This is a genomic window from Streptomyces sp. NPDC043867, from assembly GCF_056435845.1.
Genome location: NZ_JBWKDS010000012.1, coordinates 1 through 57,671, shown reverse-complemented (window position 1 = coordinate 57,671; position 57,671 = coordinate 1). Strand labels below are relative to the sequence as shown.

The 57,671-nt window shown below is 71.9% G+C and carries 42 protein-coding genes (1 of these 42 running past the window's edge); 11 read left to right on the top strand and 31 right to left on the bottom strand.

Annotated elements, in window-relative coordinates; translation table 11 throughout:
* From AC069T_RS14390 to AC069T_RS14365, 6 genes are all read right to left on the bottom strand, one after another.
* Positions 1-1,147: the 5' portion of an 8-oxoguanine deaminase gene (locus AC069T_RS14390; RefSeq protein WP_478783037.1), read on the bottom strand. 230 nt of this gene lie to the left of the window's left edge; only the first 1,147 of its 1,377 coding nucleotides appear in the window; the start codon lies at positions 1,145-1,147; the stop codon falls past the left edge of the window.
* Between the two features lie 176 nt (positions 1,148-1,323).
* Positions 1,324-2,271 (bottom strand): factor-independent urate hydroxylase, encoded by a 948-nt coding sequence (gene pucL, locus AC069T_RS14385; protein WP_478783036.1) that lies wholly within the window; start codon positions 2,269-2,271, stop codon positions 1,324-1,326.
* A 5-nt stretch (positions 2,272-2,276) separates the two neighbouring features.
* Positions 2,277-2,666, bottom strand: a complete 390-nt coding sequence (gene uraH / locus AC069T_RS14380; RefSeq protein WP_478783035.1) for a hydroxyisourate hydrolase — start codon at positions 2,664-2,666, stop codon at positions 2,277-2,279.
* Positions 2,663-3,178, bottom strand: a complete 516-nt coding sequence (gene uraD / locus AC069T_RS14375; protein ID WP_478783034.1) for a 2-oxo-4-hydroxy-4-carboxy-5-ureidoimidazoline decarboxylase — start codon at positions 3,176-3,178, stop codon at positions 2,663-2,665. Before uraD ends, uraH begins: the two co-directional genes overlap by 4 nt.
* 200 nt (positions 3,179-3,378) lie before the next feature.
* A complete protein-coding gene (locus AC069T_RS14370; protein WP_478783033.1) occupies positions 3,379-3,747 on the bottom strand; it encodes a helix-turn-helix domain-containing protein in 369 nt (122 codons plus the stop codon).
* Complete coding sequence (locus AC069T_RS14365) at positions 3,744-3,995, bottom strand: YkoF family thiamine-binding protein (protein ID WP_478783032.1); 252 nt, start codon at positions 3,993-3,995, stop codon at positions 3,744-3,746. Before AC069T_RS14365 ends, AC069T_RS14370 begins: the two co-directional genes overlap by 4 nt.
* A 137-nt stretch (positions 3,996-4,132) precedes the next feature.
* On the opposite strand from AC069T_RS14365, the gene AC069T_RS14360 reads away from it, so the two are divergent.
* From AC069T_RS14360 to AC069T_RS14350, 3 genes are all read left to right on the top strand, one after another.
* Positions 4,133-4,972: a TIM barrel protein gene (locus AC069T_RS14360; RefSeq protein WP_478783031.1), complete on the top strand. Its 840-nt coding sequence runs from the start codon at positions 4,133-4,135 to the stop codon at positions 4,970-4,972.
* A gap of 111 nt (positions 4,973-5,083) precedes the next feature.
* The gene (locus AC069T_RS14355) at positions 5,084-5,977 is read left to right on the top strand and encodes a 2-hydroxy-3-oxopropionate reductase (protein WP_478783030.1); all 894 of its coding nucleotides are present in this window, start codon (positions 5,084-5,086) and stop codon (positions 5,975-5,977) included.
* 189 nt (positions 5,978-6,166) lie between these two features.
* Positions 6,167-7,624, top strand: coding sequence for a catalase (locus AC069T_RS14350; RefSeq protein WP_478783029.1), 1,458 nt, complete (start codon positions 6,167-6,169; stop codon positions 7,622-7,624).
* Between the two features lie 703 nt (positions 7,625-8,327).
* Here AC069T_RS14350 and gcl read toward each other — a convergent pair.
* Complete coding sequence (gcl, locus tag AC069T_RS14345) at positions 8,328-10,112, bottom strand: glyoxylate carboligase (protein WP_478783028.1); 1,785 nt, start codon at positions 10,110-10,112, stop codon at positions 8,328-8,330.
* 293 nt (positions 10,113-10,405) lie between these two features.
* On the opposite strand from gcl, the gene AC069T_RS14340 reads away from it, so the two are divergent.
* Positions 10,406-11,650, top strand: a complete 1,245-nt coding sequence (locus tag AC069T_RS14340) for a hypothetical protein (RefSeq protein ID WP_478783027.1) — start codon at positions 10,406-10,408, stop codon at positions 11,648-11,650.
* 42 nt (positions 11,651-11,692) lie between these two features.
* Here the strand turns inward: AC069T_RS14340 and AC069T_RS14335 are convergent, their stop codons facing one another.
* Together AC069T_RS14335 and AC069T_RS14330 are read right to left on the bottom strand one after the other, a co-directional pair.
* Positions 11,693-13,315, bottom strand: a complete 1,623-nt coding sequence (locus AC069T_RS14335; RefSeq protein WP_478783026.1) for an AMP-binding protein — start codon at positions 13,313-13,315, stop codon at positions 11,693-11,695.
* Entirely contained in the window at positions 13,312-15,015 is a 1,704-nt protein-coding gene (locus AC069T_RS14330) for an AMP-binding protein (RefSeq protein WP_478783025.1), read from the bottom strand. The genes AC069T_RS14335 and AC069T_RS14330 overlap by 4 nt, the downstream gene beginning before the upstream one ends.
* A 131-nt stretch (positions 15,016-15,146) precedes the next feature.
* On the opposite strand from AC069T_RS14330, the gene AC069T_RS14325 reads away from it, so the two are divergent.
* Both AC069T_RS14325 and AC069T_RS14320 read left to right on the top strand, forming a co-directional pair.
* Positions 15,147-15,965: a helix-turn-helix transcriptional regulator gene (locus AC069T_RS14325; RefSeq protein ID WP_478783149.1), complete on the top strand. Its 819-nt coding sequence runs from the start codon at positions 15,147-15,149 to the stop codon at positions 15,963-15,965.
* A 526-nt stretch (positions 15,966-16,491) separates the two neighbouring features.
* Complete coding sequence (locus tag AC069T_RS14320; protein ID WP_478783024.1) at positions 16,492-19,308, top strand: helix-turn-helix transcriptional regulator; 2,817 nt, start codon at positions 16,492-16,494, stop codon at positions 19,306-19,308.
* 523 nt (positions 19,309-19,831) lie between these two features.
* On the opposite strand, the gene AC069T_RS14315 is transcribed toward AC069T_RS14320, so the two are convergent.
* Positions 19,832-21,151 (bottom strand): winged helix DNA-binding domain-containing protein, encoded by a 1,320-nt coding sequence (locus AC069T_RS14315; protein WP_478783023.1) that lies wholly within the window; start codon positions 21,149-21,151, stop codon positions 19,832-19,834.
* Between the two features lie 384 nt (positions 21,152-21,535).
* On the opposite strand from AC069T_RS14315, the gene AC069T_RS14310 reads away from it, so the two are divergent.
* A complete protein-coding gene (locus AC069T_RS14310; protein ID WP_478783022.1) occupies positions 21,536-22,696 on the top strand; it encodes a magnesium and cobalt transport protein CorA in 1,161 nt (386 codons plus the stop codon).
* Positions 22,697-22,796: 100 nt separating this feature from the next.
* Here the strand turns inward: AC069T_RS14310 and AC069T_RS14305 are convergent, their stop codons facing one another.
* The 16 genes from AC069T_RS14305 to AC069T_RS14230 form a co-directional block, all read right to left on the bottom strand.
* A complete protein-coding gene (locus AC069T_RS14305) occupies positions 22,797-23,588 on the bottom strand; it encodes an MBL fold metallo-hydrolase (protein WP_478783021.1) in 792 nt (263 codons plus the stop codon).
* 434 nt (positions 23,589-24,022) lie between these two features.
* Positions 24,023-25,576, bottom strand: a complete 1,554-nt coding sequence (locus tag AC069T_RS14300; protein ID WP_478783020.1) for a class I adenylate-forming enzyme family protein — start codon at positions 25,574-25,576, stop codon at positions 24,023-24,025.
* A 1-nt stretch (position 25,577) separates the two neighbouring features.
* Complete coding sequence (locus AC069T_RS14295) at positions 25,578-26,804, bottom strand: thiolase family protein (RefSeq protein WP_478783019.1); 1,227 nt, start codon at positions 26,802-26,804, stop codon at positions 25,578-25,580.
* A 123-nt stretch (positions 26,805-26,927) separates the two neighbouring features.
* Positions 26,928-28,127: a PucR family transcriptional regulator gene (locus AC069T_RS14290; protein WP_478783018.1), complete on the bottom strand. Its 1,200-nt coding sequence runs from the start codon at positions 28,125-28,127 to the stop codon at positions 26,928-26,930.
* Positions 28,127-30,073, bottom strand: a complete 1,947-nt coding sequence (locus tag AC069T_RS14285) for an anthranilate synthase family protein (RefSeq protein WP_478783017.1) — start codon at positions 30,071-30,073, stop codon at positions 28,127-28,129. Before AC069T_RS14285 ends, AC069T_RS14290 begins: the two co-directional genes overlap by 1 nt.
* The gene (locus tag AC069T_RS14280; protein ID WP_478783016.1) at positions 30,070-30,720 is read right to left on the bottom strand and encodes an isochorismatase family protein; all 651 of its coding nucleotides are present in this window, start codon (positions 30,718-30,720) and stop codon (positions 30,070-30,072) included. The genes AC069T_RS14285 and AC069T_RS14280 overlap by 4 nt, the downstream gene beginning before the upstream one ends.
* Before the next feature lie 25 nt (positions 30,721-30,745).
* Positions 30,746-31,516, bottom strand: coding sequence for a 2,3-dihydro-2,3-dihydroxybenzoate dehydrogenase (locus tag AC069T_RS14275; RefSeq protein WP_478783015.1), 771 nt, complete (start codon positions 31,514-31,516; stop codon positions 30,746-30,748).
* A 43-nt stretch (positions 31,517-31,559) separates the two neighbouring features.
* Entirely contained in the window at positions 31,560-32,729 is a 1,170-nt protein-coding gene (locus tag AC069T_RS14270; protein ID WP_478783148.1) for a 3-deoxy-7-phosphoheptulonate synthase, read from the bottom strand.
* Between the two features lie 128 nt (positions 32,730-32,857).
* Positions 32,858-34,426, bottom strand: coding sequence for an amidohydrolase family protein (locus AC069T_RS14265; RefSeq protein WP_478783014.1), 1,569 nt, complete (start codon positions 34,424-34,426; stop codon positions 32,858-32,860).
* Positions 34,423-34,707: a phosphopantetheine-binding protein gene (locus AC069T_RS14260; RefSeq protein WP_478783013.1), complete on the bottom strand. Its 285-nt coding sequence runs from the start codon at positions 34,705-34,707 to the stop codon at positions 34,423-34,425. Before AC069T_RS14260 ends, AC069T_RS14265 begins: the two co-directional genes overlap by 4 nt.
* A 77-nt stretch (positions 34,708-34,784) precedes the next feature.
* Entirely contained in the window at positions 34,785-36,455 is a 1,671-nt protein-coding gene (locus AC069T_RS14255; RefSeq protein WP_478783012.1) for a (2,3-dihydroxybenzoyl)adenylate synthase, read from the bottom strand.
* Positions 36,448-37,500, bottom strand: coding sequence for a ketoacyl-ACP synthase III family protein (locus tag AC069T_RS14250; protein ID WP_478783011.1), 1,053 nt, complete (start codon positions 37,498-37,500; stop codon positions 36,448-36,450). Before AC069T_RS14250 ends, AC069T_RS14255 begins: the two co-directional genes overlap by 8 nt.
* Positions 37,497-38,867, bottom strand: a complete 1,371-nt coding sequence (locus AC069T_RS14245; protein ID WP_478783010.1) for a salicylate synthase — start codon at positions 38,865-38,867, stop codon at positions 37,497-37,499. Before AC069T_RS14245 ends, AC069T_RS14250 begins: the two co-directional genes overlap by 4 nt.
* Positions 38,868-38,918: 51 nt before the next feature.
* On the bottom strand, positions 38,919-40,328 hold the full coding sequence (locus tag AC069T_RS14240; RefSeq protein WP_478783009.1) for a cation:proton antiporter domain-containing protein: 1,410 nt from the start codon (positions 40,326-40,328) through the stop codon (positions 38,919-38,921).
* Positions 40,313-40,840: a flavin reductase family protein gene (locus tag AC069T_RS14235; RefSeq protein ID WP_478783008.1), complete on the bottom strand. Its 528-nt coding sequence runs from the start codon at positions 40,838-40,840 to the stop codon at positions 40,313-40,315. The genes AC069T_RS14240 and AC069T_RS14235 overlap by 16 nt, the downstream gene beginning before the upstream one ends.
* A gap of 16 nt (positions 40,841-40,856) precedes the next feature.
* Positions 40,857-42,449 (bottom strand): tryptophan halogenase family protein, encoded by a 1,593-nt coding sequence (locus AC069T_RS14230; RefSeq protein ID WP_478783007.1) that lies wholly within the window; start codon positions 42,447-42,449, stop codon positions 40,857-40,859.
* A gap of 446 nt (positions 42,450-42,895) precedes the next feature.
* Between AC069T_RS14230 and AC069T_RS14225 the strand changes: the two genes are divergently transcribed.
* On the top strand, positions 42,896-44,938 hold the full coding sequence (locus AC069T_RS14225; RefSeq protein WP_478783006.1) for an AfsR/SARP family transcriptional regulator: 2,043 nt from the start codon (positions 42,896-42,898) through the stop codon (positions 44,936-44,938).
* A 286-nt stretch (positions 44,939-45,224) separates the two neighbouring features.
* Here the strand turns inward: AC069T_RS14225 and AC069T_RS14220 are convergent, their stop codons facing one another.
* Both AC069T_RS14220 and AC069T_RS14215 read right to left on the bottom strand, forming a co-directional pair.
* The gene (locus AC069T_RS14220; protein WP_478783005.1) at positions 45,225-46,778 is read right to left on the bottom strand and encodes an MFS transporter; all 1,554 of its coding nucleotides are present in this window, start codon (positions 46,776-46,778) and stop codon (positions 45,225-45,227) included.
* Between the two features lie 118 nt (positions 46,779-46,896).
* The gene (locus tag AC069T_RS14215) at positions 46,897-47,901 is read right to left on the bottom strand and encodes an Lrp/AsnC family transcriptional regulator (protein WP_478783004.1); all 1,005 of its coding nucleotides are present in this window, start codon (positions 47,899-47,901) and stop codon (positions 46,897-46,899) included.
* 231 nt (positions 47,902-48,132) lie between these two features.
* Here AC069T_RS14215 and AC069T_RS14210 point away from each other — a divergent pair, with 231 nt between their 5' ends.
* Entirely contained in the window at positions 48,133-48,975 is an 843-nt protein-coding gene (locus AC069T_RS14210; RefSeq protein ID WP_478783003.1) for an SAM-dependent methyltransferase, read from the top strand.
* Positions 48,976-49,294: 319 nt separating this feature from the next.
* Here AC069T_RS14210 and AC069T_RS14205 read toward each other — a convergent pair whose 3' ends face one another.
* The 3 genes from AC069T_RS14205 to AC069T_RS14195 form a co-directional block, all read right to left on the bottom strand.
* A complete protein-coding gene (locus AC069T_RS14205; protein WP_478783002.1) occupies positions 49,295-49,912 on the bottom strand; it encodes a response regulator transcription factor in 618 nt (205 codons plus the stop codon).
* Positions 49,913-50,239: 327 nt separating this feature from the next.
* A complete protein-coding gene (locus AC069T_RS14200; protein ID WP_478783001.1) occupies positions 50,240-50,983 on the bottom strand; it encodes an SDR family NAD(P)-dependent oxidoreductase in 744 nt (247 codons plus the stop codon).
* A 32-nt stretch (positions 50,984-51,015) separates the two neighbouring features.
* Positions 51,016-52,932, bottom strand: coding sequence for an AfsR/SARP family transcriptional regulator (locus tag AC069T_RS14195; protein ID WP_478783000.1), 1,917 nt, complete (start codon positions 52,930-52,932; stop codon positions 51,016-51,018).
* A 975-nt stretch (positions 52,933-53,907) separates the two neighbouring features.
* Here AC069T_RS14195 and AC069T_RS14190 point away from each other — a divergent pair.
* Both AC069T_RS14190 and AC069T_RS14185 read left to right on the top strand, forming a co-directional pair.
* Positions 53,908-55,746 carry an ABC transporter ATP-binding protein gene (locus AC069T_RS14190; protein ID WP_478782999.1) on the top strand — a complete coding sequence of 613 codons (1,839 nt, stop codon included), beginning with the start codon at positions 53,908-53,910 and terminating at the stop codon, positions 55,744-55,746.
* Complete coding sequence (locus tag AC069T_RS14185; RefSeq protein WP_478782998.1) at positions 55,743-57,458, top strand: ABC transporter ATP-binding protein; 1,716 nt, start codon at positions 55,743-55,745, stop codon at positions 57,456-57,458. Before AC069T_RS14190 ends, AC069T_RS14185 begins: the two co-directional genes overlap by 4 nt.
* The last annotated feature ends 213 nt before the right edge of the window (positions 57,459-57,671 follow it).

Below are 57,671 nucleotides of genomic sequence, written 5' to 3'. Positions count from 1 at the left end.
CCGCCTCCAGGGAGCCGATCTGGGTGGCCCGGCCGAGGACCTGGGCGCCGCCGTACGTGCCGAGGCGCAGCGCCTGGCGGGCGTTCAGGGCGGCCTCGCGGTGGGCGCCGAGGCGGTTGATCAGCAGGGCGTTGCGCAGCTCGGTGTGCAGTTCGCCCGACTCGTTGGACGCCGTGCCGTCGACGCCGAGGCCGACGGGGACGCCGGCCGCCAGCATGTCGGGGACGCGCGCGATGCCGGCCGCCAGGCGGGCGTTGGACGAGGGGCAGTGGGCCACGCCGGTCTTCGTGCGGGCGAAGGCGGCGATGTCGGAGTCGTTCATGTGGACGCAGTGCGCCATCCACACGTCCTCGCCGAGCCAGCCGGTGGACTCGAAGTACTCGGTCGGGCCCATGCCGAACAGTTCCTTGCAGAACTGCTCCTCCTCCACGGTCTCCGAGCCGTGCGTGTGCAGCCGTACGCCCTTGCGGCGGGCCAGTTCGGCGCCCTGCCGCATGAGTTCGGTGGAGACGGAGAAGGGGGAGCAGGGCGCGACCGCGATCTGGGTCATGGCGTCGAAGGACGCGTCGTGGTGCTCGTCGATGGTCGCCTCGGTGGCGGCCAGTGCCCCTTCGAGGGTCTCGACGGCGAAGTCGGGCGGCAGCCCGCCGTCCTTCTCGCTGCGGTCCATCGAGCCGCGGGCGAGGGTGAAGCGGACGCCCGTCTCGCGCGCCGCCCCGATGATGGCGCCGGACAGGTCGCCGGAACCCTCGGGGAACACGTAGTGGTGGTCCATGGCGGTGGTGACACCGCCGCGCGCCATCATGGCGAGGGAGCCCTGCGCGGCGGCGTAGGCCATCTTCTCGTCGATGCGCGCCCAGGTCGGGTAGAGCGCCACGAGCCAGTTGAAGAGGTTGTGGTCCGTGGCGAGGCCGCGGGTGATCCACTGGTAGAAGTGGTGGTGGGTGTTCACCAGGCCGGGGGTCGCCAGATGCCCGGTTCCGTCGATGCGACGGACCACGTTCTCCAGGTTCTCGGGGGCCTTTCCGGCTCCCACCGACTCGATCCGGTTGCCGGCAACGACGATGTGGCCCGAGGCGTACTCGGTGTCGCCGGCGTCCACGGTCGCGATGGCGCAGTTCTCGATGACGATGCGCTCGACTGCCACGGCGGTTCCTCGTTCTTCCCATCGGCGGACGGACCCGGGGGTCGAGCGGGGTGACGACCGGGTCCGTGGTGCTGTTGTTGCGCAGATGCCCCCGCTCTCCCCCTGGGATGTCGACGCCGGCGCACGCGTCGGGGGCGGTGGTACCGCGGCGGCCCTCGTCGGCCGCCGGCGCGGTACTACAGGTTGGTGAGGTCCACCGGGATGTGCGGCTCGCAGCCGTCGCGCAGGACGGTGGCCTCGATGAGGCCGTACGGGCGGTCGGCGGCGTAGTAGACCTCGTTGTCGTTCTTGAGGCCGAAGGGCTCCAGGTCGACGAGGAAGTGGTGCTTGTTCGGCAGCGAGAAGCGGACCTCGTCGATCTCGCTGCGGTGGTTGATGATGCGCGAACCCATCTGGTAGAGGGTCTGCTGGAGCGACAGCGAGTACGTCTCCGCGAAGGCCTGGAGCATGTGCTTCCGCACCTGCTCGTACGACTTCTCCCAGTGGGGCATCCGCTGCCCGTCGTCGGTCCAGTTGAACCGCCAGCGCGCGGACACCTGCGTCGCCAGGATGCGGTCGTAGGCCTCCTTGAGCGTCGTGTACCTGTCCTTGACGTAGCCCCAGAACTCGGAGTTCGTCGAGTTCATCACGACCAGGTCCTTGAGGCCCGAGACGACCTCCCACTTCTCACCGTCGAAGGTGATCTGGGTGACCCGGGTCTCCTGCCCGTTGCGCACGAAGGAGTGGTTGACCTCGTCGGCGCCGATGAACTGCGAGTTCGCGTCCGACGTCGCGATGCGGTCCCAGGCGTACTCCTCGATGCGGATGCGCGCCCGGTGGATCGGCTCCTGCGAGGTGACGAAGTGCCGCGCGAGGTGGATGCCGAACTGCTCGGCGGACTCGATGCCGTACTCCTTGGCGAAGGCGTACACCGTGTTCTTGGTGGTGTCCGTCGGCAGGACGTTCGCGTTGGAGCCCGAGTAGTGCACGTCGTCCATGTCGCCGCTCAGCGCGACGGAGACGTTCAGGTCCTTGATGTGGTGCGTGTCGCCGTCGCGCGTGATCTTCACGACGCGGTTCTCGGCCTTGCCGTACTGGTTCTGTCCCAGCATCGTCATGCGGGCAGGGCGGGATCGGTCGGTCATGTCTGCTAGCTCCCTCGGTAAACGGAGTAGCCGAACGGGTTGAGCAGCAGCGGTACGTGGTAGTGCTCGCCCGGTACGACGGCGAAGGTGATCGCCACCTCGGGGAAGAACGCACCGCTGTCCCGATTCGCGGGGGCGTCCTGCTGCGCATCGGCTTGCTTCTTCTCGAAGTACGACTCGACGGCGAAGTCGAGCCGTACGTGGGTCGTCCCCTCCGGCAGCGCCGGCAGGTCCTTGCACCGTCCGTCCGCGTCCGTCGCGGAACCGCCGAGCGGGCGCCAGTCCGCTTCGCGTCCGCCGCGGGCGGCGAGACGGACGGCGACGCCCCCGGCGGGGCGCCCTGCGCTGGTGTCCAGGATGTGGGTGGACACGGAGGCCGTGCTGTCGGTGCTCATGCCTGCTCTTCCTGTACGAGGCCGGTCAGCCGGATGCGGTTGATCTTTCCCAGTTCGGTGCGGACGATCTCCCGCTCCTGCTCGGGCGAGTTGCCGATCCGCTCCCGGACCGCGTCGCGCATCTGCTCGCCGGTCCGGCCGGTGGCGCAGATGAGGAAGACGTGGCCGAACCTCTCCTGGTACTCCAGGTTCAGTTCGAGCATCTCCGTCTTCAGCTCCTCGGAGGCACCGGCCATGCCGCGCTGCTCCCGCGAGGAGGCCGGGTCCCCCGGCTTGGGGCGTCCGATCGGCGGGTGCCCGGCCATCGCCTCCGCCAGGTCCGCGGGGGTCAGCTCGGCCATGGCGGCGTCGCTCGCGGCGAAGAGGTCGTCGGCGGTGGCGTAGGGGCGGCGGGCGAGCAGGGTGCGCGCCCACGCCGTGGAGGCGCAGACCTCGTGGAGGGCGGCGCGAGCCGCGTGGTCCTCCAGGGCGTTGAACCGGGCGAGGCCGCCGGGTGTCGTACTCGAAGTCACGGGAAGCCTCCGTGGCCTTGTGCTGGACGGGCTGCGGACAGCTAACGCCCTCGGAAACACCACGTCAACACTTTGTTGAAAAATGCGGGTAACAAAAACCGCCGCCCGGGCGACACGGACGGCGGCTCACCACGGGCGGGGCGACCGGGGCCGACTCGGCCGCGTTTCCCCTGGTCAGAACCTCGCACCCGGCGACGCGGTCAGGATTCCTTCTCGCGGTTCAGGTAGTTGTAGACGGTGAAGCGGCTGACGCCCAGCGCGCTCGCGACCGTCTCCACGCCGTGGCGCACCGAGAAGGCGCCACGGGCTTCCAGTATCGCCACGACCTCCTGCTTGGCCTTGCGGTCGAGCTCGGCGAGGGGCTTGCCCCGCTTGCGTTCGAGGGCGGCGAGGATGTGGTCCAGCGAGTCGGCGAGCTGCGGCAGCCGTACGGCGACGACGTCCGCACCCTCCCAGGACAGCACGACGTCGTCGGCGCCGGCCTCGCCGGGCGCCAGCATCTCGCCGCCCATGGCGTCGACCAGCGGCTTGACCGCCGTGACGAAGGGGTCGTCCCCGATACCGGTCACTTATCGCCCTCCCCGACCACGTTCACCTGGAGCGAGACCCGGGTGGCGCCCGCCTCCAGGGACCTGCGCAGCAGGGCGTCGACGGCGGTGAGCACCTCGTCGGCGGCACCCTCCGCGGTGTTGCCGAACGGGCCGACGTCCACGGCGTCCAGCTCGGCCGCCTCGACGACCTCACGGGCGACCAGCGCGTGCCGCGGCGCCTCGTCGAGGTCGAAGGGCTCGGTCGTGAACTCCACTCTCAATCGCACCCGCTCAACCTACTGCGCGGTGTCGATTTTCCGGCAGCCCCCTCTTGACAAGCCGCGACACCCGGCGGCAATCTTCCATTAAGCAGAAACGAACTTCCGCAATACGGAACATCGATACGGAAGGGAGCGCCGACCCCATGGGATTCGCAGAGCAGCGCTTCAACGTCAACCTGTCGATCCTCTTCACGGAACTCCCGCTCCTGGAGCGCCCCGCGGCCGCCGCCGCGGCGGGCTTCACCGCGGTCGAGCTGTGGTGGCCCTGGGTCGACTCCCCCACCCCCGAGCAGTCCCGGCTCGACGCCCTGAAGAAGGCGATCGAGGACGCGGGCATCCGGCTGACGGGCCTGAACTTCTACGCCGGGCAGCTGCCCGGCCCGGACCGGGGCGCACTGTCGCTCCCCGGCGCGGAGTCGGAGAGGTTCCGCGCCAACATCGACGTGGCCGCCGCGTTCGCCGAGTCGCTCGGCTGCAAGGCGCTGAACGCCCTGTACGGCAACCGCGTCGAGGGCGTGGACCCGGCCGAGCAGGACGCGCTCGCCCTGGAGAACCTGGTGCTCGCCGCGCGGGCCGCCGACCGCGTCGGCGCGATTCTCCTGATCGAGACCCTGAACCAGCCGGAGTCGCCCCGCTATCCGCTGGTCTCCGCCCCGGCGGGCGTGGGCGTGGTCGACAAGGTCAACGCCGCGACGGGACTCGGCAACGCCAAGTTCCTCATGGACCTGTACCACCTGTCGATGAACGGCGAGGACCTGCCGTCGGTGATCGAGCGGTACGCCGACCGGACCGGACACGTGCAGATCGCCGACGACCCGGGCCGCGGCGCGCCCGGCACCGGCTCCCTCCCGCTGGAGGACCTGCTCGACCGGCTCGCGAAGGCCGGGTACGCCGGCTGGGTCGGCCTGGAGTACAAGCCGGGCGACCGGCCGAGCGCGGAGGCCTTCGACTGGCTCCCGCGCGAGGCCCGCGCGGCCCGCTGACCACCGCCGCACGGCACGCCCGGACGCACGGCGACGCGACCGCGCCCCCGCGGCAACCGCGCCCCCGCGGCAACCCCCCAGACGCAGCACAGCAGTCAGAGAGGCACCCTCATGAGCAGCACCCTTCCCAAGATCGCCTGGATCGGCCTCGGCATCATGGGCTCCCCGATGTCGGAGAACCTGATCAAGGCCGGATACGACGTCACCGGCTTCACCCTGGAGCAGGACAAGCTGGACCGGCTGTCCGCGGCCGGCGGCAGGGCGGCGGGCTCGATCGCCGAGGCCGTGCGCGAGGCCGACGTGGTGATCACCATGGTCCCGGCCTCCCCGCAGGTCGAGGCCATCGCTTACGGCCCCGAAGGCATCCTGGAGAACGCGCGGTCCGGCGCCCTCCTGGTCGACATGTCCTCGATCACCCCGCAGACCTCGGTGGACCTGGCCGCGGCCGCGAAGGACAAGGGCATCCGCGTCCTGGACGCCCCGGTGTCCGGCGGCGAGGCAGGGGCGATCGAGGCCGTGCTCTCGATCATGGTCGGCGGTGAGCAGGCCGACTTCGACGAGGCGAAGCCGGTCCTCGACGCACTCGGCAAGACCATCGTGCTGTGCGGTCCGCACGGCTCCGGCCAGACCGTGAAGGCCGCCAACCAGCTGATCGTCGCCGTGAACATCCAGGCGTGCGCCGAGGCCGTGGTCTTCCTGGAGAAGTCGGGCGTGGACCTGAAGGCCGCCCTCGACGTCCTGGGCGGCGGGCTCGCCGGCTCCACCGTGCTGACGCGCAAGAAGGACAACTTCCTCGACCGCGACTTCAAGCCGGGCTTCCGCATCGACCTGCACCACAAGGACATGGGCATCGTCACGGACGCCGCCCGCAACGTCGGTGCCGCGCTGCCGGTCGGCGCCGTGGTCGCCCAGCTCGTCGCCTCCCTGCGCGCGCAGGGCGACGGCGGCCTTGACCACTCCGCGCTGCTGCGCGCGGTGGAGCGCCTCTCCGGCGCCCGGCTCTGATCCGGCGCCCCCACAGTCTCCGGGCGGCGCCGCCGCTGACACCTGTCCTGTCGCGCCCAGGCGTCGGCGCCGCCCGGTACCAGCTCCGACCACCGGACTTCAACAAACTGTTGACGTCCAGATCGCCCCGAACCTAGGCTCCACGAAGCGGAAGCAGCTTTCCGCTGCCCCTCGTACGGAAGGTCCACGATGTCGAAGCGCGTGCTTACGACCGAGTCCGGCGCTCCGGTCGCCGACAACCAGAACTCCGCCACCGCCGGCGTCGGCGGCCCGCTCCTCCTCCAGGACCAGCACCTCCTGGAGAAGCTCGCCCGGTTCAACCGCGAGCGCATCCCGGAGCGCGTGGTGCACGCCCGCGGTTCCGGCGCGTACGGCTACTTCGAAGTGACCGACGACGTCACGGACTTCACGTACGCCGACTTCCTGAACACCGTCGGCAAGCGCACCGAGCTCTTCCTGCGCTTCTCGACGGTGGCCGACAACCTCGGCGGCGCGGACGCGGTGCGCGACCCGCGCGGTTTCGCGGTGAAGTTCTACACCGAGGAGGGCAACTACGACCTCGTCGGCAACAACACGCCGGTCTTCTTCATCAAGGACCCCGTCAAGTTCCCCGACTTCATCCACTCCCAGAAGCGCGACCCGTTCACGGGCAGGCAGGAGCCGGACAACGTCTGGGACTTCTGGAGCCACTCCCCCGAGGCGACGCACCAGATCACCTGGCTGATGGGTGACCGCGGCATCCCGGCCTCGTACCGCCACATGGACGGCTTCGGCTCGCACACCTACCAGTGGACGAACGCCGACGGCGAGGCCTTCTTCGTCAAGTACCACTTCAAGACGAACCAGGGCATCCGCTGCCTGTCCACCGAGCAGGCCCAGGACATCGCGGGCAAGGACCCCAACTCCCACCAGACGGACCTGCTCCAGGCCATCGAGCGGGGCGTCAACCCGTCCTGGACCCTGCACGTCCAGATCATGCCGGCGGCGGACGCGGCCGAGTACCGCTTCAACCCCTTCGACCTCACCAAGGTGTGGCCGCACGCGGACTACCCGCTGCGGCGCGTGGGCCGGCTCGTGCTGGACCGCAACCCCGACAACGTCTTCGCCGAGGTCGAGCAGGCCGCCTTCTCCCCGAACAACTTCGTCCCGGGCATCGGCCCCTCCCCCGACAAGATGCTCCAGGGCCGGCTGTTCGCCTACGCGGACGCGCACCGCTACCGCCTGGGCGTCAACCACACCCAGCTCGCGGTCAACGCCCCGCGGGCGACGGTCGCGGAGAACTACGGCCGCGACGGCCTGATGGCCGCCAACCCGCAGGGGCGCGCGGCGAAGAACTACGAGCCGAACTCGTACGAGGGCCCGGTCGAGACCGGTCGCCCGCTCTCGGCGCCGCTCGCGGTCCACGGTCACACGGGCACGCACGAGGCCCCGTCGCACACCAAGGACGACCATTTCTTCCAGGCGGGCGAGCTGTACCGGCTGATGTCCGCGGACGAGAAGGACCGGCTCGTCGCGAACATCGCGGGCGGCCTCTCGCAGGTCTCCCGCGACGACGTCGTCGAGAGGAACCTCACCCACTTCCACGCCGCCGACCCGGACTACGGCAAGCGCGTGGAGGAGGCGGTCCGCGCCCTGCGCGAGGACTGACCCCAAGGACGCCCGCGACGGCCCAGGACCCGGATGAGGGGTGGTCCACGGCTGCTCCGGGCAGGACGGGGGCCGCGGCGGCGTGCGAGCCAGTGCGGTGGTGCAGGCCCGCGGACTCCCTTCTCGACCTGAGAGAAGGAAGTCCCGGTCCCGTCGCATCCGCCGCGGTCCCCCAGCCACCCCCTTTCCGGGGGTGCCGCAGACTCCGTCCGGCGGCGCGAACGTCCTGTCGCGCCCAGCCTCGCGCCGTCGGACGGCAACAACCACACAGCCCACCGGCCCAGAGCGCCGGGTACGGACGGTCCCGTACCCGGCGCTCCGCTGCGTCCGGGACCGGACCGGGGGATGCGTCCGGGCCCGGCTAGACCATTGCGTCCGGTACGTACGCAAGCGGGCGTACCTCACCTACGGAACCCTCAAATCAACCTCTGAACAACGGCGCAGGGGCTTCAACTCGCCCCGCCGAAGGCACATCCTCGGCACATGAGGCCCGCCGTCACGGGGGCGGCAGGCCTCATACGGGGGAAGCACCACAGCACGGGGGAAGCACGACGGCGCGGGGGAAGCACCACAGCACCGCCGCACGGGGGGTGCAGCACGGAGACGGGAGCCGCGCGGGACGCGGGTCCCGGGCAGGCGGAAGGGCGGCTCACCGGTCGGTGAGCCGCCCTTTCGGCCGTCGTGCGGGGAAGAGCCGCCGGCGTCAGACCTTCAGCGTCCTGATCGAGGTGGGCGCGTGGCCCGGCTCGGTCGCGAGCTCCTCGAACTCGACGACTTCACTGATGTCGTTCGTCCTGCTCATCGCGATGTTGGTGACGCGCTCCAGGATGGCCTCGACGACCACCGGCACCCGGTACTCGGCGGCGAGCTTCTTGGCCTGCTCGAAGGCGGCACCCAGCTCGGCGGGGTCGGTGACCCGGATCGCCTTGCAGCCGAGGCCCTCGACGACCTTGACGTGGTCCACGCCGTAGACGCCCAGCTCAGGGGAGTTGATGTTCTCGAACTCCAGGTTGACCTGGAAGTCGATGTCCAGGCCGAGCTGCGCCTGCCGGATCAGGCCCAAGTAGGCGTTGTTCACCAGGACATGGACGTACGGGATCCGGTGCTGGGCGCCGACGGCCAGTTCCTCGATCATGAACTGGAAGTCGTAGTCGCCGGAGAGCGCCACGACCTGGGCCTCAGGATCGGCCTTGGCGACGCCGAGCGCGGCCGGGACGGTCCAGCCGAGCGGGCCCGCCTGGCCGCAGTTGATCCAGTGCCGCGGCCGGTGGACGTGCAGCATCTGGGCGCCGGCGATCTGCGAGAGTCCGATGGTGGTGACGTACCGGGTCTCGGGACCGAAGGCCTTGTTCATCTCCTCGTAGACGCGCTGCGGCTTGATGGGGATGTCGTCGAAGTGCGTACGGCGCTGGAGCGTTGCCTTGCGCTCCTGCGCGGACGCCGCCCAGGCGGAGCGGTCGGGGAGCCCGCCCCGGGCCTTCAGCTCGCGGGCCACCTCGACGAACAGCTCAAGCGCGGCCTTCGCGTCGGAGGCGATGCCGTAGTCCGGTGCGAAGATCCTGCCGATCTGGGTGGGCTCGATGTCGACGTGGACGAACTTCCGGCCGGCCGTGTAGACGTCCAGCCTGCCGGTGTGGCGGTTGGCCCAGCGGTTGCCGACGCCGAGGACGAAGTCGGACTCCAGGAACGTCGCGTTGCCGTAGCGGTGCGAGGTCTGGAGGCCGACCATGCCGGCGTTCAGCTCGTGGTCGTCGGGCAGGATGCCCCAGCCCATGAGGGTCGGGACGACCGGTGTGCCCGTCAGCTCGGCGAATTCGACGAGCAGGTGCGAGGCGTCCGCGTTGATCACGCCGCCGCCGGCGACGATCAGCGGGCGCTCGGACGCGTTGAGCAGCGTGATCGCCTTCTCGACCTGGGCGCGGGTCGCGGCGGGCTTGTAGACCCCGAGCGGCTCGTACGTCTCCGGGTCGAACTCGATCTCGGTGAGCTGGACGTCGATGGGCAGGTCGATGAGGACCGGGCCCGGACGGCCGGAGCGCATCAGGTGGAAGGCCTGCTGGAAGACGCCGGGGACCTGCGCGGCCTCCAGCACCGTGACCGCCATCTTGGTGACCGGCTTGGCGATCGAGGCGATGTCGACGGCCTGGAAGTCCTCTTTGTGGATCACGGCGGTCGGGGCCTGGCCCGTGATGCACAGGATCGGGATGGAGTCGCCGGTCGCGGAGTAGAGACCGGTGATCATGTCCGTGCCGGCCGGTCCCGACGTACCGATGCAGACGCCGATGTTGCCCGGGTGGGTCCGGGTGTAGCCCTCCGCCATGTGCGAGGCGCCCTCGACGTGCCGGGCGAGGGTGTGACTGATCCCGCCGGAGGCCTTGAGCGCCGCGTAGAAGGGGTTGATCGCCGCGCCCGGGACACCGAACGCGTCGCTGACGCCCTCGCGCTTGAGGATCTCGACTGCCGCGCGGGCAGCGGTCATACGAGCCATGGAGTACTCCTGCTTCGCTGGCGGATTCGCGCTCCCGTCGCGCCCCTCGGAGAGCCATGTGATCCGTGTGGACCCCGCACCACGTATTCCGTAATGCGGAAACTAACTTCTACTATCTGGAAGCAATGTAAGTGGCGGGCGGACGAACCGTCAAGAGTGGGCGACGTGCCCGGACGCGGGTGCGACCCGGCCTCGTCCGGCCCCCGGGCGTCGGGCCGTTCCGCTGACCGGAGGGGGACGGCAGGAGGACGATGGGGCGCTGTCCCGATGCCACGTCGTCACTGGAGTGGGTTATGGCCGAGAGCGTGCCGGTGCGGTGCCCGGCCTGTCGCCGGGAGCACCTGTACGCCGCGCCGCCCTACCCGTGCGAGTGCGGTGCGCCGGTCACGCCGCCGCTGGACCTGCGCGCGGCGCCGGTCGTCGTCACCCACCGCGTCTGGGAGGAGGACTGGGTCACCGTCCGCTGCGGCGCCTGCTGCCGCGAGCACGAGTGGCCCCACCCGGAGCTGGACTGCCCGTGCGGCACGGCCCTGCGCATCCCGGTGCCGAGGACGCCTGCCACCCCGCCCGCGGGACCGAACCCGGGCAGCGGCGCTGCCACGGGCGAAGACGCGGGTGCCGACTCCGGACGCGACACCGCGTCCGGCAGCGGCACCGCGTCCGGCAGCGGCACCGGTGCCGGTCCCGACGCCGGTGCCGGTGCCGGTCCCGACGCCGGTGCCGGTGCCGGGACCGACGCCGGTGCCGGTCCCGAGGGCGCCGCGTCCGGGACCGAGGCCGGTGCCCGTCCCGGGGACGCCGCGTCCGGGACCGCGTCCCGCGGTGGTCCCGGGGGCGCCGCGTCCGGGACCGAGGCCGGTGCCCGTCCCGGGGACGCCGTGTCCGGGACCGCGTCCCGCGGTGGTCCGGGGAGCGAGCGCGGTACCGGCGCCGACGGCCTGCCGGGCGGCGGCCGGGATGCCGCTGCGGGTGCGGGGCCGGAGAGCGAGCGTGGCGCCGGCGCTCGGCCGGGCGGCGGCCGGGGTGCCGCTGCGGGTGCGGGGCCGTCCGGCGGGACCCGGACCGGGACGGGTCGGTCCTGGCCGTCGGCCTCCGGCCCCGCCACGCCGGGCCGCGCCCGCCGCGGCCCGCTGCCCCGCGTCGCCGTCCCGGCCCGCCGTGCCGCCTTCCGGCCCGTCGCCATCAGGACGGCTCGGGACGCCGTCACCGCCGCCGCCCTCTATCTGCGGTGGCTCGGGTACCGGGACGTCAGGCGGGCGGACCAGCGGCCGCCGTCGGGGATCGGGCTCGCGGCCCGCGGCGTGGTGGCGCAGGTGGACCCGACCGTGCGCCCGGCCGCGCCGCGGGACGTGGAGTGCCTGTGGCTGACGGCCATGACGGAATCCGCGCAGTGCGTGTACTTCTCACTCGCCGGCTACGAGGACGAGGCCCGCAGCCGCGCCGACGACCTGCGCGTCGCCCTGTTCGTCCTCGACCTCACGGGCACCCCGCAGCCGGTCAACGGCAGCGCCGACGAACTTCTCGCGCCGGGGGCCTGACCGCGACGCCGGCCCCCTTCACAGCAGCGCGAGCGGGACGCCCTACTCCCCGTACCCCTGCCGCAGTTCGATCTTCCGCACCTTGCCCGACACCGTCATCGGGAAGGACTCCAGGATCCGCAGCCGGCTGGGGATCTTGTAGTGCGCGAGCTGCCCCTCGCAGAAGGACCGCAGCTCCTCCAGCGTGAGCGGGTCCCCGGGGTCGCGGGGGATGACGCAGGCGAGCACCTCCTCGCCGTAGCGCTCGTGCGGCACGCCGACCACCTGGACGTCAGCGATCTTCGGGTGCGCGTGGAGGAACTCCTCGATCTCGCGCGGGTAGACGTTCTCGCCACCCCGGATGATCATGTCCTTGATGCGGCCGACGATCTCGACGTAGCCGTCGTCGCGCATCACGGCCAGGTCCCCGGTGTGCATCCAGCGCCCCGGGTCGACGGCCTCCGCGGTCTTCTCGGGCTCCTCCCAGTAACCGAGCATGACGCCGTAGCCACGGGTGCACAGCTCGCCCGCCGAGCCGCGCGGCAGCGTCACTCCGTCCACCGGGTCCACGATCTTCACCTCGATGTGCGGCAGGACCCGGCCGACCGTGCCCGTGCGATGCTCCAGATCGTCGTCGCGGCGGGTCTGGAGCGACACCGGCGAGGTCTCCGTCATGCCGTAGCAGATGGACACCTCCGCCATGTGCATCTCGGCGACCACCCGCTTCATCACCTCGACCGGACAGGGCGAGCCCGCCATGATCCCGGTGCGCAGCGACGACAGGTCGTACGCCGCGAAGTCGGGGAGGTTCAGCTCCGCGATGAACATGGTCGGTACGCCGTACAGCGAGGTGCAGCGCTCCTGCTGCACCGCCCGCAGTGTCGCCGCCGGGTCGAAGGAGGGGGCCGGGATCACGATGCAGGCGCCGTGCGAGGTGGCACCCAGGTTCCCCATGACCATGCCGAAGCAGTGGTAGAAGGGCACCGGCAGGCAGACCCGGTCCTGCTCGGTGTAGCCGACCGTACGGCCCACCCAGTAGCCGTTGTTGAGGATGTTGTGGTGGGACAGCGTGGCCCCCTTGGGGAAGCCCGTGGTGCCCGAGGTGTACTGGATGTTGACCGGGTCGTCGCAGCTCAACGCGGCTGCCTGCGCGATGAGTTGTTCCTCCGTCACCGAGGCCGCCGCCGCCGTCAGCGCGTCCCAGGTGGGGTCGCCGATGTAGACGGTCTCGCGCAGTTCGGGGCACTTCCCGCGGACCTGGTCGACCAGGGCGCGGTAGTCGCTGCCCTTGTGCCGCTGCGAGGCGATCAGGACCGAGATCCCCGCCTGCCTCAGCACGTACTCCACCTCGTGGGCACGGTAGGCCGGGTTGATGTTCACCATGATCGCGCCGATGCGCGCGGTCGCGTACTGGACGAGCACCCACTCGGGGCAGTTCACCGCCCAGATGCCGACCCGGTCGCCCTTGAGCACACCCTTGGCGAGCAGGCCGCGCGCCACCTCGCCGACCGCGGCGCCGAACTCGGCGTACGTCCAGCGCCGCCCCGACTCCACGTCCACCAGGGCGTCGCGTGCGGGGTGCGCGGCGACCGCCCGGTCCAGGTTGGCGCCGATGGTGTCGCCGAGCAGCGGTGTCGTACTGGTGCCGTGGGCGTAACTCGGCTCGCCGATCGCGGAGTTCGTCATCGGAAGTCCTCCTCGCGGTACTCCGCGGCGGAACCCGCGGCGGTGGCCTCGCGCAGCTCGATCCGGCGGATCTTGCCGGAGACGGTCTTGGGCAGCGCGCCGAACTCCAGCCGGCGGATGCGTTTGTACGGGGCGAGGACGCGGCGCGAGTGCTCGAAGAGCACCTTCGCGGTGTCCGGGCCGGGCTCCCAGCCCGCCGCCGGCACCACGTAGGCCTTCGGGACCGCGAGCCTGAGCTCGTCGGGGGCGGGGACGACGGCCGCCTCCGCCACCGCCTCGTGCTCCAGCAGGGCGCTCTCCAGCTCGAACGGAGAGATCTTGTAGTCGCTCGCCTTGAAAACGTCGTCCGCGCGGCCCACGTACGTGATGTAGCCGTCGGCGTCGCGGGAGCCGATGTCACCGGTGCGGTAGTAGCCGCCGGCCATGACCTCGGCGGTGCGGTCGGCGTCGCCGTGGTAGCCGGTCATCAGGCCCACGGGACGCGCCGAGAGGTCCAGCGCGATCTCGCCCTCCGGCGCCCCCGGCGCACCCGACACCGGGTCGAGCAGTTCGACGCGGAAACCCGGGCTCGGCCGGCCCATCGAGCCCGCCTTCAGGGGCTGGCCGGGACTGTTGGAGACCTGGACCGCCGTCTCGGTCTGCCCGAAGCCGTCCCGGACGCTCACGCCCCACGCCCGGCGCACCTGCTCGATGACCTCGGGGTTCAGCGGCTCCCCCGCGGCGAGGGCCTCGCGCGGCGGGGTGCGCAGCGCGGTCAGATCGGCCTGGATGAGCATGCGCCACACGGTGGGCGGAGCGCAGAAGGTGGTGACACCGGCGCGGTCCATCTCCGCCATCAGGCGGGCCGCGTCGAAGCGCGTGTAGTTGTGGATGAAGACGGTCGCCTCCGCGTTCCAGGGCGCGAAGAGGTTCGACCAGGCGTGCTTGGCCCAGCCCGGCGAGGAGATGTTCAGGTGCACGTCGCCGGGCTTGAGCCCGATCCAGTACATGGTCGCGAGGTGGCCGATCGGATACGACGTGTGCGTGTGCTCGACCAGCTTGGGCCGGGCGGTGGTCCCCGAGGTGAAGTACAGCATCAGCGGATCGTCCGACCGGGTCGGCCCGTCGGGCTCGAACGCGGCGGAGGCGTCGTACGCGTCCTCGTACGGGCACCAGCCTCCGCGCTCGTACGACTGCCGCTGCCCGGGCGGGCAGCCGACCGCGATCCTGGTGTAGTCGCCCGGCACCTCGGCGAACTTGCCGGTGTCCTCGGCCCGGACGACGACCTGCCGGACCCGGCCGCGCTCGACGCGGTCCCGCAGGTCCGCGGGGCCGAGCAGCGGGGTCGCCGGGATGACTACGGCGCGCAGCTTCATCGCGGCGAGCGCGGTCTCCCACAGCTCGACCTGGTTGCCGAGCATGACCAGGATGCGGTCCTCGGCACGGACGCCCTGGGCGCGCAGCCAGTTCGCGGCCCGGTCGGAGCGCTCGGCCATCTCGGCGAAGGAGACGAGGGTGCGCCGGCCGTCCTCCTCGACGAGGTGCAGGGCCGTCCGGTCGTTGCCCTCCGCGATGACGTCGAACCAGTCGAGGGCCCAGTTGAAGTACTCCGGGCGGGGCCAGTCGAACCCCTCGTAGGCGCCCGCGTAGTCCTCGCGGTGTGCCAGCAGGAAGTCCCGTGCGCTCCGGAAGTCGTCCGTCGCGCTCGTCTTCGCCGTCATGTGTCCTCCTCGTTGCCGGACAGCCACCTAACATCGTGTAATCCGTGATGCAGGTCTCACCACCCCCGAACGGGGGTGCGCCGCGATGAAGGGGCGAGCACGTGGCAGCTGATCCGGCCGAGGCGGCCGAGATGCGGGGTGCGCTGATCCGGCTGCGGCGGACGACGGGGCTGCCGGTCGCCTTCGGCGGCCTGGTCGAGCCGGGGCGCCGGCAGGTGCGCATCAGCGTCCTCAGCGGCACGGCGACGGCCGCGCTCAGCGCGCTCGCGGTGTCGTCGGGCAACGGCCTGGGCGGCAAGGCGGTCGCCCTCGCCCGGCCGTGCGCGGTGACGGACTACTCGTCGTCGCGGCAGATCAGCCACGAGTACGACGCCGCGGTCGCCACGGAGGGGCTGTGCTCCGTCCTCGCGGTGCCCGTCGTCGTACGGCGCCGGGTGCGCGGTGTCCTGTACGGCGCCCTGCGGACGGCCCGGCCGCTGGGCGACCGGACGCTGGCCGCGGCGGTGGAGGCGGCGCGGGACGTGGAGCAGGCGCTGGTGGTGCGGGAGGAGGCGCAGGGCCTGCTGGCCGCCGCGCGGGCGGCGGGTACGGCCTCCGGGGCGGTGTGGGAGGAGGTGCGGGAGGCGCACGGTGCCCTGCGGGCCCTGGCGCCGCGCGTCGAGGACCCGGCGCTGCGCGCCGAGTTGCTGCGGGCCTGCGGCCGCCTGGCCCACGCGGCCTCACGCGAGTACGCCGGGTCCGGCGACGCCCCGGATCCCGGGCTGGCCCCCCGGGAGGTCGACGTGCTGGCGTGTGTCGCGGCGGGGTCGACCAACGCGGCGGTCGCCGAGCGTCTGGGGCTCCGCCCGGAGACCGTGAAGGCCTATCTCCGCTCGGCGATGCGCAAGCTGGGCGCCCATTCACGCACGGAAGCGGTGGTCGCGGCACGGCGGGCGGGACTGCTGCCGTAGGGGACCGCGGGGGTGCGGGCGGGGGCCGGCGACGGCGGGGCAGCCGACGTAGCGCCGTCGTCATTCGGGACCTGGAGGCTGGCGGAACGCCCGTCCCGCCAGCGGAGCGGGCCCTTCCTGGGGCGGGCCGGGACCGGCAGAGGCTGCGGCTGTCGGCCGGGGACCGGTGTGCGCCCCGGGCCCGGGGTCCGGTCGGGTGCGTGCTGACGGTGCAGGTGCGGCGGTGCGGGACCGGGCTGTTGCTGGGCGTCCGCGTTCGGCGCGGGCCCCTCACCGAGGCGGACGGCAGCGGCTGCTGCGGCCGGGCCCGGAAACGGTGTGCCGCGGGCCCGGGGTCCGGTCGGGTGCGTGCTGATGGTGCGGGTGTCGTGGGGGTCGGCGCGGTTACCGGAATGCCCCTTGTTCATCCGGTCCGGCACCGAAAGGCGTTATGCCGAGCTCTTGTTATTTCCCTCACCTCCGCGACCGTCCGAAATCAAGCGGTCCGTTGCCTAATATTGGCCGGACGCGACGCACGAGGGGAGCGGTGACCGTGACAGGGGACTTCAAGGAGCCTGTGAGACCCCGCCCCGACCTGGTCATCGGCCGCAAGGACCTGTTCGCGGGCGCCCGCGAACAGCTCTCCCGCGGGGGCAGCGTGCTCGTCCACGGACCGGCGGGAATAGGAAAGTCGACCGTGCTGCGGGCCCTGGCGGCGGAATACGCCGACGCGGCCCGGACCGTCCTGCGCTGCTCGGCCACCGAGTCCGAATCCCATCTCCCCTTCCTCGCCCTCGCCGACCTCCTCGGTCTCGTCCTCGACGAGGTGTCGGACACCCTGCCCGCCCCGCAGCGCACCGCCCTGGAGTCCGCGCTCACCGGCCGCGGCGAGTCGACCCTTCAGCGCGACGGGCTCGCCCTGCGCCTCGCGGTGCTGTCCGCGCTCCGGACCCTGGCGGCCCGCGGCCCGCTGCTGATCGTCGCCGACGACCTCCAGTGGCTGGATCCCGCCAGCACCGAACTCCTCGGCTTCGCCGCCCGGCGCCTGGGCGAGATGCCGGTGCGGATGCTGTGCGCGGTCCGCACGGAGGCCGAGCCCGGGACCCACCGGCACGACCCGCATCTGCGCGTGCTGCCGCCGGACACCCTCGCCGTACGCGTCGACGCGCTCTCCCACCCGCAGGTCGCCGAACTGCTCGGTCACCGCGGTTACACCGGCCTGCCCCGGTCGGCCGTGCGGGACGTCCACCGCACCAGCGGGGGCAATCCCCTCTTCGCGCTGGAACTCGGCCGGGCCCTGGCCGAGAATCCGACCGCCCCGCGACCGGGCGAGCCGCTCCCCGTGCCGACCTCGCTGCGCGCACTGGTGCTGCACCGTATCGGGATGCTGTCGGCGGAGGCCCGCCGCACCCTGCTCGTCGCGAGCGCGGGCGCCCGTCCCACCCAGGCCCTGCTCACCGCCGCGGGACGCGAGAACGCCGAGACGGAGACCGCGTCGGCCGCCGCGCTCGGACTGCTGGCTCCGGAGCGGGAGGGTCCGGGGATCCGGTTCGCGCATCCCCTCATCTCGGCCGCCGTCTACGCGGAGGCCACCCCGCAGGAGCGGCGTGCCGCCCACGCCGCGCTGTCCACCGCGGCCTCCGACCCCATCGAGCGGGCCCGCCACCTCGCCCTGGCCACCACCGGCACCGACTCCGAGGTCGCCGCCCGGCTGGGCGAGGCCGCGGCCGCGGCCCGGGACCGCGGCGCGCCGTCGGTCGCCGCGGACCTCGGGCTGCTGGCCGCCCGGCACACCCCGGCCGACACCGTCCCGGGCCCGGACGAACGGCGGCTGCAGGCGGCCGAGGACGCGCTGACCGCCGGCGAGACGGATCTCGCCCGGGACATCGCCCGGGAGGTCCTCGGCCGTGCCACCGGGGCCGCCGATCGCGTACGGGCCTGGATGGTCGTCATCGACGCGGCCGGGCAGGCCATGGCCGAGGTGGACGCGGTCTTCCCGCAGGCCCTCGCCGACGCGGGCGAGGATCCCGGTCTGCTCGCGCTCGTGCGCTACCAACTGGCGTGGCGGGCGCTGCTCCTGGAGGGCGAGACGGCGAAGGGCCGCGAGGAGGCGGCCCGCGCCGCGGAGCTGGCCGAACGGGCCGGCGACCGGCGCACCGAGCTGCTCGCGCTGGCGTTCCAGGCCCAGATGGAGACCATGATGGGCCACCCCGACGCGCCCGCGACCATCAAGCGGGCCATGCGGGAGCCGCAGGACCCGCGGGTGGCCTGCGACCACAACGGCGCCGGCGCGGCCCGCTTCCGCTGGCTGATCATGGGCGACCGGCTCGCCGAGGCGCGGACGACGATCACCGCGCTGCTGCGCGAGGTGCGACGGCGCGGGATGGTCGAGAGCGAGGTGCACTTCCTGCGCGGGCTCGCCGAGACGGAACTGCGGGCCGGGCACTGCGGCCGGGCCCTCGACCTCGCCCGGGAGAGTCTGCGCCTGGCCCGGGACACCGGGATCGGGGAGGCGGCCACCGCCATGTTCACCTCGCTGGCGGAGGCCGCGGGCGGCGACCTGGACCGGGCGCTCGCGCTCGCCCGGGAGGCGGTGGAGCGCGCCGAGGAGGACGGCGACGTGATCTATCTGTCGCGCGCGCTGGGCGCCCTCGGGCACGCCCACCTGGTGGCGGGGGACGCGTCGGCGGCCGTACGGGCACTGCGGCGGGTCAGAGAGCTGGAGGAGAGCCTCGGGGTCACCGATCCGGCGCGCGGCCGCTGGCACGGGGACCTCGCGGAGGCGCTGGTCCTGATCGGCGAGCCGGCGGAGGCGCAGGACGTCATCGACACCACGCGGGTCCGTGCGCTGCGGCTGGGGCGGGCGAGCGTGCTGGCCCTGCTCGACCGGGCCGAGGCCCTGGCGCGCGCGGCCCGCGGTGAACACGGCGCCGCCGTAAGGCAGTTGGCGTCGGCGCAGGACCGGCTCGCCAAGCTGGGCTACGGACTCGAGGAGGCGCGGGCCGCGTACGCACTGGCCGGGCTGCGCCCGCAGCGGCCGGGTCCGGCGTCGTACGACGAGGCGGTGCGGCTGTTCCGGCGCTGCCGGGCCCTGCCGTGGCTGCGCCGGGCCGAGGCGGCCGCCACCGCGCCCGCGGCTCCGGCCGCGCCGGTGACCGCCCCCGTGGCGCTGGACACGCTGGCCGCGACGGAACGCCAGGTCGCCGCCCTCGTCATGGAGGGCGCCACCAACCGTGAGATAGCGGGGCGTCTGTTCATCAGCGTCAAGACGGTCGAGGCCACCCTCACCCGGGTCTACCGGAAGCTTGGGATCCGGTCGCGGGTGGACATCGTCCGGCTGGCGGCCGGCGGCCGCACCGGGTGAGAGGCGGGCGTACGGGACGTGCACCCGCACCGGCGAGGGGCGGGCGTACGGGACGTGCGAACCCGGCCGGTGGGCGAGCCCTCTTGCCCCGGGGCGCGGCCGTGCGGAGGTTTGCCCGGCGCGACCGAGGGTTTTCCCTTCAACACCCGGCTAGGGGCGCTTTCCCCTTGGAACGGCCGGGCCCGGGCTTCTAGCGTGAGGGCGTGCCGCTCGGGCACGGGGAGCCGACCACTTCCGTGAACTCATGGCGCCCACAGACATCCTGAGTACCGCTCAGGTATGAACCGGGGGGGGGGGGGGGGGGGGGGGGGGGGGGGGGGGGGGGGGGGGGGGGTTTGGTGGCTTGCCCCGCCCCCCCCCCCCTCCCACCCCCCCCCCCCCCCCCCCCCCCCCCCCCCACCCCCCCCCCCCCCCTCCCCCCCCCCCCCCCCCCCCCTCTCCCCCCCCTTCCCCCCCCCCCCCCCCCCCCCCCCCCCGCTCCCCTTCCACCTCCCCGGCCGTCCCGCGCGCGGACCGGACGGCCCTACGAGGTCACGGCGCCGAAGCGGATGTCGTAGGACCCCTCGCCGGACATCACCCCGAGCATCCGCTCGGCCTCCGTCACGACCTCGTCCCGCTGGGCGGCGCTGAGCGTGCCGAAGGGCTCGATGGTCAGCGCGTCGCCCTGCTGCCGCCACACGCCCGCGAGGAAGCCGTCGACGAGCAGGGTGCAGTAGGCCTGGTTGCCCTGCCAGGTGCGCCCCTTGAGGTCGCGGGGCACCACCCGGGACCGGTCGGCGTGCGAGAGGAGCAGGTTGTCGAACTCGGGCAGGAGACGCGGCGGGGCCGGGGTGTCCGCGTCCGGGCGGGGCGCGTCGGGGAGGTCGAAGAGCTCGACGCCGTTCTCGTCCCGGAAGGTGACCAGCTCGGGGCGCAGCCGGTCGAAGACCTCGCGCAGCCGCGTCAGACCGGCCCAGGTCTGCATGTCCTTGACCGAGGCGGGCCCGAAGGCGGCCAGGTAGCGCCGTACGGTCGCGTCCGGCGCGGGCACCGGTTCCGAGGCGCGGCCGAACCAGCGTTCGGCGGTGGTCAGCGCGACCTGACCGCTGCGGCCCCACAGTCCGCGCGGGGTGACCTGGACGAGTGGCAGCCGGCAGCGGGCGGCCACCGAGAGTGCGAACGGGTCGGCGTCCGGCCACTCGACGAGCAGCGCCTCGCGCAGTTGCTTCATGGTGCGGGGTTCTGCCTCGACCAGCTCGCGGGCGACGGCGGCGAGCCGGTCCAGGTCGACGCCGGGGAGCCCCTTGCGGAAGCCGTTCAGCTCCCGGTCGCGGGCGGCCTGCACGAGCGGCCGCAGGGTGAGGCAGTCGTCCGCGGTGTGGGTGTGAATGGTGGAGCGCATGGTGACGATCCGCGCGACCTCGCGGTCGGCCATGAGACGGGACAGATCCTGCGGCGTGAAGTCGGCCAGGCGGGCGGCGAGGGCGTAGTACGGCGGCTTCACGTTCTGCGCCTGTAGCCCCAGGAGGTGCCCGACGGCGTCCTTGGCGCCGAGTGCGGAGCGGCGCAGCAGAAGCTGCCGGCCGAGGGTGGCACGGTTCAGCGCGCGGACGCCGAGCACGGGCGCGGACCTGCCCGTCCCGCGGACGGTTACCCTGCCGGCCCCACCGGACACGGACCCTTCCGCCCCGCCGGGAGTCGCTCTGCCGCTCCCCCCTGCGGACCTGCCCGCCTCGCCGGTCGCCCTGCCGCTCCCCCCTGCGGACCTGCCCGCGCTGTCGGGCGCGGTCCCATCCGTCGCGCCGGCAGTTGCCGTGCACCCTTCGCCGGAAGCGGACCTGCCCGTCCCAGGGGCAGATGTCATCTCCGTCCCACCGGACGCCGACCTGGCCGCCCCGGCGCGCGCGATCACGTCCGTCCCGCCGGACGCGGACGCGGACCGGCCCGTCGCCCCTGACGCGGCCGTCGTGGCCCCCGCCTCCCCCGTCGCCCCTGTCGCCCCCGGCGTCTTCGGCGTCTTCGGCGTCCCCGGTCCGCTCGGCGTGCCCGTCGTGCTCGGCGTCTTCGTCATACTCCGCACGCTAACGGTCCTCGCGGACACCTTCTGTCCGCAACGGGCGGGTTTTCCGTCCCGAGGGCCGTCCGTACGCCTTCCGTACGGCCCCCGAGCCTCGCCCTGACGCCATATACCCCGTATATCCTGCTCCGTGATCAGACCGACGCCACGGCGAGGGCGGGAGGCAGCACGATGTCGGAGCGCCGCGTAGGTCCGGACGCGCGGAGTGCCGGGAAGTCCGGCTGGCGCCGCGCGCTGACGCCGACGTCCTCGCCTCCCGCGAAACGACGGCCCCCGGAGCCCGCCCCGCAGGCGGCGGAGACGACCGAGGCCGCCAGCGTCGTGCAGGCGGCGCTGTACCGGGACGGGGTGCGCGTCTCGACGCCGGCCTCGCTCGCGGACACGTTCCGCGAGCTGCGGGACGCGCCCGACGGCATGGCGTGGATCGGTCTCGCCCGCCCCACGGAGACCGAACTCGTCTCCCTGGCCGCCGAGTTCGACCTGCACCCGCTCGCCGTCGAGGACGCGATGGAGGCGCACCAGCGGCCGAAGCTGGAGCGTTACGGCGAGACGCTCTTCGTCGTGCTGCGGGCCGCCCGGTACCTGGACGCGGCGGAGGAGGTCGACTTCGGCGAGCTGCACGTGTTCGTGGGCCCCGACTTCCTGATCACGGTCAGGCACGGCGCCGCGCCGGACCTCTCCGCGGTGCGCCGCCGCATGGAGGACACCCCGGAGCTGCTGAGGCTCGGTCCGGAGGCCGTGCTGTACGCGATCCTCGACTCCGTCGTCGACGGCTACCTCCCGGTCGTCACCGGCGTCCAGAACGACATCGACGAGATCGAGACGGAGGTCTTCCGCGGCGACCCGGAGGTCTCCCGCCGCATCTACGAACTGTCCCGCGAGATGGTCGAGTTCCAGCGGGCCACACGTCCCCTGGTCGGCATGCTGCACAGCCTGATGGCCGGTTTCGCCAAGTACGGCACCGACGAGGAACTCCAGCGCTACCTGCGGGACGTCGCCGACCACGTCACCCACACCAGCGAGCGCGTGGACGGCTTCCGGCAGGCCCTCGCGGACATCCTCACGGTCAACGCGACCCTGGTCACCCAGCAGCAGAACGCGGAGATGCGCGCGCTGGCGGAGGCGGGCTTCGAGCAGAACGAGGAGATCAAGAAGATCTCCTCGTGGGCCGCCATCCTGTTCGCCCCGACCCTGGTCGGCACGATCTACGGCATGAACTTCGACCACATGCCGGAACTCCACTGGCTGTTCGGCTATCCGTTCGCGATCGTCCTGATGGCCGTGGTGTGCACGAGCCTGTACGTCATCTTCAAGCGCCGCGACTGGCTCTGAGCAGGCACCGAGGGAGTCACGCCACGACGGGGTGCGGCCCCGCACGCAGACGCCGGAGGCGTGTTGCGCAAGCCGCGGATCCGGTTCGGCGGGCCGGCGGTCAGGCGGTGATGTCGGTAGCGGTTCCCAAAGGCAGCCAGCGGAAGCTGTCGCGGATGTCGGCGGGGGCGGCGGCGAGGTGGCGCTCGACGGCGGCGCGGCCTTCGCGGAAGTGCTGCCAGCCCTCGTAATGGACGGGGATGGCCGTGCGGGGCCGCAGCAGACGGCAGAGGTCCAGGGCCTGCGCGGCGGTCATGGTGTACCGGACGGGGCCGGTGACCGGGAACCGCACGCCTCCCAGGTGCAGCAACGCGGTGCCCACCGTCAGCCGCCTGGCCACCTCCCGCAGACCGTCGTACAGCACGGAGTCCCCGGAGATCCACAGTGCGCCGTGCTGCTGGCCCTCCCAGGTGAGGGCGAAACCGGTGACATGCCCGGTGATGGGGCGGGACAGCGGCAGACCATGCCGTGCGGGAGTGGCCGTGACGTGGATCGTGGGGCGGTCCGGCGCGTGCAGACTGGTGCCCGACCAGGAGGCCAGGCCGCGGGCGTTACCGCCGAGGCGCCGCGCACCGGCCGGCGTGGTGAGGACGACGTCCGCCCTGCCGAGCAGCGCACGGCCGGCGATGTCGAGGTTGTCGCCGTGCTGGTCGTGGCTGAGCAGAACGGCGTCGATGGGCGGCAGTTCGGAGGCGGCGACGGCAGGACCGGTCCGTTTCCGGGAGAACGCGCCCCAGCCGAAGCTGTAGCGCCGGCCTGCTTCGTCGAAGGTCGGGTCGGTCAGCAGCCGCCAGCCGCCGACCTCGATCAGGGTGGTCGGGCCGCCGATGTGGGTGATGCGCAGTTCGCTCATGAAGATGCTTCCTTCCGGGGCCGGGGCGCGGGCACACGTCCCGGGGGGGGTGGCTGTGCGGCTCGGACGGGGTGAGCCTCCGGCCGTGGACCCGGGTCCACGGCCGGCTGCCGGACGTCCCGGGCGGGCAGCCGGGGCGGCATCCCGGAGCACGAACCCCTCGCCCGGCCGGAGCGCGAACTCCCCGCCCGGCCGGGGCCGTTGCTTCCGTCCCGAGGGGGCAGCGACCTCGGGCCGCCCGGATGAAGACTGAGGCAGGGGCATCGTAGCGGCGGCGGACGGCACGGGCCGGGCCTTCGGTGAAGGTGCCACCGGGACCTCGGCGGCCGGTCGCACGGGACTCCCCGCCGCGCCCGGCGGCCCGGAGCCTGCGGGGCCGGCTCCCCGTGTTCCGCGGAGCCGGCCCGCTTCCCCGCGTCGGCGGCGGCCCGGGCTCAGATCTGCCGGGAGCGGCCGGTCCAGTACCGCTCGCGGACGGCCCGCTTGAGGACCTTTCCGTTGGCGCTCCGGGGCAGCGAGTCGACGAACTCCACGAGCTTGGGGGCGCGGACGCTGCCCAGCCGCTCCCTGCACAGAGCGATCAGTTCGTCGCCGCCGACGGCGGCGCCGGGGTTGAGCTCGACGACCGCGGTGACCATCTCGCCCCAGTCGTCGTGGGGTATGCCGATGACGGCGCAGTCCTGGACGGCCGGGTGGCTCCAGATCACCTGCTCGACCTCACTCGGGAAGATGTTCAGCCCACCGGAGATGATCATGTCCTTCTTGCGGTCGGTGATGAAGAGGTAGCCCTCCTCGTCGAAGTGGCCGACGTCGCCGGTGTGCAGCCACCCGTCGACGATGGCCTCAGCCGTCTTGTCGGGTGCCTTGTAGTAGCCCTTCATGACGAGGTCGCCGCGGACGCAGATCTCCCCGGACACCCCGGTGGGGACCGGACGCCCGTCGCTGTCCCGGATCTCGACGTTGATCAGGGGGTTCGGGCGGCCGCACGACGCCAGCCGGGAATCGGGAGCCACCCTGCCGTCGACGAGGTGTTCCTCCGGGCGTATGAAGGAGATCGCGGCGAACGCCTCCACCAGGCCGTAGCCCTCCGCCATGACCGGGCCGAACAGGTCGATGGCGCGGCGGAGCTTCTCCGTCGACATGGGCGCCGCGCCGCAGGTCAGGAAGCGCAGGGAGGAGAAGTCGCGGTCCGCGACGCCGGGCGCCTCCATGAGCCGGTAGATGACGGTGGGCGCCAGGAACAGTTCCGTGACGCGGTGGCGCTCGATGGCGTCGAGGACGGCGCCCGGTTCCCCCTTGGGCAGGATGACGACCGTGCCGCCGCGTGCCGTGGCGGCGAGGCTGAACACGCCTGCCGCGTGGGTCATCGGCAGTGCGGCCAGGTTGACGATGGGCTCGTCGGCCCGGTACTGCATGGCGATCATGAAGTGTGCCACCGACACCCCGAAGGACCGGTGGGTGTTCATCACGCCCTTCGACGCCCCGGTCGTGCCGCCGGTGGAGAAGATGGCCACCACGTCGTCCATCTCATGGCGCACGTCGGGCGGCGTGTCGGGCAGGTTCGCCGTCCAGTCGGCCAGCGCCGGGTGAGCCGGCGAGTCGTCGAGGCACACGTAGTGCTTGACCGCGGGCAGTGACGGCGCCAGCTCGGCGACCGTCGGTGCCATCGACGGGTGGTAGAACAGCACCTCGCAGTCGAACTCCTCGATCACACGGTGCAGTTCGGGGGCGGCGGCCGTCGGGTTGAGCGGCACCCAGGACAGACCGGCACGCCAGATGCCGAGCACGCAGATCCAGGCCCGGGGGTCGTTCGGGGACAGCACGCCGGCCTTGGTCTCCTTCGGGAGTCCGGCCGACAGCAGCGCGTTGGCTATCCGGCACGACAGCTTCCGCGCCTCGTCGAAGGTCCAGCTCCGCTCACCCCCGACATACGCGGGCGCCTGCGGCGCGTTCCGCCAGCCCCGGTCGAAGAAATCGATGATCGCCATGTCAGACCCCCAGTACCGTGATGGCGGCGACCGCTTCCTCGCCGCCGTAGAATCCGCCGCCGTTCTCCGCCATCGCGATCCGCGCCCCGGGCACCTGCCGGGCTCCGCTCTCGCCGCGGAGCTGCTGGACCAGCTCGTACACCTGCGCCAGCCCGGTCGCGCCGAGCGGATGTCCCTTCGACTCCAGGCCGCCGGACGGATTGACCGGCAGGCGGCCGCCCAGCGACGTCACGCCGGTCTCCGCGGCCCGCGCACCGGCGCCGGGCTCGAACAGGCCGAGCGTCTCGGTCAGCTGGATCTCGGAGAACGCCGTCGCGTCGTGCACCTCGGCCACGTCGATGTCCGCGGGCCCCACGCCCGCCTCCTCGTAGGCCCGCCCGGCCAGCAGCCGGGTGATGTGCCGGTCCATGGCGTCCAGTTCGCGCTGCTCGCCGGTGCCGATCGCGCAGGCCAGGACGCGCACGCTCCGGTCGGCACCGGTCAGCCGCCGCAGCCCGCGCTGCCCGCACACCACGACCGCCGCCGCTCCGTCCGTGAGCGGTGCGCACATCGGCACCGTGAGCGGAAACGTCACGGGCCGGGCGGCGAGGATGTCCTCGACGGTGAGCGGCGTCCGGTGGTACGCCCGGTCGTTGTGCAGGGCGTGCCGGTGGTTCTTCTCCGCGACGGCCGCGATCTGCCGCTGCGTGGTGCCGAACGTGCGCATGTGCGCCCGTGCCATGGCCGCGTAGACGTCCATGAAGATGCTGCGCCTGCCGGTGTCGGCGTCGGCGACCTCTCCGCCCAGCGCGGTCAGCGTCGCGGTCAGCCCGGCCGGATCCGACACGTCGTAGGCTCCGTCGAAGACCGCGAACGCCTTGTCGCGGTCGGCCACGTTCATCTTCTCCGCGCCGACGGCCAGCGCGATGTCGACCGCTCCGGCGCGGACCTGGTTGACCGCCAGATGCAGCGCGGTGGCGCCGGTGGCGCAGGCGTTCTCGACGTTGAAGACCGGAATCCGCTCGAACCCCATCCTGCGCAGCGCGATCTGGCCGCCGACCATCAACTGGCCCTCGAGCGCGGCCTGGGTCGTGTTGCCGAAGAACGCCGCCTCGACCTGGTGCCGCTCCAGCCCCGCGTCGGTCAGCGCCTCGTGGACCGCCTCAGCCGTCAGGTCCGGCACGCCCCGGTCGCTGTGGCGGCCGAACCGTGTCATCCCCACCCCGAGAATCCAGACCGACTCCCCCACAACCCACTCCTTCTGCGTGAACGGAACAGCCGACGGTGCAACGATGTCCCAGGTGCCGAGCGGGGTCGATGTCCGGACGCCCAACGCACACCCGTCCGTCGTTGTGCGGGAGGACAAGCGTCGTCACCGCTGCGGCGCCTCCAGTTCCAGCGCCCACACCAGCTCCACGAGCACATGGGCGGACGACAGGGAGGCCCCGGTGATCTCACCGAACCGGCGCAGCCGGTACCGGAGGGTGTTGACGTGGATCACCAGTGCCTCGGCGGTCTCCCTGATACTCAGTCCGTTGTCGACATACGCCCGGACGGTGTCCTCAAGCAGCAGTCCGAACTCCCCCTCGGCGCGCAGGGGCGCGAGATAGCGGGTGACCAGATGTCTCCCGACGTCGGGGTGAGAAGCCGCCGCCAGCCGCCAGGTGAGCTCCTCCACTCCGAACACACCGGTGCGGCCCAGGTGCGCCGCCACGTCCAGCGCGCGAGTCGCGGTACGGAACGAGCTCGCGATCTCGACGAGGGGGACCTCGGCACCGATGCCGGCCACCCAGTCCTCTCCCCCCTCGGGCCGCCGCACCACCACGCCGACGCAGTCGCCGCCGAGCACACCGGCCAGGGCCGGCCGGCCCGGGGCGCCGCCGCCGCGCTCCAGCATGCGGCGCAGTTCCTCGGCGCCTCGGCCGCCGCGGACCCGGACCGCGCGGTAGGACGCGCCGGGATCCAGCCCGTACAGGGTGCACCCACGGTCGAGTTCGGCGTGGTCCAGCGTGCCGGCGAGCAGGGACCGCACGAACGCGGACCGGCGCTGCGCGTCGTGCAGCACACTCTCGACGTTCAGTTCCTGGTAGGCGAGCGCCAGCCGTACGGTGAAGGCGTCGCTCACCGACCACAGCAGCCGCGCGCCGTCGAGCGCCGTCTCGGCCGGGACACTGTTCAGCGCGGCCAGGTCGAGGAAGCGGCGCTGCACGTTCCCGATGTTCAGCCGGTACGCCCGCATCATGTCCTCGATCGGCACGCCCTGCCGGGCCCGTTCGCGCCCGGTGATCTCCGCCGCCAGAAGCTCGCCCGGGGCCGGCGCGACACCCGTTCTCAGGGCGCACAGCGCGATGTCGAGGTTGCGTTCGATCGACGCGCGCAGCGCGGACGTGGGCACCCCGGCATAGGTGGGCAGCTCGCGCAGGCCCTGCGCGATCGTCTGCTCGGTCAGCGTTTCGAGATCACCCGCGAGCTGGCCGATGGTGCGCACGAGCCGCGCGGGTACGGCGGTGCCGTCGTCCCCGCCCGTTCCTTCCGTTCCCCGGCGCAGCCGCCGGCCGGTGCCGAGGGACATCAGCTCTCCTGCGCGCCGACGAGGAGTTCGCGCAGGATGGCGGTGCCGTTGCGCGTGAGGGCGGACGCCGGATGGAACTGGACGGAGGCGTAGCCGGGACCGCGCAGTGCGTGCACCTCACCGCTGCCCGGGTCGTGACAGACCTGGATCTCGCCGCCCCGGAACGGGCAGGTCAGGGTGGCGGCGGCCGAGTGCGCGGCGAACGTGTTGTAGAAGCCGACGAGTTCCGGCCGCCCGAAGAAGTCGATCTTCTGCTGGGATCCCTGGTTGGGCTCCGGTCTGCGCACGATGTCGAGCCCCAGCAGGGAACTGAGCACCTGATGGCCGAGGCACACGGCGAGGAACGGGATGCGGGAACGCAGCAGCCCCCGGGTGAGGTCGCGCAGGTGCGTGATCTTGGCGTCGCCGTGCAGCCCCGGATCTCCGGGGCCGGGCCCCACGATCACGAAGTCCTGGTCGTCGAGCGTGTACGGCTCGTCGAAACGGCGCACCGTCACGTCAAGGCCCAGGGCGGCGAGGCAGTGCCGGGCCATCGAGGTGAAGGTGTCCTCCGCGTCGACGACGAGCAGTCGCCGGCCGGTCAGCCGGCCGTCCGGACGGCCCCGCTCCTCCGGGTCCGTCAGCCAGAAGGGGGCCAGGGTGGCGTTGCGGGTCGCGAGCGCGGCCACCACGTCGGGGTGGTCCCGCAGCCCCGATCCGCGCGTCGTCGCCGCGGCGCCGTGCGACGCCGTGTGCCCGGTGTCGGGATCGCTGCGCAGGGCGGACAGCAGCCCCGCGGCCTTCGCCCGGGTCTCGGCCACCTCGGCCTGCGGGGAGGAGTGCCTGACCAGGGTGGCGCCGACTCCGATGCTGAGTCCTCCGCTGCGGTCTATGTCCGCGGTGCGGATGAGGATGGACGAGTCAAGGGAGGTGCCACCGGCGCCGTCCCTGCTGATCAGGGCGGCCACCCCGCTGTAGTAACCCCGGCCCTCGGGTTCGTACTTGTCGATGACCCGGCAGGCGCTCTCCAGCGGGCTGCCGGTCACCGTCGGCGCGAACAGGGTGTCGAGCAGGATGTCGCGCACGTCGCGGCTGCTGGAGCCCTCGATGAGGTACTCGGTGTGGGCGAGGCGCTGCATCTCCTTGAGGTAGGGGCCGCGCACCCGTCCTCCGCGGTCGCAGACCCGGCCCATCATCTTCAGTTCCTCGTCGAGGACCATGAACAGCTCGTCGGACTCCTTGGTGTCCCGCAGGAAGGCCATCACCCCGTCGGGATCGGCGCCGCCTTCGGGATAGCGGTAGGTGCCGCTGATCGGGTTCATCGACACCGCGCCGTCGACCAGGCTCACGTGCTGTTCCGGGGTCGCGCCGACGAGGCACCGGTCACCCGTGTGGATCAGGAACGTCCAGTAGGCGCCGGGTTCACGCTGCAGCAGCCGGCGGAAGAACGCCAGGGCGGTGGCCGCGCTCCAGTTCTCCAGCTGCGCCCGGTAGGTGCGCTTGAAGACGAAGTTGGCGCCCGTGCCGCGGCCTATCTCGTCCTGGATGATCCGGCGCACCGTGCCGGCGTACGCCTCGTCGTCGATGTCGAAGCCGTGCTCGTCCATCCTGATCGGCACGTCCGGGGCCTGCTCCAGCAGCTCCCGCAGGGACAGGCCGCACCGTTCCTCGACCGTCAGGGCGAGCAGCGGGGTGCCGTCGTCCGGGCAGGAGTAGCCGCGCTCGGCCAGCAGCCGGTAGGGCAGCACGGCGAGCACGTCGTGCCCCGGCGCACCGGGGTCCTGCGGGAGGGGGAGTTCGGCGAGCGAGCCCGGCCGGGTGACGGTTCCCGTCAGCAGCTCCAGGTGGTCCGCTCCGGTGGTCTGCGGCCGGTGCAGCAGGGCGAACGGCGGCGGGTCGTCGGCGAGGATCCGCCGCAGCAGGGGGTGTTGTCCGCCGGGGAGTGCCTCCTCGGCACCGGGGTTCATGAGCGGCCCCCCTCCTTCAGCTGCCGCAGCAGGGTCTCGGTGGGCAGCGTCATGCCGCAACGCGTCGCGACGTACTGGAGCGTCATGCGGTGGTCGTCCAGGTTGAAGTCGGCGACGGCGTCCCCCACGACGAACGTCTGGATGTCGTGTGCGTAGGCCTCACCCGCGGTCATGAGGATCCCGACGTGGGCGTACACGCCGCACACGATCAGCTGGTCCCGGCCCGTGTCGCGGAGCAGTTCCAGCAGGCTCGTGTTGAAGAAGGCGCTCGGCCGCCACTTGGTGAGCACCGTGTCGCCGGGGCCCGGCGTCAGTTCCTCGACGACGGCGCGGTCCCGCGGCCCGGCGGTCATGCCCGGTCCCCAGAAGTCCTTGAGCAGTCCGCGCTGCCGCTCGGTCATGTCGCCCGGCTGGGCGGTGTAGGCGACCGGCACGTTCAGCCGGGCGCACGTCTGCTTGAGCCGGACCGCGTTGCGGACCAGGGGGCCGACGGGTGACCGGCCGGCCGGGAACGGCCGCAGGAAGTAGTTCTGCATGTCGTGCACGAGCAGGACGGCACGGGACGGGCTCACGGACCACGAGGCCGTGTTCGCGGGAAGGTCGTCCTCGGTGGGCATCGGGTAGGGCTCGATCGCCGGTATGGCCACAACCGACTCCTTTCCAGGTCAGGGGTCACGCGCCGAGCGCGGCCCCGCCGTCGACGGTGAGGTGGTGCATGGTGATGTGCGCCGCCTCGTCGGACAGCAGGAACAGCACGGCGTCGGCGACGTCCCGGGGGCGGGCCAGCTTCGCCAGCGGGATGCCGACGCGGAAGGCTTCCTGGACACCGTCGATCGAGGCGCGGGCCGCGGACTCGTCGTCCCACAGCGAGGTCAGCATGGGGGTGTCGGTAGAGCCCGGGGCGACCACGTTGCAGCGGATGCCGTACGGGGCGCTCTCCAGGCCGAGGCACTTGGTGAAGGTGGAGGCCGCGGCCTTGGACGCCGCGTACGCGGCCATCTCCATGCGCGCGACGCCCGCGGCGTTGGAGGCGATGGTGACCAGGGCACCGCGCCGGCGCGGCATCATCCTGCGCACGACGGCACGCGACACGTGGAACACGCCCGTCGTGTTGACGGCGAAGGTCGCCTGCCAGTCCTCGTCCGTGAAGCCGTCGACCCGGCCGTGGTGCAGCACTCCGGCGGCGTTGACGAGCCGGTCGACCGGGCCGAGCCGCTCCTCGACGGCCTCGATCACCGCGTCGACGTCCGCGCTGGAGGTGACGTCGACCGGGAACGCCGTCGCCCGGTGCCCGGCTCCCCGCAGCTCCTTGGCGAGAACGTCCAGCCGGCCGGGGTCCCGGTCCAGCAGGGCGACGCAGGCGCCGCGTTCGGCGAGTGCCTCGGCCACCGCGCTTCCGATGCCGCCCGCGGCACCGGTCACTACCGCGATCGTGTCCCTCATCGCGGAACTCCTCTCCCTCGGGGTCCTGGTGTGTCGTCGTGCGTCATCGGTCCCGGCCGTGCCACGCGGAGATCACCTCGAACGCCTGCCAGGGGTTCAGGCGCGGGTCGCACAGCGTCGTGTAGGCGGCGTCCAGCCCGGCCAGTCCGGACGGGTCCGCGACGCACTCGGTGACGGCGTACGGCGTCGTCTCCAGGTGCAGGCCCCCCGCGGTCCCGCCCGCGGCGGCGACGGCGTCCTGGAAGCCGACGACCTCCCGCACGATCGTGTCGACGTACCGCGTCTTGAGTCCTCCGGGCGCGGTCACGGTGTTGCCGTGCATCGGGTCGGACAGCCAGCTGACGGGATGTCCCGCGGCCCGTACGGCGGACACCAGCGCGGGCAGCCTGGCGGTCACGGCGTCGGCGCCCATCCGGGCGATCAGCGTGAGCCTGCCGGGTGTCCGTTCGGGGTCGAGCAGTTGGCACAGGCGCACCACGTCGTCGGGGTCGGCGGACGGTCCGACCTTGCAGGCGACCGGGTTGTCCACGGAGGCGAGCAGCCGCACATGTGCCCCGTCGGGCTGCCGGGTGCGCTCGCCGATCCACGGCCAGTGCGTGGAGGTCAGCAGCAGCCGGCCGTCGCGGGTGCGGCGCAGCAGGGGCAGTTCGTAGTCGAGGACGAGTGCCTCGTGGCTGGTCCACACGCCGGCGTACGGCTCGGTCAGGCCGCCGCTGCCGCGCAGGCGCAGTGTGTCCGCGGCCTCGGCCGCGGCGTCGTAGCACATCACCATCTGCGAGGGCGCCGGCCGCCGGGCCAGGGCGTCGGGTTCGGGGCGGTTGACCATGTGCCCGCGGTAGACGGGGAGTTCGCGCCCGTCGACCTGTTCCACGGGCCGGGAGCGGGGCTTGGCGAACTGGCCGGCGATGCGGCCGACCCGCAGGACGGGCCTGCCGGAGCGGGCGCCCATCGCCTCGGCGAGCTGGTCGAGCAGGTCCGCCTTGCGGGACACGGGTCCGGCCGCGCACTCCGCCGGGTCCTCCGCGCAGTCGCCGGCCTGGATCACCTGGAGCCGGCCCCGGGCGACCTCGGCCAGCAGGTCGTGCAGCGTCGCCACTTCGTCCCGGGCGACCAGGGCGGGCCGGTCGGCGAGCAGCCGGCGTACGGGTTCGAGTTGCGGGTCGTCGAGCCAGTCGGGCTGCTGCCGGTTGGGCAGCGCCCGCCATCGGCGCATCTCGTCGCAGGAGAGAGCGGCGCCCTCGTCCTCCGCGAGCAGCAGAGCGGTGTTGTCGGACATCGTTGCGCTACCTCCGTACAGGGCGCGAGCAGGACAGGCGAGAGCGCGGGATGCGGCGTGGCGTCTCAGGCCCGGAGGGCGGCCCGGGCGGTCCTTGCCGTACGCAGCCGGGGATTGTCGTCGAACAGTGCGGTCAGTTCCTTCTCGGCGACGCCGAGGGCCCGGGCGGAGAAGGAACGCAGGGCGTGCAGGTAGGCGTCCTGCAGACCGCCTTCGTCGACGTGCGGTGCACGGCCGTGCTCCAGCAGGATCCGGCCCGCCACCAGCACCGTGTGCACGTCCGCGGTGCCGCCGAGGGTCAGATAGCCCTCCAGCGGACGGGGGTTGAGCAGGTAGCGCCAGTCGTCGACGGGTACGAGCACCAGGTCGGCCTGCTTGCCCGCCTCCAGGCTGCCGACCTCCTGCTCCCAGGCGAGGCCGCGCGCGGCGATCCGGGTGGCCATGGCGAGCGCCTCACTGGCGGGCAGGGCGGTGTGGTCCGCCGCGAGCTCGTTGTACATCTGCCAGGCGGCCCGCATCTCCTCGGCCATGCCCATGACGGGGAACACGCCCCCGTCGGTCGACAGGGACACGTCGAGGCCGGAGCGCCTGAGGCCGGGTATGAGACCGGTCTCGGTCAGGGTGGATTCCCCGGTGGGGCCGTACTTCGCGGGCGAGTGGCTGATGTGGACCCCGGCGTCGAGCAGCATCTGCCGCTCCTCGGGGTCGGCGAAGGCGCAGTGCACCGCCATGAGCCGGTCGTTCAGCAGTCCCAGCCGGTCCAGCCTGCGCACGGGTGTGGTGCCGAAGTGCGCGCGCACCGCTTCCGCCTCGTGGCGCAGGGCACCGACGTGCGTGGCGAAGGGAACGTCGTACTCGGCGGAGAGACGGGCCAGGCCGCGGCCGAGCTCGTCGCTCATGTTGGTGAGGTAGGGGGCCGTGGGCCAGGCGCGCAGGCGGCCCGTCCGGTCGGCCGCGCCGCGGTCCAGCACCTGCTGCATCCGGGCCAGTTCGGTGTCGGCGTCGCGGGTGCGCTCGGGTGCCCCGCTGCCCGTCCCGCACACCGTGTCCGCCACCCAGGCGCTCACCGCGCAGCGGATCCCCAGGTCCAGTGCCGCGTCCGCCAGTGCTTCGGGACGGTTGACGGAGCCGAGGTCGCCGAGCGTGGTGGTGCCGGAGCGCAGCTGGGTCCAGAGCGCGTACCGGGCGACGGCCTGTGCCTCGTCGGGCTCCAGGGCGTCCACCAGGCGGCGGAATCCCTCGAACCCGGCGGAGACCTTGGCGATGTCCCCGCCGAGGGCCATGAAGCCCGGCTCGTCGGCCCGGTCGGACGGTGGGCGCAGGGCTCCCTTGAAGGGGAGACGGAGCGCGAACAGATCGTGCCAGTGGTTGTTCACGAAGCCCGGCATGACGAGCATGGACCGGGCGTCGAGGGTGCGCAGCCCCGCCCGTTGCCCGGGGGTGAGCCCGGCGACGGCCTGCGCCACGTCCTCGACCGGGCCCACGGCGGCGATCAGGTCGCCGACGACGAGCACCGACCCGGTCGGGTGCACCCGGGCCTCGGCGTCCGCCGTACAGACGTGTCCGCCGTGGATCAGGAGCGCCGGCGGGCGGGCGGGAAGCCCCTCGTCGTCCAGCAGCGGGGGCGCGTTCATGCCGGGGCCTCCCCGGTCCCGGCCGCGACGGAGTCGAAGTGCCGCTGCCAGGCGTCGAGCGTGGGCACGGCGGCCAGTTCGCGGAACTGCACCGGCAGGCCTTCCCGCCGCCACCGGTTGACCAGCCGCATCATCTCCAGGGAACCGAGCCCCAGATGGATGAGGTTGGCCTCCGGCTCGATCGCGTCGGGTTCGGTGCCGATCATGGCCGCGACGGCTTCGCGCAGCGCGGCGGACACCTCCGTCGGTGTCCCTCCCGAGCTGTCCCCTGTGGTTTCCATCGTTGTCCTGGGTCCTTCGGCGTCGGTGTGATGAGGGTGGGCGGGGCCGTCGTCCCGTCGCTGGGCGGCGTACGACGTCATCGGCCGGCCGCCTGTCCGGACGGGGCGGTGTCCGCCGCACGGAGCCTGGCCGCCACGTCGGCCGCCAGGGTCTTCTTGTCGACCTTGCCGAGCCCGGTCAGCGGGAGGTTCTCGACGATCGCCAGCCAGTCGGGGAGCTTGTAGTCGGCCAGACCGGCCGCGTGCAGGGCCTCCTTCAGCTCCCGCAGGCCGGGCGGCGGACCGTCCGGGACCACATAGGCGCCGACCCGCTCGCCCAGGAACTGATCGGGTACGGGGACGACGGCGACCTCGGCCACCGACGGATGGGCCAGCAGGTGTTCCTCCACCTCTCCGGCGGACACCTTGTCGCCGCCCCGGATGATGACGTCCTTGATGCGGCCCTCGATGACGAGGGCGCCGTCCCCGGTCAGCCGTGCCAGGTCGCCGGTGCGGTAGAAGCCGTCCTCGGTGAAGGCACGGGCGTTGTGCTCCGGTGCCCGGTAGTAGCCCTGCAGGGTGTACGGGCCCCGGGCCAGCAGTTCACCCGTGCTGCCCGGCGGCAGGTCCGCGCCGTCGGGGCCGACGATCCGTACCTCGTCGTCGGGCGACAGCGGCCGGCCCTGGGTGGTGAGGACGGCCTCCTCGTCGTCGGCGGGGCGGGTGAGGGTGAGCAGTCCCTCCGCCATTCCGAAGACCTGCTGCAGTCTGCACCCGAGCCCGGGGGTGACGCGTTCGGCGACGGAGCGGGGCAGCCTGGCCCCGCCGATCTGCACGAGTTTCAGGCTCGACAGGTCGGCCGTCTTCCACTCGGCGGCCTCCAGCCACAGCTGGGCCAGGGTCGGCACCAGTGAGGTGAAGGTGACGCGTTCGCGCTCGATGGCCGCGAAGCACTCGTCGGCGATGGGCGTGTCGATCAGGACGACGGTGCCGCCGGAGCGCAGGGTTCCCACCACGCCCGGGCAGCCCCAGGTGAAGTTGAACTCCGCCGGGAGCACCGCCAGGTAGACGTCGTGGGGCCCCAGTTCGAGCAGTTCCGCGGCGGCCCTGGTCTGGTACGTGTAGTCGTCGTGGGTCCGTGGGATCAGCTTCGGCAGCGCCGTCGTGCCGCCGGACAGCAGGAAGAACGCGACGTCGGACGGGTCGGGCGGGGGCAGCGGCGCGGGCTCGGCGTCGACCTCGTCCAGCGGGACCAGTGCGCCGTCGGGGGCGTCGGCCGCGTCCAGTGCCGCCCTGTCCAGGACGAAGACCTTCCGCAGGGTGTCGTACTCGCTCACGAGGCCGAGGCCGAGCCGCACGTGATCGAAGCCCTGGTACGTGCCCGGCACCACGTAGGCGACGGCTCCGGAGAGCGCGACGAGGTGGGAGATCTCGCTGGCCCGGTGCGAGACCAGCGAGAACACCGGTTTGGCTCCCATACGGAACAGGGCGAAGCAGACGATGACGAACTCGGGCACGTTCGGGAGCTGTACGACCACCCGGTCGCCGGCGGCGATGCCCTGCTCGACGAAGCCCGCGGCCGTCCGGGCCACCCGGCGGTCGAGTTCGGTGTAGGTCAGACGGTGCTTCCCCTGCACGAGCGCGGTGCGTTCACCGTGTGCCGCCGCGGCGGCGGACAGCAGGTCCGCGAGGTTCTCCCCCCGCCAGTGGCCCGCCGCCCGGTAGTGCCGTGCCCGTTCCCCTGGCCACGGCGTGCATCCCTCAAGCACGGTCGTCCTCCCCGTCGGCGTCGCGCAAGGCGGTGATCTCGACGATGGCGCAGCCCGCCTCCATGCCGGGCGAGGCGCCGATGACCATCACGAGGTCACCGGTGTCGACCTGTCCGGTCGTCCAGAGGTGTTCGAGACCGGCCACGGGGTCGGCGGCGCCCAGGTGGCCGGTGGTGCGGGTGAACTCCCAGATGCCCCGCTTCTCGTCGATCTCCAGCGGGTCCAGGAAGGACGCCTGCAGAGGCAGTTGGGAGAAGCCGATGTGGCAGACCCGGGAGATCTCCGCCATGGTGACGCCGGCCTCCGTCAGCGACTGCCGGGCGGCGGCGGCGACCGTGTCACCGAAGTTCCCCATGGGCGGCGGGACTCCGCGGGCCCACTCCCGGCGCCAGAACTCCCGGCGCTCCTCCAGGTTGAGGGTGCGTCCCACGGTGGGGCCGGGCGGGAACATGGGCTCCCCGCCGCGGTGCAGCTCCTCCATCGCCGGTGCGGACACCGAGCCGACGGACAGCACCCGGGCGAAGCCGCCCCGCCGGGACACCACGGCCGCCGCGCCGGCGTCGCCCAGCAGGAAGAGCTTCGAGGCCCGCCAGCGGTCCACCAGGGGGGTGGAGAAGTTGTCGCCGGAGGTCAGCAGCACCGCCGGCGGCTCGGACACGGCCATGAGACGGGCGGCGGCCATCTCCAGAGCGGAGAGCATGCCGAGGCAGCCCTGCCGTACCTCCACGGCGGTCACCGGGCGGTCGATCGTGTGCCGCAGGACGTAGTGCTGGGCGGACCAGCCGTCGGGGCCCTGGAAGTGGACGCTGCTGTGGAACAGCGCGCCGAAGTCCCCGGGTCCGTGACCGGAGCGGGCCAGCGCGGTCTGCGCGGCGCGCACCGCCAGGTCGGGTGCGAGGGTCTCGCCCGCGACGGGCACGGACTCGATTCCCGCCTCCTCCCGGCTCTCCTCGTCGAACAGCCCTTCCTCGACGGCGCGTCGGGTCGGGTACCGCTCCGGCAGGTGGGTCGCGATGCCCGCGAGGTGGATGCCGCTGACCTTCACGAGCGGGCCCCTCCCGCCATCGCGCCGGAGCCCGCGCCGACCGGCTCGGCGGCAGGCACGAGGAAGCGTCCGACGCTCCCCAGCTTCTCGCAGGTCTCCTCCAGCTCCCGTTCGGGACGGGACTGGCCGACGATGCCCGCGCCGGCCCTCAGCCAGGTGCGGCCGTTCTGCCGGTAGACACTGCGCAGTACCAGGGCCGCGTCCATGCCGCCCGTGTGATCCACCGTCAGGACGGCCCCGCTGTAGAGACCCCGTGCCTCGGACTCGTTGGTGCGGATGCTGTCGTACGCGGCGTCCTTGGGTACGCCCGAGGCGGTGACCGCGGGGAACACCGCCTTGAAGGCGTCCCAGGCCCGCCGGCCCTCGGCGAGCTGTCCGCCCACCCGGGAGGCCAGGTGCTGCACGGTGCCGCGTTCCTTGACGACCATGAACTCCTCGACGTCTATGGTGCCCGGGACGCACACCTCGAGCAGTTCGTCGCAGGCGATCTTCACGGAGATCGCGTGTTCGTAGATCTCCTTGGGGTCGGAGAGGAGTTCGGCGCGCAGCCGGTCGTCCTCGGCCCGTTCGCCGGTCAGGGCCCGGGTTCCGGCCAGGGGCTGGCTGACCACCCTTCCGTCCGGGTCGACCTGCACGACGATCTCCGGGCTGAATCCCGTCGCCTCGATGCCGCCGAGGCTGAGGAGGAACGAGCGTGCGGGGTTGTTCCCGCGCCGGCCCGCCAGGTACGTGCCGACGAAGTCGACTTCCTGATCGACCGGGACCACCCGGGAGAAGATCACCTTCTGGAGCTGGCGGTCGTTGATGGCATCGACCGCGGCCCCGACGGCCCGGCGGTAGTCGTCCGCTCCGGCCTGCCGTACGTCGACGGGGTTCGGCGCGGTCCGCGTTTCGGTGTCCTCCGCCGCCAGCACGTCCAGCACGGCCGTGAGGGCGGCCTGGTCGACGGAGCGCAGATACGCCTCGCCGCTCTCGATCCTGACCTCGGTGTGCGGCACGACGAGGTGGAGCAGCCGCTGGTCACCGACATGCCGCAGGTCTCCGCCCTTGGCGTAGGACAGCTCGAACGCCGCCCAGCCGTAGGCCCGCCAGTCCTTGACCTGAACGGCGTCGAGCAGGTTCTGCACCTGCTGAAGCGGGCGGCCGTCCCACGGCAGATGCACCTCCTCCGGTTGCCGCAGCCGGGCGCCGGTACGGTCCAGCGTGATCTCGGCGAGCGCACCGCCGGCGTAGGACCAGGTGCCGGCGTTCTCGTAGACGACGTAGTCCGGGTGCAGCCCGGACGAAGCCAGGCGGGCGGCCGCGGTCATGGGGTCCGAGGCGAGCCGCAGCCTGGTCTCGAAGTAGTGCCTGGGGGACTGATACATCGCGAGCGTCCTCTTTCTCAACAACCGAAAGGAAAATGCGAGGCGAAGGGTTCACCGCGGCTGCGGGCCGGCTCGCGACCCTGCGGACAGCCGTGCGATCAGTGAGACCGCGGGGGTCGTGAGCACGGTGGAGATCAGCGCCATGACGACGAACATCGTGAACACCGTGGGCGTGATGACACCGAGGTCCAGACCGATGTTGAGCACGACCAGCTCGGTCAGGCCGCGGCAGTTCATCAGGGCGCCGATGGACAGCGAGTCCGTCCAGCTCATGCCGCAGCCGCGGGCGGCGAGCGTCGTGCTGCCCCACTTCGCGGCCGTCGCCGTCAGGACGACGGCCAGGCACCAGCACCACGCCTGCCAGTCGTCGAGCAGTCCGATCGAGGTACGCAGCCCGGAGAACACGAAGAACAGCGGCAGCAGCAGCGTCTCGGTCACCGACCGCAGGCGCCCCACGGCCCACTCGACCGGGGCGGAGCCGCGGGGCGTGACGGCGCCGAGCAGAAAGGGCCCGAAGATCGCGTGGATGCCGATCCGGTCCGTGGTCAGGGCACAGAGCAGGATGCCCGAGAAGAGCACCGGCAGCATGGGGCCGCGCGGCCAGGTGCGTCCGTTGAGCGTGCGCTCCAGCAGGGGCCGTACGGCGAAGTGCAGCAGGGCGCAGAACAGGGCGGTGAGGCAGACGATCCGCACCGCCCCGAACGGTGAGGAGTGCCCGGCCACGGCGACGACCACGGCGAGAAGACACCAGGCCGTGACGTCTCCCACGGCCGCGCAGGAGAGCGCGACCGGCCCGACGGTCACGGTCTCGGAGCGCCGCTCCGCGAGGATGCGGGCCAGCACCGGAAAGGCCGTGATGCTCATGGCGACGGCGATGAACAGCCCGAAGGCCGTGAAGTCCAGGCCGTCGGGGGCATAGGGCCGGTACAGGCCCAGCGCCAGCAGCGCCCCCGCGAGCAGGGGCAGGGCGACGCCGACGTGGCTGATGGTCAGGACGGTCTTCCCGCGCCCGCGCACCGCCCCCAGGTCCAGCTCGTAGCCGACCATGAACATGAAGCACACCAGCCCGAGCTGGGCGAGCGTGTTGATCGGTGATGTCAGTTCCTCCGGGAACAGCCAGTGGTACCCGGACGGCCACAGCAGGCCGAGGAGCGAGGGGCCGAGGACCGCGCCGGCGACGATCTCGCCGATGACGGCGGGCTGGGACAGCCGTCTGAAGAGACTCGCCGTCAGGTGGCAGACGAGCAGGATCACCGGCAGGGCGAGCAACAGCGCGCCGAAGGTTCCCGGGGCCGTGGGCGCCTTGTCCGGGCCGGCCGCCGCCTCGTGCGCGCCGGTGATCGTGCCGCCGAGGCGCAGCACGGCCGCCACCAGGATCACCGGGACGAGTACCAGGAGGGCGTAGAGGTGTCGGGTGCGGGCACGCCGCGGAGGCGGCGCCAGCCTCAGATCGCCGGCCATGACGCGTACTGCCGCAGGCCGTAGAGCAGGGGGGCCGGTGTGGGGTTCAGGAGGACGTCGCGCACCTCGGCGAAGACGACGATGTGATCGCCGTGCGTCACCTGCCGGACGACCGCGCAGTCGGCGACCGCGTGGGCGTCGGTGTGCAGATGCGGTCCGGCGGCGCCCGGCTGCACGTTCCAGTCGACGCGGTCGAACCGGTCCGGCGCGCCCGAGGCGAACAGTTCCGCGGTCGACCGCGCCTCCTGGTGGAGAAGGTTCATGACGAACTCACCGCCGGTGAGTGCGGCCCCCAGGGTGGGACTGCCGCGGCGCAGGCACACCAGGAGGGTGGGCGGTTCCAGGGCCACACTCGCCAGGGAGGTGCAGGTCATCCCCCAGGGACGGGCCTCGGCGTCGAACGCGGTGACGATCGCGACGCCCGTGGGGAATCCGGCCATCAACTGCCGCAGCCCGTCGGCCCCTTCGAGGCGGGCGTGGCCGCCCGCCTCCGCACGTGTTGCCGGCTTCATGGAAGGTCTCCGCGCTCTACTTGCCGTGCAGGGCATGCAGGATGTCGTACGTGGAGGGCAGCTCCTTGAGCTGTTCGGCCGCGCGGCGCGGTACGTCGGCGAAGAGTGCTTCCGCGCCGGCCACCGAGGCGGGCTTGTACTGGAGGGCGGGCAGCACGTTCTCGGGCAGGAAGCCGAGGCCGGCGAACATGCACCAGTAGTTGGTGTTGTTCCAGAAGTTCTTGTTGCCGAGTTCGGACGTGCCGTGCAGCACCTGCTCACCCGAGGAGTACGGGTTGACCGGCAGACCGGCCCGGTAGAGCTCGACCTTCTCGCGCAGGTCGTCCCCGAGCGGGATCTTCTTGTTCGCCCGCCAGAACTCCGTGTCCGTGCGGGGCGAGAAGGCGAAGTGGGTCTGGATGAAGTCCACCGTGAAGTCGAACATGCTCTCGATCTCGCGGTTGAACCGGTCGATCAGCGTCGGGTCGAACCGCTTGTCCGGGAAGTGCTTGGCGAGCTGCTCGATGGCCGTGTAGATGAAGTAGATGCCCGTCGACTCCAGCGGTTCCACGAAGCAGGAGGACAGGCCGACGGCGACGCAGTTGCGCACCCAGGCCCGGCGGTTGCGGCCCACCCTGAAGGACACCTGGTTCAACGGCGTGTCCTTCGGGTCGAGCCCCCACAGCGCGCAGAACTCCTCGGTCGCGTCCTCACGCGTGGTGAACTTGCTGGAGAAGACGTAGCCGGTGCCGAACCGCGTCAGCATCGGGATCTTCCAGGTCCAGCCGTTCGACATGGCGATCGACGAGGTGTACGGCTCGACACCGTTGGCCTCGTCGTCGTGCGGGACCGATGTGGCCACCGCGCTGTCGCACAGCAGCTTGTCGCCCATGTCGAGGAACGGCTCGCTCATCGCCTTGTTGATCAGCAGGCCGCGGAAGCCCGAGCAGTCGACGAACAGGTCGCCTTCCAGAAGCTGGTCGTCCTTCGTCCGCAGCGCGGTGATGAACCCGCGCTCGTCCTGGATCACCTCCGCCATCTCCCCCTGGACATGACGCACGCCCTGCTTCTGGGTGGCGAAGCGGCGCAGGAAGTCGGCGACCAGCGCGGCGTCGAAGTGCCAGGCGTAGTCCATGGCCGGCGTTCCGTCCGCCTTCCAGGGCCCCTTGTTGGCGTCGAGCACCGCGGTCTCCGGGAAACAGGCGCGGTCGAACGGCCCGGGGTCGTCACCGCGCTGCTGCTTGAGGTACCAGTACTGCGGCAGCGGGATCCCGTCGTGCTGCTGGAGGTGCGCGAAGTGGTGGTAGAAGTAGTCCGTCTCGGCGCCCAGCGGACGGGGCTGCGGCACCCCGCGTCCCGGTGTGCGCCAGTTCACGAACTTGATGCCCGCCTTGAAGCTGGCGTTGACTTCCCGCATCCATTCGTGCTCAGGAATCCCCAGGAAGTCGAAAAAGGCGGAGTGCAGGTTCGGGACCGTCGCTTCCCCCACGCCGATACGCGGAATGGCGGGGGCTTCGAGCAGGGTGATGTCCACCTCTCCCTGCAAGGCCTTCCCGAGATACGACGCCGTCATCCAGCCGGCCGTTCCCCCGCCGAGGATGACCAGACTCCTGATTCGCCCGTCACTCATGGCACTCCCCCATCGGCATTCGAGTCAGCGGGATCTCCACCCGGCTGTCCACTCAGGTCCACATCTTGCGGACGGTTTCTATATCGAGGCGGAGGGAAGCTATAGCCCTCCTATACCGCGCAGGTCAGCGAGGCCTCCGAAATCTCGGGCGGAGCGTCCGGAACACGCGACGACCAGGCACGGGTGCATATCTCATGTGCACGGATGAAGAACACAGGCATGCGAAACACATGGGGTTTCATGCGGAAATCACGTTCTGCGGGCAGATCTCCGGCTGGTACCCTCGGGGTCGTTCCGCACCATTCCCCTCGACCTCATGGGACCGAACCTTTTCGGTCGATCCGGACCGTGAACACACAAGGGGGGTACGCGTGGAATTCCGGGTTCTGGGGCCTGTCGGAATACATCGAGCGGGGCGCGGTCCCACACCGATGGCGGAGAAACCGATGACGGTGCTCGCCGCGCTGCTCCTCGCGGGCGACCGCGTGGTCTCCGACGCGCAACTGCGCGAGGTCACCTGGGGGCCGACGCCTCCCGCCACGGTCGACCAGCAGCTCTACAGCTACGTCTCACGGCTGCGCAAACTGCTGTCCCCCGGAGCGACGATCCTGCGTCACCGGCCGGGCTACCGCCTCGTCCTGACCGACGCCACACTCGACTACGCCGAGTTCGAGCGACTGGCCGGTCTCGGCTACGACGCCTTGCAGGCCCGCCGCCACGCCGTTGCCGCCGAGCATCTGGCCGCGGCACTCGCGCTGTGGCGCGGCCCCGCGCTCAGCGGTGTGACCGAGCACCTGGCCAGGGTCGAACTCCCCCGGCTGCAGGAGACCCGCATGGCCGCGCTCGAGGGCCGGATCGCCGCGGATCTCGCGCTCGGCCGCCACGACGCGCTGGTCTCCGAACTCGTCGACCTGGTCCAGGACCACCCGCTGCGCGAACGGCTGCGCGCCCAGCTGATGACGGCGCTCTACCGGGTGGGCCGGCAGGCCGACGCGCTGGCCGAGTACCAGCGCGGCCGGGCGATCCTCGCCGAGGAACTGGGCATCGATCCCAGCTCGATGCTCACCGACGTCTTCCAGTCCATCCTGTCCGGGGATCCCCGGCTCGCCGCCCTCCCCCAGGAGATCCGCGTCCATGCCCGGCCCCGGGTGCGGCCGGGCATGCTGCCTCCGGCCGTCGCCGACTTCACGGGCCGCGAGCCCCAGCTGCGTGAACTGTCCGGACTGCTGCGCGGCGACCGCATCGGGCCGGCCCCGGTCATCGTGACCGGCACCGCGGGAGTGGGCAAGAGCGCCCTCGCCGTCCAGGCCGGGCACCGGTGCCTGGACGCCTTCCCCGACGGCCAGTTGTACGCGGACCTGGGCGGGCCGCAGGAGCGTCCACGAGATCCCTACGACGTCCTCGAGTGGTTCCTCCAGGCACTGTGCGAGCCCGGCACCCCGATGCCCGTGACCCTGGAGGCGCGCACCCAGCTCTACCGCAGTGTGCTCGCCGAACGCCGCTGCCTGGTCGTCCTGGACAACGCCGACTACGAACAGCAGGTGCGGCCACTGCTTCCGGGGGCCGCCGGCAGCCGGGTGGTCGTGACGACCCGGTCACGCTTCACGGCCCTGGAGGGCGCGCGGTCGCTGGAACTCGATGTCTTCACCCGCTTCGAGGCACTCGCGCTGTTGCGCCGCGTGATCGGTCCCGACCGCATCGCGGCGGAGCACGACGTGGCCGACTCCCTGATGGTCCGATGCGGCCGGCTGCCGATCGCCGTCCGGGTGGTGGCCGTACGGCTGGCCGCCAAACCCCACTGGCCGCTGGCCGAGATGGCGCGCAGGCTGACCGACGGCGACCGGCGACCGCTGGACGAACTGCGCCTCGCCGACATCGACGTCCGGTCCTCGCTGCGCCCGAGTTACCTGCGGTTGCCGGTCAGGGCCCGGACCGCGCTGGGCCGGCTGTCGCTGCTGCCCACCGCGGAGATACCGGCCTGGCTTGCGGCCTCCGTACTGGAGACCGACGAGTCCCGGACCGAGGATCTCCTGGAGACGCTGGTCGACGCCCGGCTGCTGGAGGTGCGCGAGACGCACCGGCACGGGCAGCTGCGCTGCCGGATGCCCCCCGTGGTCCGCATGTTCGCCCGCGAGTGCGCGGAGTCCGAGACCGACGCGGCCGACCGCAGGTCGACGGTCGACCGGGCGCTCACCGCATGGCTGATGCGGGCCCGCGCCGCCGTCAGCGCCCTGGCCGACGGACGCCAGGTGGCCGCGGCCGGCGCTCTGCGGTGGTTCGACACCGAGAGGCACGGCCTCGTCGCGGCGTTCCGTCAGGCCGACACCGAGGGGCACGGCGCCGCGGCCCGCTCACTCGCCCGGACCGTCACGGAGCTGACCAGACTCAGCGCTGCCGCGGACGGCCGCCTCACCGCCCCGCACCGGCCGGCCCCGCCCCCCGCCCTGACCGGGGCCGACCCCGCGGGCACCGCCTCGCCCCGCCCGTGAGGACCGTCCCGCAAGTCCCGGCGGGCGCACGGCGACAGCCACGGCACCTCGCGTTGTCGGATCGCCCGAACACGCCCGGTACGAGGACGACCCTCCGCCTTGCGATGCACCGCAGCTGACGCCGCGCGCTGACCCACCGGGAACTGCGGGACAGCCCTTGGACGAAAATGCCCCGGTGCTGCGGCCGTACGAGGCCCGCAGCACCGGGGAGACGCGGCCGCCGATGCTGAGCGACGGGGGATGAAACCCAGCACCGGACAGCGACCGCGCGTCCTGGGGGCCGCCGCTACGTCCTGGCGTCGGCCCGGGTCTCCTGCGTCGGCGCCTTCCCGCCGGCCTGCGGCGCCCGCTGCTGCGCACCTCCCGCCGGGAGGCGGACCATCGCGAAGGCGAGGACCGCCGCCACGGCCGCGAGCGCGGCCGCCACCCACAGCATGACGTTCAGACCGGAGGTGAACGCGTCGCGCACCAGGTGCTCCACACCGGCGCGCTCACCGGCGGGCGCACCGGAGATGACCGACTGCGCCTGTCCGCCGCTCAGCGCGACGGCCGTGTCGTGCGGGCCCTCGAGGTCGCTCTTGTCCCTGAGGACACTCTCGATCCGCGACTGGAAGATCACCCCGAACACCGCGATGCCCAGCGCGAATCCCAGCTGCCGGAACGTGTTGAGCGCACCGCCCGCCATGCCTCCGCGCTCGGGCGGCACCGAGGCCAGCGCCGCGGCCGCGAGGCTCGGCGTCACGAGGCCGACGCCCATTCCCGACACGATCAGCCCGGCGACGAGGGTGTTGGCCGAGGACCCCGCGTCGAGCATGGCCTGGAGCGCGGAACCGACGGCGACGAGAGCGAGGCCCGCGCCCACGGCCGTCCGGGGCGGCAGGGGGCCGAACTTTCCGGCCAGCGTCGAGACGACGAAGGCGGCACCGCACATGGGCAGGATGTAGAGACCCGCCTTGACGGGCCCGTAGCCCAGCACGGTCTGCATCCACAGCGACTCGAACAGCAGGTAGGCGAACGCGGCGCCCTGGAGGATGAGCCCGCTGATCATGATGCCGGTGAACGACGCCCGGCGGAACAGGGACAGGTCGAGGATGGGGTGCTCGTGCCTCAACTCGACGACGATGAAGAGCGCGAGAGCCACCACGGCGACGGCGAACATGCCGAGCGTGAGGGAGGAGCTCCAGCCGTCCGAGTGGGCGTGGATCAGCGCGAAGGTGAGCGCTCCGCTCGCCACGGTGAAGCTGAGCGTGCCCAGGACGTCCGCGCGCTGGCCGCCCGTGGACTTCTCCTCGCGCACGACCCGCCTGGTCAGCACGACGGCGGCCAGGCAGACCGGCAGGTTGACGAAGAAGATCCACCGCCAGTCCAGGTACTCGGTGAGCAGTCCGCCGATCACCGGACCGGCCGCGGCCGCGATGGCGTTGGTGGCACCCCACACCGCGAACGCCACCCCGCGTTCCCGGCCGGCGTAGTGCATGCCCAGCAGGGCGATCGTCGTACCGAACATCCCCGCGGCGCCGAGTCCCTGGACTGCCCTGGCCGCGATCAGCACGCCCGTGTTCGGGGCGATGGCGCACAGCAGTGAGGCTGCCGTGAAGATGATCAGCCCGCCGAGGTAGACCTTCTTGCGGCCGATCCGGTCGGCGGAGGAACCCACCCCGAGCAGCAGCGCCGCCAGTGCCAGGGCGTAGATGTCGACGACCCATTCGAGGTCGGCGAGTGTGGTGTCGAAATCCGCCGCCATGTCGGGGAGCGCCACGGTGACGATCGTCACGTCCACCAGCAGCATGAAGGTGCCCAGGCTGATCGCCGCCAACGGCCACCACTTACTCATACGCATACGAACCCCTTCCCAAGTACGAGAGCCCCGGGGGCCCGTCGACCTGCCCAGCTTCCGGGCCGGGGGCGTCGCGGCCTACGCAGGGCGGGACAGGTGACGGATATCGACGCCCAGGCGGCTACCGTGAAGGAAAGAGGGGGTTTCTCGTCGGAACGAGACGGCCTGCCCGTTTGATCGACTGCAGCACCGGCGCGGTCTCCACATGCTTCACGCTGCTCAGTGCGCCGATGCGCGTGCTCAGGTAGTCGTAGAACTCGTCGATGTCCCGGAACACGGCGATCGCGGCCAGGTTCGACTGGCCGGACGTGGCTGCCGTGAAGCCCACCTCGGGATGCCGGGACAGTTCCTCGGCCACGCTCACCAGGTCCGCCGGCGGCACGGTGAGCCAGAGCATGATCTCCGTCTCGTACCCGAGAAGCCCCGAGTCGATCTCGACGTCGAAGAACAGCGCCCGCATCTCCCGCAGTTGCTCCAGCCGGCGCCGGACGGTCGACTCCGACCATCCCGTGGCGGCGGCCAGCTCGGCGTAACCGGCCCGGCCGTCCGAGGCGAGCATGGCGAACAGGCTGCTGTCGCCGTCACGCATCTGCACGCGCACTCCTCGCGGCGGTGGCTCGGGCAGCCGGGGCCGGAGCAGCTCGGCCTCCTTGTCCGTCAGGGCGTGGGTCTTTCCGTGCCAGCCCGTGGGGCCGCCGAAGAAGGTGTGCAGCAGGTAGTGCGCGGAGATGTCGACCACCCGGGGGGTGCGCGGGAGTTTCTGCAGCAGGAGGGACGCGCCCTCCGCGCGGTGCGGGGCCCGGGTGAGACAGACGATTTCGGTGCCGCCGGCGGTGAGACTCACCCAGGACGTGTCGTCACGCCGTGCCAGGGCGCCTGCGACGCTGCTCGCTGTGTCCGGCGTGCACCGGACCCGCACCAGCCATTCGATGTGGCCGAAGCGGGCGGCGTCGGGCAGCCCCAGCACGCGCATCGCCCCCGACCCGCGCAGCCGGCGGTAGCGCCGCGCCACGGTCTGGTCGGACACGCCGAGGACCTCGGCGATGTATTTCAGCGGAGCCCGCCCGTCGAGCTGCAGGGCGTGCACGAGGCGGAGGTCCAGCTCATCCAGACCATGAGATTCCATCTGCAGCACGCTAGTTGACGTCGTCATCCGGCAGGAGGGGCCTTCTGAGTCGCGTTTTCCGACAGAAGGGGCGCGCTGGATGGCGTGCCCCGGCAGAACTGCCGAACAATGCGGAACACGTGGCGCCGACGGGGGCACGGTGCCCGTCGGACACCCGCCGCGGCGGCCGACGACATGCGAAGGGGCATGCTTGTGGACACGGCGTATTCGCAGTGCGGCCGGAGGGTTTCCGTGCCGGGCCTCCCCCGGGGCGTCGGTCTGACGGCACTGTGCACGGCGGGCGAACGGGAGGCGGAGAGCCGGCGCCCCGACCGGTTCTTCGAGGACCCTCTCGCCCGGGTGCTGACCAAGGTCATCGGCGTGTCTCCTAGCACGAGGGGCCTGTGGGACGGGCATGCCGTGAGGGACCCGGCACCGGTACGGGACTTCGTCGCCCTGCGCACCCGGTTCTTCGACGACGCTCTGCGGGCCGCGCCCGCTCGGTGCCGCCAAGTGGTGCTGCTGGGTTCGGGACTGGACTCCCGCGCCTTCCGCCTCGACTGGGCGCGGGGCACCGTGGTGTACGAGCTCGACCGGCGCGATGTCCTGCACCTGAAGCACGACATGGTGACCAGGGCCGGCCAGGAACCCCGCTGCACGCGGGTGGAGGTGGTCGCCGACCTGCGGGGTGACTGGCCGGGGGCGCTGCGGGCCGCGGGCTTCAATCCGTGGCGGCCCACGGTGTGGGTCGTCGAGGAACTGCTGCCCTATCTGAGCCGCGCCGAGAACGACCGGGTGCTGACCGGGATCACGGCGATGTCCGCCGCGGGCAGCCACCTGGTGGCCGATCACTTCGACCGGTCCCTGCAACGTTCCGTGAACTTCTCCGCCATGACCGAGGCCCGGTGCGCCGTGGGTGCGGTCTGGCGCTCCACGCTCGAAGCCCCGGACGGATGGCTCGCCCCGTACGGCTGGTCCTGCGGTCTCACCGACCCCGGTGAACTCGCCCTTCGCAACGGACGCAGACCCCCCGGTCTGTTCGCTCCGCACACCGGGGGCGGCGGACATCTGTGGCTCATGAGCGCGGTCCGCTGACCGCCGCCTCCGTGAGCACGGAGACGGCGGTGACATCGGTTGGGAACCGAGGGACAGGAGTGAAAAGCACGCACCCGGGACCGGGACCGCATTCGGCTTGGATCAGCCACGGATTGCGAGCGATGCGCGTTCCGTGGCCCCAGATGATTGCACTCGTCATTGCATTGCCGGAACGCTGGCGATACACCTTGGCTCGGCGTTTTTCCAGAGAATGCGGCAGCAACCGCGGAGGGCCTCGTCCGGTGATACTGTTCTTCCCGCATCACCATTCTTCCGGAATCCCTGCCTCATTCGGCGGCAGCAAGGCGGAATGCGACCTTCAGATCCATTGTGCTTCGCGCGCGATCCGCAACGCGTCGATGCGGTTGCGGGCCCCCAGCTTTGTCACCATGGAGGAGAGATAGTTGCGCACGGTCCCTCCGGAGAGGTGTAACTGCGCCGCGATCTCTCCCACCGTGTCACCCCGGGAGACATGCTCCAGCACGGAGAACTCCCGCGGGGTCAGCGGGCAGTCCTCGTTACCCAGCGCGGCGACCGTCAGTTCCGCGTCGAAGACCCGCTCACCGCGGTGGACCCGGTGGATGACCTCGAAGAACTGGCGTGGTGGCATGCTTCGTGCCGCCAGGCCGCCGATCCCGGTCGCGAAGGTCCTGCGGACGATCGACCGACTGAACGTCGTGGCGAGCAGCATGCTCCGGCACCCCGGAAGCCCCGCTATCTTGTCGGCGATGGCTATCGCGTCGCCGTCCCCGCCCCCCAGGCTGATGATCACCACGTCCGGCTTGTGCGACTCGGCGAGCTCCAGCGCTTCCAAGTGGCTGTCCGCCGATCCGACAACACGGATCTCCTCGTGCCGCTCAAGCAGTGCAGTGAGCGCGAAACGGGACAGATACAGGTCGTCGGAGACCAGCACATCGATTCCCACTCGATCCCCCATTTGTTCCTCGAGAGGCCCGGAGGCCACAACACCCGATCCACGCCAAACAATAGCACCGGTGTGCGAGTTATTGAAGCGTGATCCTAAATTGCGCAGACGCCGAGTGTAAATGCAGAGTAAAGTCGGAGCCGGTTCGTGAAGTCCCCGCGCACGGTGGTCGTCCGGCGCGTGTATGGCCATTATCGGACAGCTCGACTGGGCACATTATGTAGGCCGTCTATATGAATCACCGTCGCCGTCCACACCGGCACGGGCGGCGGCCGGGGGACGAACTGCGCCGTCCCGTTCCCCGGGCGCCGGCCCTCTCGCCGGTATCGCGGCGGGCCCTCAGACCTGGTTGAGGCCGCCGTCGACGAAAAGCTCCGCCCCGGTGGTGAAGGAGCTCTGGTCCGACGCCAGGAAGACCGCCGCCGCGGCCACCTCCTCGGCTTCGGCGAGCCGGCCGAACGGCACCATGGAGGCGAGGGCGTCCGCCACCTGCCGCCCGCCCGGCGCCGAGAGGCTGCGGATGCCGGGGGTCTCGGTCGGGCCGGGGCTGAGGGCGTTGACGCGGATGCCGCGGCGTGCGAGCTCGGCGGCCCAGGTCCGGGCGAAGTTGCGGACGACGGCCTTGGTGGCGCTGTACGTGGTCATGCCGGCGACGCCCCGGGAGGCGTTGGTGGAGGAGAGCACGATCACCGAGGCGCCTTTCCGCAGCAGGGGCAGCGCCTTCTGAACGGTGAAGAGTGTCCCCTTGACGTTGGTGTCGAACGTCTTGTCGTAGTGCTCTTCGGTGATCTCCCCCAGCCGGGCCAGTTCGCCGAATCCGGCGTTGGCCACGACGACGTCCAGCCGTCCGCTGCGCTGCTCGATCGTGGCGAACAGGCGGTCGAGGTCGGCCAGGTTCGACACATCGCCGTGAACGCCGTAAGCCCGCTCCCCGACGGCCTTCACAGCCACGTCCAGCTCCTCCCGCCGCCGGCAGGTGAGGTAGACGGTGGCCCCCTCGGCGGCGAACCGCCTGGCGGTGGCCAGCCCGATCCCGGTCGACCCACCGGTCACCAGGGTGACTTTCTCATCCAGCTGTCCCATGATCTCCACTTCCTGAAGGGCAGGTCCGGTACCTACGCGGTGACTGATCCCAGCTGCAGCAGCCGGTTGCGGGCCTCCTGGCGGTGGGCCGGCGGTTCCCGCTCCGCGCACTCGGCGGCATAGATGCCGATGAGGCTGTGGAAGCGGTACTGCTCACCCGGCCCCTCCTCCAGCAGGTGATGGGCGACCAGGACCGAGAGCAGTCTGCGGGCCGTGTCCCGGTCCGTTCCCGCCAGCGCCTGGGCGATCGGAACGGTGAACGGGCCGCTGCACAGGCCCAGATGACGGAACATGCGCGCCGCGTCCACGGGCAGCGCCTGGTACGACGCCTCGAACACACTGCGCATGCTGGCCGCCGCGTCGTCCTTCACCGTGAGCCGGTCGAGCCGTCCCTGTTCCGCCACGTACTGCTCGACGAGCGCGGCCACCGGCACACCGGGGTTGGCCGCCAGCCCGTCGGCCACGATGCGCAGCGCCAGTGGCAGTCCCCCGCACAACGTCACCAGGCGCTCGGTGGCCACGTCCCGCGCCCTGAGCCGGCCCCCGCTGAGACCGGCGAGCAGGTACGCGGACTCCTGTCCCGACAGCGGTCCGAGCGTGACCAGATGGGCACCGTCGCGCACCGCGAGCCCCCGGAAGCGCTGCCGGCTGGTCGCGAGGACACCGGACGAGCCCCCGGGGATGAGGGGCCTGAGCTGATGGGCGCTGGACGCGTCGTCGAGCACCACCAGCATCCGCCGGCCGTGCAGCACGCTCCGGTAGAGGGCGGCGCGGGCGCCCACGCCCGGGGGTATCCGCGAACTCTCGACCCCCAGGCTTCCCAGGAGCTGCCCGAGCGCGTCCGCGGCGTCCACCGTCGGGCCCTGGAGTCCGGTGCCACGCAGGTCCACATACAACTGGCCGTCGGGAAAACGGTCGGCGAGCCGGTGCGCCAGCTCCAGGACGAACGCCGACTTGCCGACGCCGGCCGACCCGTCGACGACCGCCACCGAGGCCGTCCCGCCGGGTCTCAGGCTGTCGTCGACCAATCTCCTCGCCAGGTAGGCAAGTTCCTGGAAACGGCCGACGAACCCGCGCACCAGGGGCGGTAGTTCAAGCGGCTTGAATGCGCCGCGGAAGGCGGCCTCGCGGGGGACCGCGAGGAGCACCGGCGCACTCTCCCCGGCGGGAGACCCGAGCCCCGGGTGGCCGGACAGGATCTGCTGGTACAGGTCGCGCAGATCGGCGCCGGGCTCTATGCCCAGCTCACTGCTCAGCAACTGCCGGGTCTCCTCGTACATGTGCAGGGCGTGCGCCTGCCGACCGCTGCGGTACAGCGCCAGGATCAGCAGCCACCGCAGCTTCTCCCGCAGCGGTTCCTCAGCCACCGCGCTCGTCAGTTCGGTGACCATCTCGGCGTGCCGTCCGGCCACCAGCATGTCGGCGGCCCTCTCCTCCACGGCCGTGAGCCGCAGGTCCCGCAGCCGCGCTCGCTCCATCCCGGCGAACGGCCCGGGGACTCCGAGGTACGCCTCGCCGTGCCAGAGCGACAGTGCCTGCTCGTACAGCCGCAGGGACGCGTCGCAGTCGCCCTCCCCCCGTGACCGGCGCGCGTCACCGAGTCCGCGGGTGAAGAGGGTGACGTCCACGCTCTCGGGGTCCAGCCGCAGGCAGTACCCGCCGGATTCGGAGGTGAGCAGCGCGCCGGCCGCCCGCCTGCCGCGGCCGGGCTCCAACACCCTGCGCAGCCCGCCTATGTAGGTGTGCACGCCGTTGGCGGCCGTCTGCGGCACACCGCCTCCCCATACGGCGTCCACGATGGTCTCGACGGCGACGACGTCGTTGGCGCGGCTCGCGAGCAGGCCCAGCACGGCCCGCTGCTTGGGCGGGCCCAGCGGCACCTCCGACCCGTCCCTCCACGCACGCACCGGTCCCAGGAGCTGTATGCGCAGGGGTCTCTCCATGGCCATGGGCCGTTCGCCTCCTGAAGTCGTGTCCCGTCCGTTCGCCCAGCCCTGGCCCGCGCGGTCTCCGCCCGGCAGGTCCGAGTACACCGGGATATGCGCAGAACTTCAGTTCCGTATCCGCCGCGCAGGAGAAATCCACAGGGTTCCTCGTGAACCCGTTACCTGGTAAAATTCTCCGGAAGCCGCGGGGCCGACTGCGCTATCGCGGGGACCCGCGTGGCATTCCCGCCGCGACCGTGCGGTCACGGAATCTCATGTATCTCCTCCGATTCGGGCAAGCGCGTCGAGGATCTTGCCCCAGCGGGGCGTATCCAGCATCAAAAGACGTGCCTCATAAGCGGACCGGAGCGCGTGGTTCGCCTATGCGAAAAGAGACGCATCGCCACAGCTCACCGTTGAGACAGCAGCGCAGAAATGAGCGGGGAGCCGGCGCACCCGGCCGGTCGGGGCAAGGCGCCGGGCCCCCGGGCCCCGCTCACGGCTGGCCACCACGGGTCACCTGAACCCCGCACGACCCCGTCCGGGATGAATTCAGGCCGACAGTCCTGTTCGCGCCGGAGTCAGATTAGCCACGGGGCGTCCGCGGGCTCAACACCGATATGGCGTCGCCATTGCGCGTTCACGGCGAGCGGGGGTGCCGTCGAATACCACCCCGGCTGCCGGTGCCCTGCGCGTCGCCCGGGGCAGAAAGAAGTCCACGACTAAACCACTGGTCGAAGATTGACTGAGCATGGTTCCCCCGTCTTTCTGCCCGGTCTGATGCACACGTAAAGTCCAAAAAGTGCACGCGGTGGGTCACGATAGCTGCGGTATGGCCGGTTGTCACCCCACCCTCGCGCCGCCCCCCGGGCGGGCGCGACACGACTCCGGCGCCACGGATGCGCACCTTGTTACTCGATCTTGAGACACGCGGGCACGTGGACCCCCTGCTGCGGTACAGTCAATATTCGAACGCGTTTCAAAACCGATGGGAGACCGATGAGCGCGATCGACCCTGCCGAGTCGAAGGAGCGGTCCGCACCACCCGCGGACACCGGCCCCGCAGCTGAACAGAGCACGGGACGACTCCTTCGCCCTTACGCCAGGAGCTTCGCGGCCGTCGTGATCCTGCAGGTCCTGGGCGCCGTCGCGGGCCTGGTCCCGCTGCTCGCGGTCGTCGAACTGGGCCGGAGCCTGCTGGCGCCCGGCCCGACCGATCACGATCACGTCTGGAACGTCGTGATCGCGGGGGCCGTGGGTCTCCTCGTCCGGCTGCTGTTCACCGCCGCGTCCGCAGCGATCGGCCACATCCTTGACGGTCAGGTGCAACTGACCTTCCGCAGGCGGCTGGCCGAGCGGCTCGGACGTGTGCCGATCGGCTGGTTCTCACGACGCCGGACCGGTGAGCTGGCCAAGGTGGTCGGTGAGGACGTCAGCGCGGTGCACCCGTTCATCGCCCACGCCCCTGCCGAGCTCACCGCGGCCTTCGTGGTGCCCCTCGTGTCACTGGTCTACTTGTTCACCATCGACTGGCGGCTCACGCTGATCACCCTGGTACCCGTGGTGGCCGCCGTCGCGCTGGTCCCGCTGATGGAAACCGAGGCCCGCAAGCGCGAACAGCAGGAGTTCGACGGGGGCATGGGGCGGATCTCGAGTTCCGTCGTGGAGTTCGTGCAGGGCATCGCGGTGGTCAAGGCCTTCGGCGCGTCCGGACGTGCCCACCGTGAATTCCTCGCCGCCGCCGACGACTTCGGCGCCGTCTTCTACCGGTGGGTGCGTGGTATCGCCAGGATCGGCGCCGCGATGCAGACGGTGCTGTCGCCGCCGTTCGTCCTGCTCGTCGTACTCCTCGGCGGTACGCCCCTGATCACCGGCGGCGACATGCCCCCGGCCGACCTGCTGCCCTTCCTGCTGCTCGGACTGGGTCTCACCGCGCCCATCGCGGCCCTCAGCCACGGCTTCGACGACCTGCAGGCCGCCGGCCGCGCGGTCGGCCGGATCAAGGAGGTGCTCCAGGAGCAGCCCCTGGCGGAGCCCGCACACCCGCTCGCACCCCAGGGTCACCGGGTCGAGCTGCGTGACGTCCGGTTCGGGTACGAGGACGGTCACGAGGTGCTGCGCGGGATCGACCTGGTCCTCGAACCGGGCACGGTCACCGCGCTCGTCGGGCCGTCGGGAAGCGGTAAGTCCACCCTGGTCCAGCTGTTGCCGCGGTTCTTCGACCCGACCCACGGTTCCGTCGTCCTGGGCGGTGCCGACCTGCGGGAGATCGGCAGCCGGAACCTGTACCGGACCGTCTCCTTCGTCTTCCAGGACGTTCGCCTGCTGCGCGCGTCGATCGCGGAGAACATCGCGCTCGCCGTACCGCACGCCGACCTCGACGACGTGGTCCGCGCCGCCAGGCTGGCGAACATCCACGACCGGATCCTCGAACTGCCCCGCGGCTACGAGTCGGTGGTCGGCGAGGACGCCGGACTGTCGGGAGGCGAGGCGCAGCGGATCTCGATGGCACGCGCGCTGCTCGCCGACACACCGGTCCTCGTGCTCGACGAGGCCACCGCCTTCGCCGACCCGCAGACCGAGCAGGCGCTGCGCCAGGCCCTGGCGACACTTCAGGGCGACCGGACGCTGCTGGTCATCGCCCATCGCCTGGAGACGGTCGCCGACGCCGACACCGTCGTGATGCTGGACGACGGACAGATCGTCGAACGCGGCAGGCCCGCCGAACTGCTCGCGCGGGGCGGCAGGTTCGCAGAGTTCTGGCAAACCCACCGATCCGCGGTCGGTGACGAGGCCGAAACCAACGGTGGCGTACTCCAAGGAGACGAACGTCGATGATCCGCCTGCTGTTGCGCGTGCTGGGACGCGAGTACGCCCGGCCGTTGCGTCGCACCGTGGCCCTGATGGCGACGACCGCCGTCGTCGAGGGTCTGTCCTACGCCCTGCTCGTGCCCGTGCTGCGGGAGCTGTTCGGCAGCACGCCCGACGACGCCTGGCCCTGGCTGATCGGCTTCGCAGCCTCGGTCGCCCTCTACGCGGTGCTGCGCTACCTCAGCGACCTGTCGGGGTTCCTCGTCGCCGCCGGGATGCTGCGCGGCCTGTACCACCGGTTCGGCGATCATCTCGCCAAGCTCCCCATCGGCTGGTACAGCACCGGGCGGCTCGGCGAACTGTCCGTCCTGGCCAGTCGCGGTGTCCTTCAGGCGATGGGTGTGATCGCGCATCTGCTGGCGCCGTTCGTCGCCGCCAGTGTGACTCCCCTGACGATCGTCGCCGTGATTTTCGCCCTCAACTGGCAGATGGGTCTGGCCGCGCTGGCCGCCGCGCCGGTCGTGGCGGCGATCCAGGTCTGGACGGGACGCTCGATGGCCGCCAGCGACGCGGAACGCGCCGAGCGCGACCACGAGGCCACGGGGCGGGTCATCGAGTTCCTCCAGGCCCAGCCGGTGCTGCGGGCCGGCGGCCGGACCGGCGAGCGCTTCGAGCTGCTGGACGACTCGTTGCAGGGAGTGCAGCGCGCGTCCCGCCGGTCCACGCTGTCGTCGCTGCCCGGCACCCTGGGCCTGACGCTCACCGTGCAGGCCATGTTCACCGGACTGCTGGTCCTCGGCGCCTACCTGGCGCTCGGCGGGGACATCGGCGTGGCAGAGGTGCTGACCATCCTGGTACTGGTGGCCCGCTGCGCGGATCCTCTGCTGTCGCTGTCCGAGACCGGCGGCAAACTCCGCGGGGCGCGCTCCGTGCTGGCGGGACTCGACGCGGTGTTGCGCGCCGAGCCGCTGCCGGAGGCCACCGACCCGGTCCGGCCGTTGCGCCATGACCTGGAGTTCGAGTCCGTCGTGTTCCGGCACGGCGACCGGACGGTGATCGACGGGATGTCGCTGTCCGTACCGCAGGGCCAGCGGCTGGCCGTCGTCGGACCGTCGGGCACGGGCAAGAGCACCCTGCTGCAGCTGCTCGCGCGGTTCTACGACGTCGACGCGGGCGTGGTGCGCGTGGGCGGGGTGGACGTGCGTTCCATCGACACGGAGGTGTTGATGGAGCAGATCGCCATCGTCTTCCAGAACGTCTACCTCTTCGACGGCACGATCGAGGAGAACGTGCGTCTGGGCCGGCCCGATGCCACCGAGGCCGAGGTGCGGGCGGCGGCGAGCGCCGCGCGGCTGGACGAGGTGATCGAGCGGCTGCCCGACGGCTGGGAGGCGAAGGTCGGTGAGGGCGGCGCCCTGCTGTCGGGTGGTGAGCGCCAGCGTGTCTCGATCGCGCGGGCCCTCCTGAAGAACGCGCCCATCGTGCTGCTGGACGAGGTGACCTCCGCGCTGGACCCGGTGAACGAGGCGGCCGTCCACGAGGGCATCGAGCGCCTGATGGCGGGCCGGACCGTGGTGATGGTGGCGCACCGGATGCGGACCGTCCAGCGCGCCGATCGCGTCGTCTTCCTGGAAGACGGCCGGATCGCGGAGGAGGGCGGCCACGACGAGCTGCTGCGCCGCGGTGGCCGCTACGCCGATTTCTGGAACATCTCCATGGCACCGGCGGCCACGGACTGAGCCGGCGTCCTTCGGTTCCCGCCGTGCACGGCAGACGGATCGGGCGTGGGGGGGGGGGGGGGGGGGGGGGGGGGGCGGAGGGGGGGGGGGGGGGGGGGGGGGGGGGGGGGGGGGGGGGGGAAGGAGGGGGGGGGGGGGGTGGGGGGGGGGGCGCGCAGCCGGGTGTCGAAGAGGAGCTCGGCCACGAGGACTCCGGTGTCATGGTGTCAGCGC

Coding starts and splice junctions, on each gene's coding strand:
- pucL (WP_478783036.1), bottom strand. CDS start 2,271: ATGACCGACCGATCCCGCCCTGCCCGCATGACGATGCTGGGACAGAAC.
- uraH (WP_478783035.1), bottom strand. CDS start 2,666: ATGAGCACCGACAGCACGGCCTCCGTGTCCACCCACATCCTGGACACC.
- AC069T_RS14360 (WP_478783031.1), top strand. CDS start 4,133: ATGGGATTCGCAGAGCAGCGCTTCAACGTCAACCTGTCGATCCTCTTC.
- AC069T_RS14355 (WP_478783030.1), top strand. CDS start 5,084: ATGAGCAGCACCCTTCCCAAGATCGCCTGGATCGGCCTCGGCATCATG.
- AC069T_RS14350 (WP_478783029.1), top strand. CDS start 6,167: ATGTCGAAGCGCGTGCTTACGACCGAGTCCGGCGCTCCGGTCGCCGAC.
- gcl (WP_478783028.1), bottom strand. CDS start 10,112: ATGGCTCGTATGACCGCTGCCCGCGCGGCAGTCGAGATCCTCAAGCGC.
- AC069T_RS14340 (WP_478783027.1), top strand. CDS start 10,406: ATGGCCGAGAGCGTGCCGGTGCGGTGCCCGGCCTGTCGCCGGGAGCAC.
- AC069T_RS14335 (WP_478783026.1), bottom strand. CDS start 13,315: ATGACGAACTCCGCGATCGGCGAGCCGAGTTACGCCCACGGCACCAGT.
- AC069T_RS14330 (WP_478783025.1), bottom strand. CDS start 15,015: ATGACGGCGAAGACGAGCGCGACGGACGACTTCCGGAGCGCACGGGAC.
- AC069T_RS14325 (WP_478783149.1), top strand. CDS start 15,147: ATGCGGGGTGCGCTGATCCGGCTGCGGCGGACGACGGGGCTGCCGGTC.
- AC069T_RS14315 (WP_478783023.1), bottom strand. CDS start 21,151: ATGACATCTGCCCCTGGGACGGGCAGGTCCGCTTCCGGCGAAGGGTGC.
- AC069T_RS14310 (WP_478783022.1), top strand. CDS start 21,536: ATGTCGGAGCGCCGCGTAGGTCCGGACGCGCGGAGTGCCGGGAAGTCC.
- AC069T_RS14305 (WP_478783021.1), bottom strand. CDS start 23,588: ATGAGCGAACTGCGCATCACCCACATCGGCGGCCCGACCACCCTGATC.
- AC069T_RS14300 (WP_478783020.1), bottom strand. CDS start 25,576: ATGGCGATCATCGATTTCTTCGACCGGGGCTGGCGGAACGCGCCGCAG.
- AC069T_RS14290 (WP_478783018.1), bottom strand. CDS start 28,127: ATGTCCCTCGGCACCGGCCGGCGGCTGCGCCGGGGAACGGAAGGAACG.
- AC069T_RS14285 (WP_478783017.1), bottom strand. CDS start 30,073: ATGAACCCCGGTGCCGAGGAGGCACTCCCCGGCGGACAACACCCCCTG.
- AC069T_RS14275 (WP_478783015.1), bottom strand. CDS start 31,516: ATGAGGGACACGATCGCGGTAGTGACCGGTGCCGCGGGCGGCATCGGA.
- AC069T_RS14270 (WP_478783148.1), bottom strand. CDS start 32,729: ATGCGCCGATGGCGGGCGCTGCCCAACCGGCAGCAGCCCGACTGGCTC.
- AC069T_RS14265 (WP_478783014.1), bottom strand. CDS start 34,426: ATGAACGCGCCCCCGCTGCTGGACGACGAGGGGCTTCCCGCCCGCCCG.
- AC069T_RS14260 (WP_478783013.1), bottom strand. CDS start 34,707: ATGGAAACCACAGGGGACAGCTCGGGAGGGACACCGACGGAGGTGTCC.
- AC069T_RS14245 (WP_478783010.1), bottom strand. CDS start 38,867: ATGTATCAGTCCCCCAGGCACTACTTCGAGACCAGGCTGCGGCTCGCC.
- AC069T_RS14240 (WP_478783009.1), bottom strand. CDS start 40,328: ATGGCCGGCGATCTGAGGCTGGCGCCGCCTCCGCGGCGTGCCCGCACC.
- AC069T_RS14235 (WP_478783008.1), bottom strand. CDS start 40,840: ATGAAGCCGGCAACACGTGCGGAGGCGGGCGGCCACGCCCGCCTCGAA.
- AC069T_RS14230 (WP_478783007.1), bottom strand. CDS start 42,449: ATGAGTGACGGGCGAATCAGGAGTCTGGTCATCCTCGGCGGGGGAACG.
- AC069T_RS14225 (WP_478783006.1), top strand. CDS start 42,896: ATGACGGTGCTCGCCGCGCTGCTCCTCGCGGGCGACCGCGTGGTCTCC.
- AC069T_RS14220 (WP_478783005.1), bottom strand. CDS start 46,778: ATGCGTATGAGTAAGTGGTGGCCGTTGGCGGCGATCAGCCTGGGCACC.
- AC069T_RS14215 (WP_478783004.1), bottom strand. CDS start 47,901: ATGGAATCTCATGGTCTGGATGAGCTGGACCTCCGCCTCGTGCACGCC.
- AC069T_RS14205 (WP_478783002.1), bottom strand. CDS start 49,912: ATGGGGGATCGAGTGGGAATCGATGTGCTGGTCTCCGACGACCTGTAT.
- AC069T_RS14200 (WP_478783001.1), bottom strand. CDS start 50,983: ATGGGACAGCTGGATGAGAAAGTCACCCTGGTGACCGGTGGGTCGACC.
- AC069T_RS14195 (WP_478783000.1), bottom strand. CDS start 52,932: ATGGCCATGGAGAGACCCCTGCGCATACAGCTCCTGGGACCGGTGCGT.
- AC069T_RS14190 (WP_478782999.1), top strand. CDS start 53,908: ATGAGCGCGATCGACCCTGCCGAGTCGAAGGAGCGGTCCGCACCACCC.
- AC069T_RS14185 (WP_478782998.1), top strand. CDS start 55,743: ATGATCCGCCTGCTGTTGCGCGTGCTGGGACGCGAGTACGCCCGGCCG.